General features: G+C 47.1%; 43 protein-coding genes and 1 pseudogene (2 of these 44 only partly in view). 21 read left to right on the plus strand and 23 right to left on the minus strand.

The window, feature by feature from the left end; all coding sequences use genetic code 11:
• Positions 1-373 carry the end of a Ppx/GppA phosphatase family protein gene (locus tag H9J30_RS09420; RefSeq protein WP_240130792.1) on the plus strand. Its footprint begins 554 nt before the window's first position, so 373 of the gene's 927 nt are visible here — the last part of the coding sequence; the start codon falls outside the window, past its left edge; it ends in the stop codon at positions 371-373.
• Positions 374-446: 73 nt separating this feature from the next.
• On the opposite strand, the gene H9J30_RS09425 is transcribed toward H9J30_RS09420, so the two are convergent.
• The 10 genes from H9J30_RS09425 to nadC all read right to left on the minus strand — a co-directional run bounded on the left by H9J30_RS09425 (position 447) and on the right by nadC (position 9,346).
• Complete coding sequence (locus tag H9J30_RS09425) at positions 447-983, minus strand: thioredoxin family protein (RefSeq protein WP_240130793.1); 537 nt, start codon at positions 981-983, stop codon at positions 447-449.
• Positions 984-1,121: 138 nt separating this feature from the next.
• Complete coding sequence (gene mutT, locus H9J30_RS09430; protein ID WP_240130794.1) at positions 1,122-1,514, minus strand: 8-oxo-dGTP diphosphatase MutT; 393 nt, start codon at positions 1,512-1,514, stop codon at positions 1,122-1,124.
• 86 nt (positions 1,515-1,600) lie between these two features.
• A complete protein-coding gene (yacG, locus tag H9J30_RS09435; protein WP_240130795.1) occupies positions 1,601-1,810 on the minus strand; it encodes a DNA gyrase inhibitor YacG in 210 nt (69 codons plus the stop codon).
• 60 nt (positions 1,811-1,870) lie between these two features.
• Positions 1,871-2,605 (minus strand): cell division protein ZapD, encoded by a 735-nt coding sequence (gene zapD, locus H9J30_RS09440; RefSeq protein ID WP_240130796.1) that lies wholly within the window; start codon positions 2,603-2,605, stop codon positions 1,871-1,873.
• Positions 2,598-3,215: a dephospho-CoA kinase gene (coaE, locus tag H9J30_RS09445; RefSeq protein ID WP_240130797.1), complete on the minus strand. Its 618-nt coding sequence runs from the start codon at positions 3,213-3,215 to the stop codon at positions 2,598-2,600. Before coaE ends, zapD begins: the two co-directional genes overlap by 8 nt.
• Positions 3,216-3,330: 115 nt before the next feature.
• Positions 3,331-4,257: a prepilin peptidase gene (locus tag H9J30_RS09450; RefSeq protein WP_240130798.1), complete on the minus strand. Its 927-nt coding sequence runs from the start codon at positions 4,255-4,257 to the stop codon at positions 3,331-3,333.
• Between the two features lie 128 nt (positions 4,258-4,385).
• A complete protein-coding gene (locus H9J30_RS09455) occupies positions 4,386-5,657 on the minus strand; it encodes a type II secretion system F family protein (protein ID WP_240130799.1) in 1,272 nt (423 codons plus the stop codon).
• A gap of 132 nt (positions 5,658-5,789) precedes the next feature.
• A complete protein-coding gene (gene pilB / locus H9J30_RS09460; RefSeq protein WP_240130800.1) occupies positions 5,790-7,499 on the minus strand; it encodes a type IV-A pilus assembly ATPase PilB in 1,710 nt (569 codons plus the stop codon).
• An 82-nt stretch (positions 7,500-7,581) separates the two neighbouring features.
• Positions 7,582-8,004, minus strand: a complete 423-nt coding sequence (locus tag H9J30_RS21605) for a pilin (protein ID WP_275679570.1) — start codon at positions 8,002-8,004, stop codon at positions 7,582-7,584.
• A gap of 448 nt (positions 8,005-8,452) precedes the next feature.
• Positions 8,453-9,346 (minus strand): carboxylating nicotinate-nucleotide diphosphorylase, encoded by an 894-nt coding sequence (gene nadC / locus H9J30_RS09470; protein WP_240130801.1) that lies wholly within the window; start codon positions 9,344-9,346, stop codon positions 8,453-8,455.
• 237 nt (positions 9,347-9,583) lie between these two features.
• On the opposite strand from nadC, the gene ampD reads away from it, so the two are divergent.
• From ampD to H9J30_RS09515, 9 genes are all read left to right on the plus strand, one after another.
• Positions 9,584-10,129 carry a 1,6-anhydro-N-acetylmuramyl-L-alanine amidase AmpD gene (ampD, locus tag H9J30_RS09475; protein ID WP_240130802.1) on the plus strand — a complete coding sequence of 182 codons (546 nt, stop codon included), beginning with the start codon at positions 9,584-9,586 and terminating at the stop codon, positions 10,127-10,129.
• Positions 10,130-10,280: 151 nt separating this feature from the next.
• Positions 10,281-11,132 carry a beta-lactamase regulator AmpE gene (gene ampE, locus H9J30_RS09480; protein WP_240130803.1) on the plus strand — a complete coding sequence of 284 codons (852 nt, stop codon included), beginning with the start codon at positions 10,281-10,283 and terminating at the stop codon, positions 11,130-11,132.
• Positions 11,133-11,502: 370 nt separating this feature from the next.
• The gene (pdhR, locus tag H9J30_RS09485; RefSeq protein ID WP_011070781.1) at positions 11,503-12,255 is read left to right on the plus strand and encodes a pyruvate dehydrogenase complex transcriptional repressor PdhR; all 753 of its coding nucleotides are present in this window, start codon (positions 11,503-11,505) and stop codon (positions 12,253-12,255) included.
• A gap of 80 nt (positions 12,256-12,335) precedes the next feature.
• The gene (aceE, locus tag H9J30_RS09490; protein ID WP_240130804.1) at positions 12,336-15,002 is read left to right on the plus strand and encodes a pyruvate dehydrogenase (acetyl-transferring), homodimeric type; all 2,667 of its coding nucleotides are present in this window, start codon (positions 12,336-12,338) and stop codon (positions 15,000-15,002) included.
• 12 nt (positions 15,003-15,014) lie between these two features.
• Positions 15,015-17,063 (plus strand): dihydrolipoyllysine-residue acetyltransferase, encoded by a 2,049-nt coding sequence (gene aceF / locus H9J30_RS09495; protein ID WP_240130805.1) that lies wholly within the window; start codon positions 15,015-15,017, stop codon positions 17,061-17,063.
• A gap of 149 nt (positions 17,064-17,212) precedes the next feature.
• Positions 17,213-18,640: a dihydrolipoyl dehydrogenase gene (gene lpdA, locus H9J30_RS09500; protein WP_011070784.1), complete on the plus strand. Its 1,428-nt coding sequence runs from the start codon at positions 17,213-17,215 to the stop codon at positions 18,638-18,640.
• A gap of 138 nt (positions 18,641-18,778) precedes the next feature.
• On the plus strand, positions 18,779-23,254 hold the full coding sequence (locus tag H9J30_RS09505; RefSeq protein ID WP_240130806.1) for an EAL domain-containing protein: 4,476 nt from the start codon (positions 18,779-18,781) through the stop codon (positions 23,252-23,254).
• Positions 23,255-23,483: 229 nt separating this feature from the next.
• Positions 23,484-25,697 (plus strand): patatin-like phospholipase family protein, encoded by a 2,214-nt coding sequence (locus H9J30_RS09510; protein ID WP_240130807.1) that lies wholly within the window; start codon positions 23,484-23,486, stop codon positions 25,695-25,697.
• Between the two features lie 219 nt (positions 25,698-25,916).
• Entirely contained in the window at positions 25,917-27,959 is a 2,043-nt protein-coding gene (locus H9J30_RS09515; RefSeq protein WP_240130808.1) for a M13 family metallopeptidase, read from the plus strand.
• A gap of 58 nt (positions 27,960-28,017) precedes the next feature.
• Here H9J30_RS09515 and H9J30_RS09520 read toward each other — a convergent pair whose 3' ends face one another.
• Both H9J30_RS09520 and hxpB read right to left on the minus strand, forming a co-directional pair.
• Positions 28,018-28,344, minus strand: a complete 327-nt coding sequence (locus tag H9J30_RS09520) for a DUF2845 domain-containing protein (RefSeq protein ID WP_240130809.1) — start codon at positions 28,342-28,344, stop codon at positions 28,018-28,020.
• Positions 28,345-28,396: 52 nt separating this feature from the next.
• Positions 28,397-29,050 carry a hexitol phosphatase HxpB gene (gene hxpB, locus H9J30_RS09525; protein ID WP_240130810.1) on the minus strand — a complete coding sequence of 218 codons (654 nt, stop codon included), beginning with the start codon at positions 29,048-29,050 and terminating at the stop codon, positions 28,397-28,399.
• Positions 29,051-29,471: 421 nt separating this feature from the next.
• Here hxpB and acnB point away from each other — a divergent pair, with 421 nt between their 5' ends.
• Positions 29,472-32,069 carry a bifunctional aconitate hydratase 2/2-methylisocitrate dehydratase gene (acnB, locus tag H9J30_RS09530; protein ID WP_240130811.1) on the plus strand — a complete coding sequence of 866 codons (2,598 nt, stop codon included), beginning with the start codon at positions 29,472-29,474 and terminating at the stop codon, positions 32,067-32,069.
• A 166-nt stretch (positions 32,070-32,235) separates the two neighbouring features.
• On the opposite strand, the gene rsd is transcribed toward acnB, so the two are convergent.
• The gene (gene rsd, locus H9J30_RS09535) at positions 32,236-32,721 is read right to left on the minus strand and encodes a sigma D regulator (RefSeq protein WP_240130812.1); all 486 of its coding nucleotides are present in this window, start codon (positions 32,719-32,721) and stop codon (positions 32,236-32,238) included.
• A gap of 458 nt (positions 32,722-33,179) precedes the next feature.
• On the opposite strand from rsd, the gene hemE reads away from it, so the two are divergent.
• A complete protein-coding gene (gene hemE / locus H9J30_RS09540) occupies positions 33,180-34,244 on the plus strand; it encodes a uroporphyrinogen decarboxylase (protein ID WP_011070792.1) in 1,065 nt (354 codons plus the stop codon).
• Between the two features lie 117 nt (positions 34,245-34,361).
• On the opposite strand, the pseudogene H9J30_RS21745 reads toward hemE, so the two are convergent.
• Positions 34,362-34,442: pseudogene (locus H9J30_RS21745) on the minus strand (YacL family protein); the annotation flags it as partial.
• A 446-nt stretch (positions 34,443-34,888) separates the two neighbouring features.
• Between H9J30_RS21745 and pdeB the strand changes: the two are divergent.
• Positions 34,889-37,459, plus strand: coding sequence for a cyclic di-GMP phosphodiesterase PdeB (pdeB, locus tag H9J30_RS09545; protein WP_240130813.1), 2,571 nt, complete (start codon positions 34,889-34,891; stop codon positions 37,457-37,459).
• 74 nt (positions 37,460-37,533) lie between these two features.
• Positions 37,534-38,337: an SDR family oxidoreductase gene (locus tag H9J30_RS09550; protein ID WP_240130814.1), complete on the plus strand. Its 804-nt coding sequence runs from the start codon at positions 37,534-37,536 to the stop codon at positions 38,335-38,337.
• Here H9J30_RS09550 and H9J30_RS09555 read toward each other — a convergent pair.
• From H9J30_RS09555 to purH, 4 genes are all read right to left on the minus strand, one after another.
• Positions 38,334-38,555, minus strand: a complete 222-nt coding sequence (locus H9J30_RS09555) for a hypothetical protein (RefSeq protein ID WP_240130815.1) — start codon at positions 38,553-38,555, stop codon at positions 38,334-38,336. The genes H9J30_RS09550 and H9J30_RS09555 overlap by 4 nt on opposite strands.
• 152 nt (positions 38,556-38,707) lie before the next feature.
• The gene (locus tag H9J30_RS09560; RefSeq protein ID WP_240130816.1) at positions 38,708-41,926 is read right to left on the minus strand and encodes an ImpA family metalloprotease; all 3,219 of its coding nucleotides are present in this window, start codon (positions 41,924-41,926) and stop codon (positions 38,708-38,710) included.
• 177 nt (positions 41,927-42,103) lie between these two features.
• Positions 42,104-43,402, minus strand: coding sequence for a phosphoribosylamine--glycine ligase (gene purD / locus H9J30_RS09565; RefSeq protein ID WP_240130817.1), 1,299 nt, complete (start codon positions 43,400-43,402; stop codon positions 42,104-42,106).
• A 105-nt stretch (positions 43,403-43,507) separates the two neighbouring features.
• Positions 43,508-45,121, minus strand: a complete 1,614-nt coding sequence (gene purH / locus H9J30_RS09570) for a bifunctional phosphoribosylaminoimidazolecarboxamide formyltransferase/IMP cyclohydrolase (protein ID WP_240130818.1) — start codon at positions 45,119-45,121, stop codon at positions 43,508-43,510.
• Between the two features lie 335 nt (positions 45,122-45,456).
• On the opposite strand from purH, the gene zntR reads away from it, so the two are divergent.
• Together zntR and H9J30_RS09580 are read left to right on the plus strand one after the other, a co-directional pair.
• Positions 45,457-45,948: a Zn(2+)-responsive transcriptional regulator gene (gene zntR / locus H9J30_RS09575; protein WP_240130819.1), complete on the plus strand. Its 492-nt coding sequence runs from the start codon at positions 45,457-45,459 to the stop codon at positions 45,946-45,948.
• 2 nt (positions 45,949-45,950) lie between these two features.
• The gene (locus tag H9J30_RS09580; protein ID WP_240130841.1) at positions 45,951-47,432 is read left to right on the plus strand and encodes a permease; all 1,482 of its coding nucleotides are present in this window, start codon (positions 45,951-45,953) and stop codon (positions 47,430-47,432) included.
• Positions 47,433-47,519: 87 nt separating this feature from the next.
• Here the strand turns inward: H9J30_RS09580 and H9J30_RS09585 are convergent, their stop codons facing one another.
• The gene (locus tag H9J30_RS09585) at positions 47,520-48,407 is read right to left on the minus strand and encodes a prohibitin family protein (RefSeq protein WP_240130820.1); all 888 of its coding nucleotides are present in this window, start codon (positions 48,405-48,407) and stop codon (positions 47,520-47,522) included.
• Positions 48,408-48,741: 334 nt separating this feature from the next.
• On the opposite strand from H9J30_RS09585, the gene H9J30_RS09590 reads away from it, so the two are divergent.
• Genes H9J30_RS09590 through H9J30_RS09600 form a run of 3 tightly spaced genes read left to right on the plus strand, consistent with a single transcriptional unit; the run spans position 48,742 to position 50,915 of the window.
• A complete protein-coding gene (locus H9J30_RS09590) occupies positions 48,742-48,996 on the plus strand; it encodes a hypothetical protein (protein ID WP_240130821.1) in 255 nt (84 codons plus the stop codon).
• Between the two features lie 3 nt (positions 48,997-48,999).
• Complete coding sequence (locus tag H9J30_RS09595; protein ID WP_240130822.1) at positions 49,000-49,290, plus strand: hypothetical protein; 291 nt, start codon at positions 49,000-49,002, stop codon at positions 49,288-49,290.
• 5 nt (positions 49,291-49,295) lie between these two features.
• Positions 49,296-50,915 carry a PepSY-associated TM helix domain-containing protein gene (locus H9J30_RS09600; RefSeq protein WP_240130823.1) on the plus strand — a complete coding sequence of 540 codons (1,620 nt, stop codon included), beginning with the start codon at positions 49,296-49,298 and terminating at the stop codon, positions 50,913-50,915.
• A gap of 71 nt (positions 50,916-50,986) precedes the next feature.
• Here H9J30_RS09600 and H9J30_RS09605 read toward each other — a convergent pair whose 3' ends face one another.
• On the minus strand, positions 50,987-52,159 hold the full coding sequence (locus tag H9J30_RS09605; protein ID WP_240130824.1) for an MFS transporter: 1,173 nt from the start codon (positions 52,157-52,159) through the stop codon (positions 50,987-50,989).
• A gap of 649 nt (positions 52,160-52,808) precedes the next feature.
• Here H9J30_RS09605 and H9J30_RS09610 point away from each other — a divergent pair.
• On the plus strand, positions 52,809-54,209 hold the full coding sequence (locus tag H9J30_RS09610; protein ID WP_037413570.1) for a DASS family sodium-coupled anion symporter: 1,401 nt from the start codon (positions 52,809-52,811) through the stop codon (positions 54,207-54,209).
• Between the two features lie 66 nt (positions 54,210-54,275).
• Here the strand turns inward: H9J30_RS09610 and trxC are convergent, their stop codons facing one another.
• Positions 54,276-54,698: a thioredoxin TrxC gene (trxC, locus tag H9J30_RS09615; protein WP_240130825.1), complete on the minus strand. Its 423-nt coding sequence runs from the start codon at positions 54,696-54,698 to the stop codon at positions 54,276-54,278.
• A 190-nt stretch (positions 54,699-54,888) separates the two neighbouring features.
• Between trxC and H9J30_RS09620 the strand changes: the two genes are divergently transcribed.
• Entirely contained in the window at positions 54,889-55,224 is a 336-nt protein-coding gene (locus H9J30_RS09620) for an FKBP-type peptidyl-prolyl cis-trans isomerase (protein WP_011070807.1), read from the plus strand.
• Here H9J30_RS09620 and H9J30_RS09625 read toward each other — a convergent pair.
• Entirely contained in the window at positions 55,221-55,643 is a 423-nt protein-coding gene (locus H9J30_RS09625; protein ID WP_240130826.1) for a DUF1850 domain-containing protein, read from the minus strand. The genes H9J30_RS09620 and H9J30_RS09625 overlap by 4 nt on opposite strands.
• Positions 55,644-55,676: 33 nt before the next feature.
• A protein-coding gene (locus tag H9J30_RS09630; protein WP_240130827.1) for a TRAP transporter permease crosses the window boundary here: on the minus strand, positions 55,677-57,671 show its 3' portion. The gene runs 39 nt beyond the window's last position; 1,995 of the gene's 2,034 nt are visible here — the last part of the coding sequence; its start codon lies off the right edge, out of view; its stop codon occupies positions 55,677-55,679.

The following is a 57,671-nucleotide window of genomic DNA, read 5'->3' on the forward strand; positions in this document are numbered from 1 at the left end:
GAAACAACAAGTGTTGGAAGTGTTAGGAGAGCATAGACAAAGGCTAAAAGATTTAGGATGGCATTGTGTGGTGGGGGCTTCTGGCGCAGTGCAATCTGTGGTCGAAGTGCTAATGCACCGTAAGCTGTCTGAAATCATCACGTTATCTGTGCTGACACAGCTGAAAGCGGAAATTCTTACCGAGGAAGATGCGAGCCTAGAGGGGATTATCGGCTTAAGTGTCGAACGTGCGCCGACATTTGCTGCTGGGGTGGCGATTTTACTCGCGCTCTTTGAACTCTTAGGAATTGAGCAGTTGACGCTATCAGGTGGTGCATTGCGTGAGGGCGTGTTAGTGATGCTGGCGCAGCGGATTTTAGAAGAAGCGATTTAACCTCTCATCTATTATTAAAAGACAAAGGCCGCCAAATGAACACTTGGCGGCCTTTACTATTTAACGGATTGGATTACTTTAAGATCTCGACTAAATCTTTTTCGAGCGATACGGTTGGACGCTCAACAATGCGGCCAATTTCTTTACCTTGTTGTTGCACGATAAAGGTGGGGATGCGTTTAAACTCGTATTTTGCCGCCAGCCCTTCAGGATCTTGCTTGCTGCGATCAACGCCAATATACGTCACTTTGATATTGGGGTTGGCCACTTCTTCGATAATGCGGATAAAACGTGGCGTTTCGCGATGGCAGTCTGGGCACCAAGTACCAATAATCACCACAATTTCTGTTGGTTCGCTGACTTTTTTCAAAGGTGCTAAGGCATCGGTATCCACTTGATAGCTTTTATAGCCTTCAGCAAACTCATTGAGATCTTTTACTAAATGTTGCGCTTCAACTACACCGGTTAAAATCACTTCTTGCTTCTCCTCGCTGCAGGTGGCAATCAAGCCCTGTTGTTGTTCTTCAAATCCACAGCCGCCATTTGCTAGTACTTGGCAACTAAAAAATAACGCGGTCGTGGCGAGTAATGCTTTAACGTTATTGTGCATGATATGCCCTCAAAATCGAAGAAGAATGAGTTTGCATTCAAACACTAATTTTGGTTTTCTAAAAGTTGCCAATGAATTTGCTGCAAGGCAGATCACGTATCGCTAATGTAAAACTTGCTCCTGCCCGCAAAAAGTTAGTTATTGTTCCAATAACTTGGCGAGTATGGGTTTATTCGCCTCAGGGAAATCGTAATGGGTGAGATCATGCTTATCGACCCAAGCAATTTGTTGCCCTTCAAGCCCTTGCGCCTCGCCAGTAAAGTCGCTCACAGTATGAATATCGAGTAAAACCTGTTTATCGGGATAATCATAGCTTAACGCCATAAAGGGTTCGCTTGAATGGACGTTTAGCGCCACTTCTTCTTTTAACTCACGTATTAAGGCTTGGGTAACGGTTTCGTTCTGTTCAACCTTACCACCGGGGAATTCCCATTTGCCGCCTTGATGCAGATGCTCAGGGCGCTTGGCGAGTAAGATTTGTTTGTTGCGGTTAACAATTATGCCAACGGCAACATGGATGCGTTTTGTCATAAATTTCTACTTATCACTGTATGAACAACAATCCGAGACTCGTCGCTTCTGGTCGCTGGTAAATAGACGGATTTGTTATATAAAACTTATTCTTTAAAGAAGCTGTCTTCGTCGTAACCGAGTTCGTCTAAAGCGTCGAGATCAAATTCAGATTTAACTGGAATGGCATGTTTTTCGGACGCCCAATCTCCTAGGTCGATCATCTTGCAACGTTCGCTACAAAAAGGCTTAAATTTTGATTGAGGCCCCCATTCTACTGGGGTTTTACAAATAGGGCAGTTTACGGTTAACGGCATAATGGGGCTCTCTTGATTTACTGCGGAATAACAAATTTCAATGCCGTTAGTGTAATGGCTTCAAGCACAGGTCGCTAGTAAGAATTCGATGCTGCGGTCTGTGTGGCGTTGTTGATCGAATTGTACAAAATGAATGGCGAAGCGATTTTTATGGCCGCTGATCGTTGGATAGCAACCGTGGGAAGCATCGACTTTGACTCGAACCAAGGACAGGGCTTGGGTGCTATCCCCTTGATAAAATCCGGCGTGGGCGGTTGCTTTAGCGAAATCAGCGGTACTGCGGGTCAGTTGAAGCAAAAGCGTGATGGGGGTGAGTAGGGGCTCGAAATGACCTATCCAAGCTTGGTAATCCTGTCGTCTTTCATCCCAGGGTTTGGCGAGCCAAAAATGCAGTTGGGGCAGGTCGAAGTTACAGCAGGCACCTGGCATACCAAAGCGCTGTCTGAGTGCGGATAAAAATCGGTCTTGTTTTAGTTGATTCCCGCAACGCTCTGGGCGTTGTAATGGCTCTCTGGCTTGAGTTAAGGCTTGAATGTAAAAACTTATTTGTTTGTGATCGACATGATCTCGTTCTTGCCATTTGCTCAGTTGCAGTAGATTTCGCTCGATATCTTTAAGGACTTCATTGCGATAGTCACAGCGTTCCGACAACTCGCACAGGGAAAAAAGAGGGTAGAAACATCTATGTTGGTGGTCGTTATTTAGGTTATTACAGAGCTGTTTACTGAGGTATTCGAGTCGCAAGTAACTTCGAATCTTCTCATTTAAAGGCTGTTCATAAACTAAGTCAGTCATGGGCGTTGTGATTACCGGATAATTGTAAATAGCGTTGATGCAATGCGTGCACCTCTCGTTTTAATCTTGATATCTCTCCATGATTATCAATAATATCGTCGGCTCTGGCGAGTTTTTCACTGCGACTACATTGACTATTAATGATGTTATTTACTTGAGTTGCATCAACATTATCCCGTTTTACAGTACGGCTGACTTGCAATTCTGGCGAAATATCCACCACTAAAGTCCGATGGACTAACCTATCTAACCCATTCTCAAATAGCAAGGGCACAACCATAATTACATAGTCTGAGGTGGCTTTTTCGACTTGCAAAAGCATTTCTTGGCGGATCATAGGGTGAAGTAGTTGGTTTAGCCATTGGCGTTCTTGTTCATCATTAAACACCCGTTGCCTTAACTTTGCGCGGTCAAGTTCGCCCGAGGCTGTTAACATTTCAGTTCCAAAATGGCGAATAATGGCGTTTAACCCGTGGCTGCCTGGTGCGACGACTTCTCGAGCAACCACATCGGCATCGACTAGGCAAATACCTTCTTCGGCAAACAGATTCGCCACAGTGGTTTTGCCGCTGCCAATCCCGCCTGTTAAACCGACAACAAATTTGGACATAAAACTCTCTTAAAGCGAAGAAGGACGTGCTTATAGGACCTAGAGCGGACTTCGTCCTGCTAGGGCGTCGCTGCGCTCCTTCTAGAATCTAGAATCTGTAAGGCCGAAGCCTGTTCTATAACGTACTTAAATACCAATCCACTATAGGTTTGCCCCATATTAGGGCGATCCAGCCAGCAGCGGCAATGTAAGGACCAAAGGGAATCGGGTTAGCAAGCTGATTACGCTTGGTCACGATCAGCGTGATGCCAACGAGGGCGCCAACCAAGGATGAAAGTAAAATCACTAGCGGCAACATTTGCCAGCCTAGCCAAGCGCCAAATACGGCGAGTAGTTTAAAGTCGCCATAGCCCATGCCTTCTTTGCCAGTTAACAGCTTAAACAGCCAAAAAATCGACCATAAACTCAAATAGCCTGCTGCAGCCCCCATTATTGCATCGGTTGGGTTGGTAAAGGTATGGTTTAGGTTGATGATTAGCCCTAACCAGAGCAGGGGAAGGGTCATCTGATCGGGTAACAGCATTTCATCCAGATCGATTCCCGTCAACGCAACCAACACAAAAGTGAGGATTGCAGCAAACACAAATTGCCAGCTGGGGCCAAAATGCCAAGCCAATGTCGCAACCAGCAAACCTGTTATGAATTCAATAATGGGGTAACGGGCTGAGATTGGCGCGCTACAGGCGGCGCATTTTCCTCGCAACATTAACCAGCCTAACATCGGTAAATTATGCCAAGGTTTGATGGCGGTTTTACATTTAGGGCAAGCGGAGCCTGGCACCACGAGATTGTATTTTTCAGGATAGTGATCTATTGGTTTATTGAGTTTGTCTATTCCAACCTGCTTAACAATATCAGTATGATACTCCTGCAAATACTGATTACATTCCTGCTGCCATTCGCGTTTCATCATCACCGGAAAACGGTGAATCACCACATTTAAAAAGCTGCCAATGGTGGCCGCAAACACAAAACTTAAGCAGATAAAAAGCCATGGTGCTTGGTCAAAGGTGTGACCCAATAAAGTGAAAAATTCAGTCATTATTCTTACTTAATTATATTGTTCAATGTAAAACGGATTTTAGGGTCTTGGACGCTTTGCTAGAACCTCGAACCTATAAGGGTGCAGCCCGCTTTGCTTTTTCTAGCTGCTGCGCTGTTTGCTGCGTTCTAGCCGCCAACCACTTTACCCATTTGGAAGATGGGTAGATACATAGCAACAATAAGGCCGCCGACGACAGTACCAATCACCACCATCATAATAGGTTCAATCAGGCTGGATAAACCATCCACGGCATCATCCACCTGCATCTCATAGATGGTTGAAACTTTATTGAGCATATTATCGAGTGAGCCAGACTCTTCGCCAATCATCACCATTTGGATCAGCATATCGGGGAACAACCCAGTGGTTCGCATGGCCACGTTCATTTGCATCCCCGCCATCACTTCTTGGCGCATTTTTAAAATGGCCTTGCGGTATACCGCATTGCCCGATGCCCCCGCCGCGGACTCTAAACCATCAATCAATGGCACACCAGCGGCAAAGGTGGTGGCTAAGGTGCGGGCAAAACGTGCCATAGCACCTTTGTGTAAAATCGGCCCAATAGCTGGAATTCTTAAAATGGCTTCATCCACTCTATCCCTCACCATTTGAGAGTTTCGGTGGGCGCGGACAAATAAAAATACGCCAGCCACAATTGCACCTAAGAAGATATACCAAGAGGATTGTAAGCCTCGGGAGATTTGCAGTACTAATTGGGTAAACGCGGGTAACTCGGCGCCAAAGCCCTTAAAAATATCTTCGAATTGTGGCACCACAAAGAGTAACAGCAATGCAGTCACTAAAATGGCCACAATGACTACCGCAGCAGGATAAAACATGGCCTTTTTAATTTTGGATTTTAATGCCTCAGATTTTTCGCGGTAGGTGGCAATGCGATCGAATACCACATCTAAAGAACCTGAATGCTCACCCGCAGCGACTAAGTCGACATAGAGATCATCAAAATAGCGTCGATGGGGGCGCATCGCATCGGATAAGGGAATACCCGATTGGATTTCTGAAAGAATCGTTGCCAGTAGCTCACGCATTTTGGCTTTTTCATGGCCACGGCCCAGTAATTCTACTGTTGTAACTAATGGCACTCCAGCGGCAAGCATGGTGGCAATTTGCCGAGTCACCATGGCGATATCCATTGGGGTGATTTTAGGGTCGCCTAATTTAAATAGGGCGGCCGATTGTTTGCGTACCGTTTTAGGATTTACCCCTTGGGATTTTAGCTGGCTGCGGATCTCTGCCGCAGAAGCCCCCCGCAGCTCGCCACTGGTTTTTTGGCCATCGCGGTTAACACCTTTCCATTCAAAGGTATAAATTTTAGGTTGGCTTTTTTGCTCAATCTTTTTTGGGCGAGGCTTTTTTACTGTCGTTGCCGTAGCCATAAATTATCCCTATTGGTTGTAAAGCTAAGAAGGACGTTCGCAAGCTTGCTTCTAGATTCTATGACGTTGCGCAACTGCTAGAACGCTCGCATGCTCGCTCTAGAATCTATAAGGGCGCAGCCCGTCCCACTATTAAAAACTGGTAACCCGATTCACTTCGGCAATACTGGTGACACCTTGGATTACTTTTAGCAGCCCCGATTGACGCAGATCGCGCATGCCTTGCGCTTTCGCTTGGCCAGCAATCTGTAACGAGTTGCCCCCTTCCATAATAGTACGGGCAATTTCATCTGACATCTTCATCACTTCGTAAATCCCCACCCGTCCTTTATAGCCACCGGAGCAATGCTCGCAGCCCACGGGTTTGTAGGTGGTAAAACCTTGGGCGATTTGCGCATCGCTAAAGCCTAAACGCTGTAACTCATGATCAGGTATTTGCTCGGGTTGTTTGCATTCAGGGCAGAGCCGTCGTGCCAAACGCTGGGCAATAATTAAGTTAACTGAGCTGGCGATATTATAGCCAGGTACGCCCATATTGATTAAGCGGGTTAAGGTTTCGGCGGCGGAGTTGGTATGCAGGGTTGATAATACTAAGTGGCCAGTTTGCGCGGCTTTAATGGCTATTTCGGCGGTTTCAAGGTCGCGGATTTCCCCGACCATCACCACATCGGGGTCTTGACGCAAAAACGAACGTAGTGCTGAGGCGAAGGTTAAACCCGCTTTTAAATTAATATGGACTTGGTTTACCCCCTCAAGGTTAATTTCCACCGGATCTTCGGCGGTGGAAATATTACGCTCGGCGGTATTGAGGATATTTAAGCCTGTGTAGAGCGAAACGGTTTTACCCGACCCCGTTGGGCCTGTCACTAATATCATGCCCTGAGGTTTGGCTAGCATTTCAAGGTAAAGCTTTTCTTGATCGGGTTCGTAACCGAGTTTTTCGATACCAAGCTGGGCGGAAGAAGAATCTAATATCCGCATTACAATCTTCTCGCCCCACAGGGTCGGCAATGTACTTACCCGAAAGTCAATCGACTTAGTGCGGGATAGCTTCATTTTAATCCGGCCATCTTGGGGGACGCGGCGCTCGGCAATATCCAGCTTTGACATTACCTTTAAGCGTGCCGAGAGTCGTCCTGCTAAGCTAATGGGCGGTTCTGAGACCTCATGCAAAATACCATCAATACGAAAACGGATACGGTAGCGTTTTTCATAGGGCTCAAAATGTAAGTCAGAAGCGCCCTTACGAATTGCATCGGTTAATATCTTATTGATATAAATAACAATAGGGGCGTCATCGCTGGCTTCTCCTGCGTTTTCTTCTTGGCGCTTATCGGTATCGGTAACTTCGATACCGGCAAGTGCTGCTTCATCCATGCCGCTTAAATCAAGGCCAGTAATATCTTCTTCGAGTACCTTTTCAAGGGCTTTGGCGAGTTTATCTTCTTCCACCAAAATGGCTTCGGCATGTAGGCCAGCACTAAATTGGAATTCCTCAAGGGCGGCAATATTGGTGGGGTCGGAAGTGGCGATATATAGGCGATTGCCGCGCTTAAATAGCGGTAAGCAGCGGTGTTTTTCAATCAGTTTTTTATTAAGAAACTCTTCAGGTATGGCGCTAACATCAAATTCGGCTAAATCCAGCAGCGGCGTGCCATATTCCTCATAGCAAAGCTCGGCGATGCTGCGGGCCGACACTAGCTTAGTTTGCACTAAGGTCGTGACTAAGGTTTGTTTATTTTGGCGCGATTTGGTGATGGCAGTCGCCATCTGCTCTTCATTAAGCAGACCTTTACGAATAAAAAGGGTGGATAAACCTAAATGAAGACCTGAAGTTGGCATTTATTATTCAATTTGTTGGAAATAGCCTCGTAACGACTACACATTTACGAGGCTATTATCAGTTTTACTAACTTTTGCTAGCTTATAGACCAGCGGATTTTTTACAGAGAACTAAATCCTCATCACTACCTGTACCAGCTTTTTCCATTAAGTAGGTGACTGAGCCAGTATCCGAGAATGACGCTGTGAGCTTACATTTTGCTTCAGTCCAAACTAAAGTAACACCTTCGTCCTGCGTTACTTCATCTGCAAGATCAGTAAACTTTGGATTTGCATTTACTTCTTCTTTAATTGTGTCACAGCCAACACCAGTTTGAATACAGGTTGGGATTTTTTGTGCAAATGTAGAAACGCCTTTCATTGCACCGCTACCCTGAGCAGATGTTACATAATCTTTATAAGCAGGCAATGCCACTGCGGCCAAAATACCGATAATGGCTACTACAATCATTAATTCGATCAAGGTAAAACCCTGAGCTTGTTTGTTCATCTTGATACTTTTCATTTTCTCGCTCCAATACAGTGCAAAGTGTCGTTTATCGATTGTGTTCGTTTCGGCTACTTATCTTGATTGCTTGCAATGAATTGCTGGTTTTTTGGCTAGCGACAATTCACTTTGGGCTATTTTGATAAGGAAGGCCGAAACGGCCATCTCGCCTGTGGTAAAAGTTAGTACAAAGTTAACTAAATTGAAACTACTTTTACGCATAAAGTATTAATTAAATGATTATTTTGTCTAAAAACTTGATGCTAAAACGTATTGCGTTCTAACAAGGCGTTGACAATGTTAGTTAAGTTGACGCATTTAACACAGAGTCAAAACATCGACGCGAGTTATACCTGTTTTTAATCAGCGTATTTAGTGGGGTTATGCTGTAAAAGGCAGGAAGCTAGAATCTAGGAGCTACGAGCTAGGCTCTAGGAACTAGCCCCTAGAGCCTATAACCTTCTTTTTAAGCTTTCAGCCGCATTGATAGGTCTAAGGCGCGGACATGTTTGGTGAGGGCGCCGACGGAAATATAATCCACACCTGTTTTGGCAAACTCTGCTAAGGTGTCTAGGGTCACATTGCCTGAGACTTCAAGTTTTGCACCGCTACCTTTCGCTTTGCCTGTTGCAAGGTAATGATTATTAAGCTCTACGGCTTCGATCATCATGGTGATATCAAAGTTATCTAACATGATGATATCGGCGCCCGAATCCAGTGCTAATGCCAGTTCACTTAAGGATTCGACTTCCACTTCAACGGGTTTATTGGGATGTAAGCGACGGGCCGCCTCCACCGCTTGGCTTATGCCGCCACAGGCCATGATGTGGTTTTCTTTAATTAAGAAGGCATCAAACAGACCGATACGGTGGTTTTTGCCGCCGCCGCAGGTCACAGCATATTTTTGGGCGGTGCGCAGTCCTGGAATGGTTTTACGGGTATCGAGCAAACGTGTATGGGTGCCAGCCAGTTTGTCTACATAGTGTTTTGTGAGGGTGGCGACACCGGATAAGGTTTGGATAAAGTTCATCGCAGTGCGTTCGCCCGTCAATAAGGCGCGAGCGGGGCCTGATAATTCACACAAGACTTGATTGGGTAACACAAGATCGCCATCATCGACATGCCAATGCAGCGCGACTTCGCCACCGAGTTGATTAAAGACTTGTTCTGCCCAGGCTTTGCCACAAAAAACGCCTTCTTCACGAGTGATTAATGTGGCCTCGGCATATTTATCTGCAGGAATAAGCTCGGCAGTAATATCGCCGTAGGCAATGGCTTTGGTATGTTCGTTGATTTCAGTGCCACCAAGGTCTTCACTGAGCGCGGTTTTTACGGCGTGGCGAATATCGTTTTCTAGCATGATTGGAATCCTTGCTCTAGTACGTCGGGCGAGTTGCATGGGCTAACATGGGGTAAACCGTCTGCCAGCTTGCATTTGGGCTTAAGATTATCATGGCTGCGCCGCTAGGTGCTAGAGCGTCGCTAGGCAACGGCTATGATATAGGGCCTAGAGCGTTGCTGCGCAACTGCTAGGACGCTCGCAAGCTCGCTCTAGAATCTATAAGGACGCAGCCCGTTCTGCTTTTAAGGAGTAAACATGAGTTTTGAGTTTGGTTGGTTTAATGCGGCGCGACGTTGTGAGTCGCCACATTTTAACCAGCGCCCTTTTGGGGAAGTGAGTCTGTTGGTGATCCACAATATCAGTTTGCCCGCAGGATGTTTTGGCTTGCCTTACATTGATCAATTATTTCAAGGCTGTTTAGATACCAGTGCCGATGAACGTTTCGCCGATTTAGCGGGGCTTAAGGTATCAGCGCATTTTTTAATTCGCCGTGATGGTGAATGTGTGCAGTATGTGAGTTGTGACGATAGAGCTTGGCATGCTGGTGTATCTCGTTATGCTGAAAGGGAAAATTGTAATGACTTTTCCATTGGTATTGAGCTTGAAGGAACCGATACTGAGCCCTATACTGCCGCCCAATATCAACAACTTGTTGAATTGACTCAAGCCTTGTTAGCACAATACCCTAGCTTGAGTGCTGAGCGGATTGTTGGGCATTGTGATATTGCGCCAATGCGAAAGACAGACCCTGGCCCAAGCTTTGACTGGAAAAGGTATTTAACAAAGCTTCGCGACTTCTAGAATCTAGGACGTTGCTGCGCAACTGCTAGGACGTAGCAAAAAGCGCTGCTCTAGGACGCCACTTCGTGGCTCTAGAATCTAGGGTCTAGAAGGGCGAGGCCCGCTCTGTTTGTTTCTAGCCTGTCCAGCTTTTATACAAGGAGTACTACCGATGGCATTATTTTCATTACTGGTCGCCATTCTTGTGGAGCGATTAAAGTTTCTTCCCGCTGCTTGGCAATGTGATCGCGTGCTGCAATCTTACCAATCTACCTTTTTTGGTGATAAAGCCTCCCTTAACAGCACCAACATGCTGCTGGCATTGATAATACCCGCCGTTGTGGTTTATCTGTTGGGCTGGATTGTGTCTGATATGTTTTGGGGACTACTAAACCTCGCCCTATGGGTGCTGGTGGCGATTATTTGTTTTAACCATCAAAAACAACGCGATACTTTTAAAAAATATATGCAGGCCGCTTGCCGCTCCGATGTACAGGCCTGTTACCACTATGCCGCTGAGTTAGATTGCAGTGAGTGTTTAAATGCGGTTTCTGAAAAAGACTTAGGTGCCAAGGTGGGGCAGAGCGTTGCTTGGATTAACTATCGCTACTACGGCGCAGTGGCATTATGTTTTATCTTCCTTGGCCCAGTCGGCGCGGTGTTATATTGTACCGCTCGCTTTTATGCCGAAGAGAATGTGCGTAAGTCGCTTAATTTACCGCTGATTGAAGATATTATGTTTGTTATGGATTGGATCCCGAGTCGGATATTTTCCTTTGGCTATGCGCTCAGTGGTCAGTTTAGCGAAGGGCTCTCGGCTTGGCGTGACCATGCCTTAAATATTCATGCGAGTGCCAGACGAGTGGTGGCAGAAACGGCGTTAGCCTCTCAGCCGCTGCCTGAGGAGTCGAGTGCACCAGTTTGTGTACAATCGACATTAGCATTATTAGTCTTAAGTAAACGCAACTTTACTTTGATGGTTGCCGTGCTGTCGCTGCTGACCATTTTTGGGTTGGTGAATTAATAAAAGGACGCTGCGCGGCTTCTAGAATCTAGGACGCAGCAAAAAGTGCTGCTCTAGGACGCCACTTCGTGGCTCTAGCACCTAAAACCTAGAATCTAGAATCTATAAGGGCGCAGCCCGTTCTGCTTTTTCTAGCAGCTGCGCTTTTTGCAGCGCTCTAGAACCTAGCTGCTAGCACCTGCTCTTGTTGTGGTTTAATGGTCTGACCCCTTGATGAGTTTTTTAGGCTATGCTCTCTCATCGTGAGCGGTTTTGAGTAGGATCACCTTTTAAGGTTGATTTTCAATCTGGACATCAAAAGTGTGATTTGATAAAGTGCGCTCACTCATAAAAATTGGTAAGACCAATTTACAACGGAGCTGAGCGCCAAATGGCCTATAGCAAAATAAATCAGCCAAAAATTTCTGATGTGATCATGGCGCAACTCGAGCAAATGATCCTCGAAGGCAGTTTACAGCCCGGCCAGAAATTACCGCCGGAGCGTGAACTGGCTATCCAGTTTGAAGTGTCTCGCCCCTCATTGCGTGAAGCCATTCAAAAGCTTGAGGCGAAAGGGTTATTAATGCGCCGTCAAGGCGGTGGCACCTATGTTAAAGAACAACTCTGGCAGAGTCTTGCCGATCCAATCGTTGAATTAATGACTGCCGATCCAGAAAGTCAGTACGATTTGCTGGAGTTCCGTCATGCAACTGAAGGCATGATGGCCTATTTTGCCGCGTTGCGTGGCACCGACGCCGATATGCAGAATATCAAGCGTATGATCCTTGAGGTGGAAGCCGCCACCAATATCGAACAACAAGCCGCCGCGATTGTGCGTTTCTACCGTGCCGTCGCTGAAGCGTCACACAATGTGGCTATGTTGCATCTCGTACTCAGTTTAACCCCTGTGCTGCATAAGAATGTGGCGCAAAACTTGGAGCTTTTAAGCCGCCGCGAAGAAGCTTCCACTATGGCTAACGATCACAGACGAGCGCTGCTCGCTGCAATCGTTCGTCGTGATCCTGAAGCCGCCAGAGAAGCCTCGAATGAACACTTAAGTTACATCGAAGAGGTGATGTTATCTGTGCGGGAAGAAGATAGCCGGTTGCAGCGAAGTTTGCGCCGTTTAAAGAGTGGCGCTTAAGTTCACGCATTTAGCAGTAGCTAAAGCGGAATATGCCGCAAACACCATTCATTATCATGTATATAGAGAAGGACAGTGTCATGTCTGAAGATATGCTACAAGACGTAGATCCGTTAGAGACTCAGGAATGGGTTGATGCCCTGCAAGCTGTATTAGAACAGGAAGGCCCTGAACGCGCCCATTTCTTATTAGAGAAGCTGATCGATAAAGCCCGTCGCAATGGCACACACTTGCCTTACACTGCGACCACGGCTTATTTGAATACGATTCCAGCGGGTCTTGAGCCGCACATGCCGGGTAACCAAGAGATGGAACGTCGCATTCGTGCCATCATCCGTTGGAACGCTCTGGCAATGGTTCTGCGTGGTTCTAAAAAAGATTTAGAATTAGGCGGCCATATTTCGAGTTTCGCTTCCAGTGCGACCATCTATGATGTGTGTTTCAACCACTTCTTCCGCGGACCAAATGAAAAAGACGGCGGCGACTTAGTGTATTTCCAGGGCCATATCGCTCCAGGTATTTATGCGCGTTCATTCTTAGAAGGTCGTTTAAGCGAAGATCAATTAGCTAACTTCCGTCAAGAAGTGGATGGCAAAGGTTTATCTTCTTATCCGCATCCTAAGTTGATGCCAGATTACTGGCAATTCCCAACAGTTTCTATGGGCTTAGGTCCAATCCAAGCGATTTACCAAGCGCGTTTCTTAAAATACCTAACTGACCGTGGTCTGAAGGATTGTTCAGCACAAACCGTTTACTGCTTCTTAGGTGACGGTGAGTGTGATGAGCCAGAAGCCTTAGGTGCGATTGGTTTAGCGGCGCGTGAAGAGTTAGATAACTTAGTCTTTATCATCAACTGTAACTTGCAACGTCTGGACGGCCCAGTTCGCGGTAACGGTAAGATCATTCAAGAGCTGGAAGGTGAATTCCGCGGCGCAGGCTGGGAAGTGGTTAAAGTCATTTGGGGTCGTTATTGGGACCCATTATTGGCCCGTGATACCAGCGGTAAACTGCTGCAGTTAATGGAAGAAACCGTTGACGGTGAATACCAAAACTGTAAAGCCAAAGGTGGCGCTTATACCCGCGAACACTTCTTCGGCAAATACCCTGAAACCGCCGAAATGGTGGCGAATATGTCAGACGATGACATTTGGCGCTTAAACCGTGGCGGTCATGACCCAGTTAAAGTGTACGCGGCATTAGATCACGCCCAAAAAACCAAAGGTCGCCCAACGGTGATCCTGGCGAAAACCGTTAAGGGTTATGGCTTAGGTGATGCTGGTGAAGGTAAAAACATCGCCCACAACGTGAAGAAAATGGGTATCGAGTCTATCCGTTATTTCCGCGATCGTTTCAATATCCCGATTCCAGACGATCAATTAGAAGATCTGCCGTTCTACCACCCAGGTCCAGATTCGGAAGAAGTGAAGTACATGATGAGCCGTCGTGCCGCACTACATGGTAGCGTGCCACAACGTCGTGAGAAGTTCAGCGAAGAGCTGGAAGTGCCATCACTGAAGATTTTCGATTCGATTTTACAGGGCTCAAACGGCCGTGAAATTTCATCGACCATGGCGTTTGTTCGCGTACTGACTGCACTGTTAAAAGACAAGAAAATTGGCAAAAACATTGTGCCAATTATCCCTGACGAAGCGCGTACTTTCGGTATGGAAGGTCTGTTCCGCCAAGTGGGTATTTATGCCCACGAAGGCCAAAAATACGTACCGCAAGACTCTGACCAAGTGGCTTACTATCGTGAAGATAAAACCGGTCAAGTATTGCAAGAAGGGATTAACGAACTGGGTGCAATGTCATCTTGGGTAGCGGCTGCAACCAGCTACTCAGTTAACGATACACCGATGATTCCATTCTACATCTACTACTCAATGTTCGGTTTCCAACGTATTGGTGACATGGCTTGGGCAGCGGGTGATATGCGTGCACGCGGCTTCTTAGTCGGTGGTACGTCTGGCCGTACAACCCTGAACGGTGAAGGGCTACAGCATCAGGATGGTCACAGCCACGTACTGGCTAACACTATTCCTAACTGTATTACCTACGATCCAACTTACGGTTATGAAATTGCCGTTATCGTTCAAGATGGTATCCGTCGTATGTACGGCGAAAAACAAGAAGATATCTTCTACTACCTGACCACGATGAACGAAAACTATATTCAGCCTGAAATGCCAGAGGGTGCCGAGGAAGGTATCGTTAAAGGTATCTACAAGCTGGAAACGGTTAGCGGTTCGGGTAAAGGCAAAGTGCAGTTACTGAGCTGTGGCACTATTCTTGAGCAAACTCGTAAAGCGGCGCAGGCGCTGGCGAAAGACTTTGGTATCACTGCCGACGTATTTAGCGTGACCAGCTTCAACGAACTGACTCGCGATGGTCAAGCGGCAGAACGTTGGAACATGCTGCACCCAACGCAAACGCCAAAACAAGCGTATATCAGCCAAGTGATCTCAAGTGATGCGCCTGCAATTGCGGCGACTGACTATATGAAGATCTACGGCGAGCAGTTACGTGCATTTATGCCAACCGATTACAAAGTGCTAGGTACTGACGGTTTCGGTCGCTCAGACAGCCGTGACAATCTGCGTCACCACTTCGAAGTGGACGCTAAGTTCATCGTCATCGCGGCACTGAAATCTCTGGTTGATCGTAAAGAGCTGCCTGTTGATGTGTTAGCGAATGCCATCAAGGAATACGGCATCGACGCAGACAAGATCAATCCACAGTACGCGTAAGAGGCAATAAAAATGGCTGAATTAAAAGAAGTTTTTGTTCCTGATATCGGCGGCGATGAAGTACAGGTTATCGAAATCTGTGCAGCTGTGGGCGATACCTTAGCAGCGGAAGAGTCGATTCTGACCGTTGAAAGCGACAAGGCGACCATGGATATTCCTGCGCCTTTCGCAGGTGTGTTAGCCGAATTGAAAGTGGCTGTTGGTGACAAAGTCAGCGAAGGCACCTTAATTGCATTGATACAAGCAGCGGGTGCATCTGCTCAAGCTGCTGCGCCAGTTGCTCAAGCTGCCGCTCCTGCGCCAGCCCCAGTACAAGCGGCTCCTGCCCCTGTGGCTGCCGCGCCTGCGACGGGCGCATCCAAACTGGTTGAAACTAAGGTTGTCGAAATCAGTGTGCCTGATATCGGTGGCGACACCGATGTATCGGTTATCGAAGTCTTAGTTGCCGCTGGCGATAAGATTGAGGTTGACGCTGGCCTTATCACGCTAGAAACCGACAAAGCGACCATGGACGTACCATCGCCATTCGCGGGGGTGGTAAAAGAAGTGAAAGTGGCTGTGGGTGACAAGGTTTCCCAAGGCTCATTAGTGATCATGCTCGAAGTGGGTGGCGCGGCTCCTGCTGCAGCTCAACAAGCGAGCGCGCCAGCAGCGTCAACTCCTGTAGCTCAAGCGGCATCTTCCGTCACACAAGCAGCAGCGCCTGTTGCTCCAGTAGCTGCTGTGCCAGTGGTTGCGGTTAAAGAAATCCAAGTGCCTGATATTGGCGATGCCAGCAATGTTGATGTGATCGAAGTGCTAGTGTCTGTGGGTGATATGATCAGTGCTGACCAAGGTTTGATCACACTCGAAACCGATAAAGCGACCATGGAAGTGCCTGCACCATTCGCCGGCAAACTGCTGTCGTTAACCGTTAAAGTCGGTGACAAGGTTTCTCAAGGTAGCGTGATTGCGACGATTGAAACTACTTCCGTTGCAACAGCAAGTGCTGGCATTGCGCCAGCGCCAGTAGCTCAAGCCGCAGCTCCTGCTCCTGTTGCCCAAGAAGCGGCACCAGCCCCTGTTGCTGCGGCGCCGAGCCGTCCGCCCGTTCCACATCACCCAAGTGCGGGTGCGCCAGTGTCTACGGGGGCGGTGCATGCGTCTCCAGCGGTTCGCCGTTTGGCCCGTGAATTTGGTGTGGATCTCACTCAAGTGACGGGTTCTGGCCGTAAAGGTCGCATCATGAAGGAAGACGTACAGGCGTATGTGAAGTACGAACTGTCGCGTCCTAAGGCGACAGCGGCAACCTCAGTTGCAGCGGGTAACGGTGGTGGTCTGCAAGTGATTGCTGCGCCTAAAGTGGATTTCAGCAAGTTTGGTGAAGTGGAAGAAATTCCATTAAGCCGTATTCAGAAGATCTCTGGTCCAAACCTGCACCGCAACTGGGTAACGATTCCCCACGTGACTCAGTTCGATGAAGCTGATATCACCGAAATGGAAGAGTTCCGTAAGCAGCAGAACGACGCGGCGGCGAAGAAAAAAGCCGATTATAAGATCACTCCGCTGGTCTTTATGATGAAAGCCGTGGCGAAAACGTTGCAACAGTTCCCAGTGTTCAACTCAAGCCTAAGCAGTGACGGCGAATCACTGATCCAGAAGAAGTACTACCATATCGGTGTGGCGGTGGATACGCCAAACGGTCTCGTTGTGCCAGTGGTACGTAATGTGGATAAGAAAGGCATCATCGAGTTATCTCGTGAGCTGGCCGATATTTCTATCCGCGCTCGCGATGGTAAGCTCAAATCTGCCGATATGCAGGGCAGCTGCTTCACGATTTCAAGTTTAGGTGGCATTGGTGGTACAGCGTTTACCCCAATCGTTAACTACCCAGACGTGGCGATTTTAGGTGTGTCTAAATCTGAAATTAAGCCTAAGTGGAATGGTAAAGAGTTCGAGCCTAAATTGATGTTGCCACTGTCGCTATCCTACGATCACCGCGTGATCGATGGTGCAATGGCGGCACGCTTTAGCGTGACCCTGTCAGGAATTCTGTCCGATATTCGTACTTTGATTCTGTAAACAAATAAGGCTGCTCATCTAGAGTGGCCTTTTGTTTATTGTGATCAGTATCAAACACAGGTTAAAATGCGCCCACCTTACGCGCTGGCGCATTTTCGGTTGGCAGGATTACTCCCCTCCAACGGATTGAATGAGAATTAGAGGAAAACATGAGTAACGAAATCAAAACTCAGGTAGTGGTATTAGGTGCGGGTCCTGCGGGATATTCTGCGGCCTTCCGTGCGGCGGATTTAGGTCTGGAAACCGTTATTGTTGAACGTTTTAGCACTTTAGGTGGTGTGTGCCTTAACGTGGGTTGTATCCCATCTAAAGCCCTGTTACACGTTGCTAAAGTCATCGAAGAAGCCAAAGCTGTTGCGGCGCACGGTGTGGTGTTCGGCGAGCCAACCATCGATTTAGACAAGTTACGCAGCTTCAAGCAAAAAGTGATCAGCCAGTTGACTGGCGGCTTAGGCGGCATGTCTAAAATGCGTAAAGTTAACGTTGTTAATGGCTTCGGTAAATTCTCTGGCCCTAACAGCCTAGAAGTGACTGCTGAAGACGGTACTGTGACTGTCGTTAAGTTTGACCAAGCGATCATCGCTGCGGGTTCTCGTCCAATCAAACTGCCATTTATTCCCCATGAAGATCCACGTATTTGGGATTCGACCGACGCATTAGAACTGAAAGAAGTCCCTGGCAAATTGTTGGTAATGGGCGGCGGTATTATCGGTTTAGAAATGGGTACGGTTTACTCTTCTCTGGGCAGTGAAATCGACGTGGTTGAAATGTTCGACCAAGTGATCCCTGCGGCTGACAAAGACGTTGTTCGCGTATTCACTAAGCAAATCAAGAAGAAATTCAACCTAATCCTTGAAACTAAAGTCACCGCGGTTGAAGCCCGTGAAGATGGTATTTACGTTTCTATGGAAGGTAAGAGCGCACCAGCTGAGCCTGTACGTTACGATGCAGTGTTAGTTGCAATCGGTCGTACGCCAAATGGCAAGCTGATCGACGCTGAAAAAGCGGGCGTTAAGATTGATGAGCGTGGTTTCATCAACGTAGACAAGCAATTACGTACTAACGTACCGCACATCTACGCTATCGGTGACATCGTTGGTCAACCAATGTTGGCTCACAAAGGCGTGCACGAAGGCCACGTAGCGGCTGAAGTTATCGCGGGCATGAAGCACTACTTCGATCCAAAAGTGATCCCATCAATCGCTTACACAGACCCTGAAGTGGCCTGGGTTGGTCTGACTGAGAAAGAAGCGAAAGAGCAAGGAATTGCTTACGAAACCGCGACTTTCCCATGGGCTGCCAGCGGTCGTGCGATTGCGTCAGATTGCAGCGAAGGTATGACTAAGCTGATTTTCGATAAAGACACTCACCGCGTAATCGGTGGTGCAATTGTCGGTGTGAACGGTGGCGAGCTGTTAGGCGAAATCGGTCTAGCGATTGAAATGGGCTGTGATGCTGAAGATTTAGCATTAACGATTCATGCTCACCCAACGCTGCATGAGTCTGTTGGTTTAGCGGCTGAAATCTACGAAGGTTCTATTACTGACTTGCCAAACCCAAAGGCAAAGAAAAAGTAATCTAGGCTTATTTTACAAAAGCGCCTTTTAGGCGCTTTTTTATTGCCTAAGTAAAGATGTGACGTTAATGTGAATGTGTGAGTGTATTCAGGCTGTTGAACTGTTACTGTACAACTATGGTGTGAAGTAAGTCGTCAGATGAAAAAAATAATAATTCACTTCCTTTTGGCATCTATGTTGGTTTTTTGCTCTGGTCTGTATCCGGCTTGGGCAGGCAGTTTTGTGCAACGGGTTTTTACCGACAGGGATGGACTTGAAGCAACCAGTATTCGCGCGCTCACACTCGATGACCATGGCTTTATATGGGTGGCAACGGAGCAAGGTTTATATCGAGTTAGTAATTCTAAAGTGAGGCGGATTGATAAAACAGGTTCAGAATTACGCCTTGCCGATGAGTTTATAACGACCGTCGTCAATATTGATCGAGATTTATTGTTGCTGAGCACCAATGCGGCAACCTATCTGTATAACATCGCCAAAAATCAGTTTATTCAAATGGGTTCGCCCAATTTATTCCCACATTTTTCAGGTGGCGTGCTAATTTCTGCTGTTCGTAAAAATGCCCAAGAATGGCGCTTGTTGATTGATAACGGCCAGATTTACGACTTATCCCCCTCAACCTTGGCCTTAACTTTAGTGAGTCAGTTACCCGTTAATCGCGATCTACCCTGGCGCAAGTTATTGAGCATGCCTGATGGTCAGTTTCTTGTTGCGGGTCAATTTCAATTGTTACTCCTCAACAGTGCAGGGGAAAAAGTCGTTGATTACCAATGGACTGAACCTATGGGCAGTATTCTGGATATACTTGAGGATTCAAAACAGCGTATTTGGATTGCGACCAGTCGAGGCGTTTATCGATTTGAACCTCAGACCTTACAGATTTCGCCTGTGCCTGAATTACCGGATTGGAGTACGGCCATGGTTGAAGGCCGTCATGGTGAGATTTGGTTTTCAAGCCGCGCGGGGTTACTCAAGTGGTCACCAGATACTCGTCAGCTTGAAAATTATCAACAAGAGCTTAAGGCTCAAGCCAATATGGAAACATTAAAGGCAATCTTGTTTGATAAATCAGGTTTGATGTGGGTCGGTGGTTCTGGAGATGGTTTAGCTTTACTGGCGTCACAGCCTGATTTCATTCTCGACACTTTCACCAGTGAACCGCCCCATGAATTATCGGATGCTATGGTATGGTCGGTATTTGCAAGTGATGAAGGGGTATGGGTTGGCGCTTCACAGCTCAGCTTTATCGCTCGAAATAGCCAAAAAGCCATGACCATAGACATTGATGGATTAAAGCCCCATGAGAGTATCTATGGGATCAGTGATTTTATTGATCACCACTTATTAGTTTCTACCACCAGTGGTTTGTTTGTTGTGGATAAGCGGACCTTAAAAGGAAGCAGTTTTGCCCAGTGGGCGCATGGGAGTGAAGCATTTAAAAATAAACTCATTTATAGCACCTATGCAGATCCCAAGCTAAAAGGAAGATTTTGGGTTGCCTCGGCTACGGGACTGTATTTTTGGGAGCAGGGGCTATTTGAGCCGCAGCCTTTTAACATCGATGGGCCAACGGGGGATGATTCGCCTGAGCCCAAGCGGCCAACGATTCGTAGTTTGTATCGCACTTCCGATGGTAAGTTATGGATAAGCGGTCGAAAAGTCTTTGGTTATATTGACGAGCAAAATCTTTTCCATGATCAAAGGCAATTGTTTAGTGGCTTAAATTCTGAGCCCACCATTGGCCATATTGAAGAAATTTCACCCGGAGTGATGTGGTTTGGCTCCTATGAGAGGGGCTTATTCGAGTACCACCTCCAAGATGGCAAACTGGTTTCACTCACTTCACAGTGGCAAGTTAACTGTAGTTCAGTGTTTTTCATACAAAAGACCACTAATGCCAACATAGTGGCCTGCGCTGATTCGCTTATTCGCCAAGATAGGGCGTCTGGGCAAATCGCGATGTTTACTCAGCTTGATGGCCTGATTTCTAACGAGATGAATGAAGGCGCCTATTTTTACTCTCCAGGAGCTGGATTATATATTGGTACGCCAGAAGGGGTGATGCATCTTGATGCCGATAAGCTGACGAACCGCATTGCTGATGATCATGTGATGTTAGAGTCGGTATCGGTTTATTACGACAATAACACCCAAGTCTCACTATTGCCTCAGCCCATGATGGTGATTAAACCTGGCGCCAATATGGTGAGTCTGCAAATTACCAATTTGGATTACCTTGATGATTCCCCTATTCAATTTAAATATCGGCTTAGATACCAAGGTGACGAAGATAACTATGTACTACTTCAGGGGGAATCGCAGATTAACCTTGCAGGTTTAGCTGCTGGGGAATATGTACTTGAGGTCTTAAGCCAAGTTAACGGTATTTGGTCGGATAAGCCCTTTACCTTTCCTTTCTATGTTGAGCAGCATTGGTGGCTCTCTCAAGGATTTAAAGGCATCTTATTGTTAGTCTTTTCGATTATCGCACTGAGTTTAGCTGGGTACCGCCAGCGTCAGGTTCGCACCTTTATGGCCATGAACCAAGCGTTAACCGAAAGTGATGATCGCCTCAGACAATCGTTACGGGGCAGTGACTCGGATTTGTGGGAATGGCACAGGGATACCCAGTGTTTTTACCTCGATAACCGCGGTTATGTATTGGGAAACCATGCAAACGAAATTGTGCTTACCCTTGAAACACTTCCCGTTCATCCTTTGGATCGAGAAAACGTGCTTGTGCAGTGGAATAGTATGCTATCAGGTGACATCGATCGGTTTGAAGCCGAATATCGATATCATCGCAGAGATGGCAATTGGGGGTGGTTGAGGGTACGTGGGCGTCCTGTCGCTCGCAATAAACAGACTCAGGAAATTGAGCGGGTAGCGGGGATTTATAGTGATATTACCTTACGGCGTCAGCTTGAAGATGAGGTGAGCCTCTTAGCCCAAGCATTTGAAAATACATCTGAAGGTGTGTTGATTTTAGATGTGGATGAAAATATTCGAGTGACCAACCATGCCGCACAGCACATTATTGGCTCTGAACAAAAGAGTCTTGTCGGCTTATCATTTTCGCAGTTTGTACAAATGAAGGATGGATTGTCTACTGAGGTGGCCCAGTTGCTTGGTCAGGAAACCTCATGGACGGGTGAGCGTGAGTTGGTGGGGCAAAATGGCTTGGTATGTCCCGTGTGGCTTAACGTGTCAGTGATGCAGTCGGTGAATCAAAATGCCATTCATTATGTAGTTGTATTTTCTGATATTACCGAACGTAAGCGTACCGAGGCGGATCTTAGACGTCTGGCTAATTACGATGTATTAACAGGGCTACCTAACCGCTCTTTATTCTCGAATCGGTTGATGCAATCGATACAAGCAGCGGAGCAAAACGGTGAAAAATTAGCGTTACTGTTCCTTGACCTCGATAGATTTAAGCATGTGAATGACTCCTATGGCCACAGTATGGGGGATGCACTCTTAGTTGAGGCGTCAAATCGGCTACAGTCTTGTATTGGGAGTGAGCATTTACTCTGTCGTTTTGGCGGTGATGAGTTTGTTATTTTATTAAAAAATGTCAAAGAGTTAACCGATATCAACCATTTGGCTGAGCAGCTACTCGCACAAATCGTCGCGCCATTTAGGTTGTTTGGCCGCGAGTTTTACATTTCAACCAGTATTGGGATCAGTATTTGGCCCGATGATGCAATGCAGCCAGAAGCCTTCATAAAAAATGCGGATCTGGCCATGTACCACGCCAAGGAGGAGGGGCGCGGTAACTTCAAATATTATTCATCAGAGCGTAATGCCCAAGCCTTATACCATTTACGGCTAGAGGCCGATTTACGTAAAGCGATAGAGCGGCAAGAATTTGAACTGTATTACCAACCACAAATTGATATTTTGCGGGGGGATAAATTTATTGGGATGGAAGCGCTCATTCGCTGGCACCATCCCGTCGATGGCTTTGTTCGCCCAGATATTTTTATTAAAGTTGCCGAAGCTTGTGGTTTAGTCGTTGATATTGATCGCTGGGTCTTGCGCTGTGCGTGTTTGGATGGGGCAAGATGGGTTAAGCAAACGACAGAGCCATTTAAAATGTCGGTTAACATTTCAGCCGTGCATTTCCGTCAACCCGATTTTATTGACGGTGTAAAGAAAATACTCGCTGCCACCGGGATGCCTGCTTCGTCTTTATGTTTAGAAATTACCGAAGGGGTATTAATGAAAGAGTTGCAAGTGGCCAAGACCCATTTAAAACAACTTGATGACCTAGGAATTGAAGTTGCGATTGACGACTTTGGTACAGGTTATTCCTCTTTAGCTTATTTACGTAATTTTGAAGTGGATACGCTTAAAATTGACCGTTCATTTTTGATCGATATCGCCTCAAACGCTGCAGATCAGGCTATTGTGAGCAGTATTATTGAACTGGCGCGTAATTTAAAGTTAACCGTTGTAGCTGAGGGCGTTGAGACCATAGAACAGTTAGAGCAGCTTTTTAGCCGTGGCTGTTATATTGTTCAGGGGTATTATTTTGCTAAGCCTATGTCTGTCAGTGATTTTGACAAATACCTACAGTCGCAGTATCCGCTTGATTTATTGCAATCTTAATCTGCAATTTTAGCTGGATTAATTGCACTTCACCTATCTAGGTTAATACTCAAGGATGAAACTTTTCAGTCATCCGATTGAGGCTCGGTGTTTTTAAGCGGAAATGAAAGGATATAGCCATTGATTGAGAATATTTTCACTCATCTAGTCAGATAAAATATGACTGACGGTTAACTTGATAAATTTGTTAATATTAACTCGAATTTTTACCCTATAAAAAGTACTTATTATGATGCGCCGAATAGTAGCTTCTCTCTTTTTATGTGTGTTACTCGCTCCTTTATATGCGGCTGAACGGCCAAAAATAGGAGTGGTGTTAAGCGGTGGTGGTGCTAAAGGTGCTGCCCATGTCGGCGTGCTTAAAGTCTTAGAAGAACATCATATTCCTGTGGACTATATAGCTGGCACGAGTATCGGTGCTTATGTCGCAGGTATGTACGCCTTGGGATACAGTGCCAGTGAAGTTGAAGCCATTATGATGGGTATTGATTGGGGGAGTGGTTATTCGGATACCATCCCGCGTAATGTATTGAGTTACAGAGATAAGCAGTTACGAGATCGCTACAACATTCCGCTCAATATCGGTTACACCGAAGGTGAAGTGAAAGCGCCAAGCGGGGTGTTGCGTGGGCAAACCATGTCGCAGCTGTTACGTCAGTCTACGGATTTGATACAGCAGTTTGGTGATTTTAACGCATTAGCCATCCCCTATCGTGCCGTAGCGACTGATCTAGAAACCAGCCTACCTGTGGTGATTAACCATGGCAGTATTGTCAAAGCTATGCAGGCTTCTGCAACAGTGCCAGGCGCGTTACAGCCTACGCAAATCGATGGTAAGTTACTGGTAGACGGCGGTATTGCCAACAACATGCCTGTGGATGTCGTGAAAGCCATGGGCGCCGATATTATTATTGCGGTGGATATCGGTTCGCCGCTGGTAAAAAAGGATAAGCTCGATAGCACAATTGCGGTATTAGATCAGTTATCCAATTTCTTGACTAACGCCAGCACTGAAAAACAAAAACAACTACTGACTGAAAAAGACGTGCTAATTCGCCCTGCGATCGGAGCGCTAAGCACCACCGATTTCACCATCATGCCCTTGGCGTTAACTCTTGGAAAGGAAGCGGCTACCAATCAGTTAGTTAAGCTGCAAAAGCTGAGTGTTAGTGAAGAGCAATACCTTGCCTATGTTGAGCATAAAAGGGTGGCGAGTAAGCAGCTTAAGGCGGAGGTCGCCCATCCTATCAAGGACATCGTCTTTGATAATCAATCTAAAGTCAGTCTCAACTTATTGAAAGAAACCCTAGAGCTTCAACCTGGCCAAAACATTACTAAAGATGAATTAAATGAGGCGATAAAACGCATCTATGCCTTAAACAAGTTCGAGCGAGTTGATGCTGAATTTGTAGAAGGTGAAGAAGGGCGAGTGCTTACCGTGACCACGCGCGCTAAATCCTGGGGGCCCAATTATTTCCAACTCGGCTTTAACTGGGAAGATGATTTTAGTTCTGACTCGGCCATGAGCTTTGATATGGCTTACACCATGACAGACTTAACCTTGAATGGCGGGGAGTGGCGAAACGAAGTAAAACTTGGATTCGAGAAGCTATTTGCAACTGAGTTTTACCAACCCTTGAATCGAGACCAAGAGTTTTATAGCCGGGCTCGTTATCAATATGATATCCAAACTTGGGACCTATATGATAACAATAACCGTGCCTTTGTCTTCGATAGAAAAACTCATACAATTGAGTTGGGTATTGGTTATAACTATGTATTACAGGGTGTTATTGAATTAGGCTTGCTTGCTGAAAAAGGTGCTTTAGTTAATGATGCTTGGCTATTTGAGGATTTTGATTTTAACTCCTATGGTGCTTACTTAAGAGTGGGTTATGACAGCTTAGACAGTATTAGTTTTCCAACTGCGGGGAATCGTATTAGCCTAAACGTTTACCTGCGTAAGGAGGGATTTGATGATTCTATCGAGCCTAGGCAAACCGACTTCAGTGTTCAGGTTGAAGCAGATTGGAAGGGCGCGCTGAGTGTTGGTAACCATGCTTTTGTGGGTAAAGCTTCGATTGCAACCAATTTTGATGCGCTAAATACCCTACATTTGTCAGATCTTGGGGGGTTCTTAAATCTTTCGGGATACCATAAAAATTCGCTCATTGGTGCCCATAAACTTTTTGGAGCCTTTATTTATCAGTATGACTTAGGTCGAGATGCCTTAGGCATGAAAGATTATCCACTTTATTTAGGCCTAAGTTTAGAGGCGGGTAATGTGTGGTTTGAACGTTCTGAGGTATCACTCTCTGACCTTATTTATGCATCGAGCCTGTATATTGGTACGGATACCACAATGGGACCTGCGGCACTGGGGTTTGGTATTACCGATATGGGTGATAAGTCAGTTTATTTATTCATCGGTAAAGCATTCTAACGGTTAGGGCATAACTGGAGTTATGCCCTTGTTTTTATCACGAGTAGAGTAGCCGTCTTCACTAAACACCTTGTGCTTAGGTTTATAGGATGCCCTATTGATAAGTCCTATTGGTAAGTGTCATAACCTTTTACAAAATCTTACTACAGTGAAACTTGGCAAAATGCTAAGGTTTTGCGAGAAAAATAACCACACTCTCAACGGAAGCTGGGGAAAACAATGAAGAAGATTAGCACACTGGCGCTGGGTATTGCCTTGAGCCTAGGTTTAGCCGCTTGCAGCAGCGAGCCTAAAACTGAAGTCGCCGCGGTTTCTGGCATTGAATTACAAAACTTTGATGCCTCAGTTCGCCATCAAGATGATTTTTACTACAGCGTTAACGGTAAATGGTTAGCGAACACGCCCATTCCTGCTGATAAATCTAACTACGGCGCCTTCTCTGTGCTGTACGATCAAAGCCAAGATGCATTGAAAAAAATCATCGATGCCGCAGCCGCGAAAAAGAATGCCGCCCCAGGTTCCAACGATCAAAAAATTGGTGACTTTAACGCCAGCTTTATGAACACCGATTTGCTCGAAACCTTAGGTGTTACACCGCTCAATCCATTGTTGGCGGATATCGCAGCGGTGAAAACCCACGGCGAACTACCCGCAGTGATGGGCAAGTTACTGACCAGCGGCTCAGGTATTCCCTTTGGTTTTTACGTCAATAACGACGCGAAAAACTCGAGCCAATACGCGGTGTATTTAAGCCAATCGGGTTTAACCCTGCCTGATCGCGATTACTACTTAAAAGATGATGCAAAATTTGTCGCTAACCGCCAAGCGATGGCGAAATATGTGACAGATATTCTGACTGAAGCTGGCTATAAAAATGCGAAACGCGCCGCGAAAAACGTGGCCGACATCGAAATGATGATCGCGAAAAGTCAGTGGAGCCGTGTTGAGTCGCGCGATGCAAACAAATCCTATAACAAACTTGACCGCGCTGAGCTGCAAAAGCTGTTGGGACAGTTTGATTTTAATGCCTTTGCTGCGAATGCTGGCTTAGGTGATAAAGTGGCTGACGTGATTGTGCGCCAACCCTCTTATTTTGAAAAGCTAGGTGCCAATTTTGATGCCTTCCCTGTTTCGGCTTGGCAGGATTATTTAACGTTCCACCTCGTGGATAGCTACGCAGAGCTGTTAAGCAAAAACTTTGTCGATCTTAACTTTGCTTTTAAGAGCAAAACTTTGATGGGTATTGAAGAGCAGCAACCGCGCTGGAAAAAAGCGGTGGATGGTGCCGATACTGTGATTGGTGAGCTGGTGGGTGAGGAGTATGTTAAGCAATACTTCAAACCTGAAGCTAAAGCACGCATGGAAACCATGATCAAAAATCTGATCAAAGGCTTCGAAGTCAGTATTAATGAACTTGAATGGATGACGCCAGAGACGAAAGTCGCTGCTCAAGAAAAACTGTCTAAGTTTACCTACAAGATTGGTTATCCAGACAAATGGAAAGACTACACTGCGCTAGAAATCAAGCCTGATGAGCTGGTGGGCAACTATATACGTTATGCCCAGTTTGAATATCAAGACATGCTCAACAAGCTAGGTAAACCGATTGATCGTACTGAGTGGCATATGACGCCACAAACGGTAAACGCTTATTACAGCCCCGTCGGCAATGAGATTGTGTTCCCTGCGGCGATTCTGCAACCGCCATTCTTCAATATGGAAGCCGATGATGCGGTGAACTACGGTGGTATCGGTGCGGTTATTGGTCACGAAATCAGCCATGGTTTTGACGATCAAGGTGCGAAATACGACGGCGATGGTAACCTGCGTGATTGGTGGTCAGATAAAGACCGTGAAGAGTTCCAAAAACGCGGTAAGCAACTGTCTGCACAGTATTCAGGTTATGAAGCACTGCCCGGTAAGTTTGTAAACGGTGATTTAACCCTAGGTGAAAACATCGGTGACTTAGGAGGGTTAACTGTGGCTGCTCGTTCTTATCTGATGAGCTTAAATGGTAAGCCTGCACCAGTTATTGACGGATTAACCGGCGAGCAGCGTTTCTTCGTCGGTTGGTCTCAGGTATGGCGCCGTAACTACCGTGATGAAGAGTTAGGTCGTCGTCTGTTGACTGATCCTCATTCACCTAGCCACTACCGTGCTATGGGGACACCGCGTAATATTGAAGCCTTCTACAAAGCCTTTGAGCTGAAAGAGAGCGATAAGATGTACTTAAAACCAGAAGAGCGCGTAAAAATCTGGTAATCCATTCTGTTATAACGAAAAAGCCAGACATTTGTCTGGCTTTTTGCTTAGGTTAGGATTAATGCCCATATCCTAGGGTTTCAATTTTTTCGATTTTTTGATCGGTTGCATAAACCCGCCGCATTAATCGTGTCGGGCCAAAATCATAGGTCCATTCAGCGTATTCTATCGGCAACTTGCTCGGATCAATCACGATATCGCCAGCGGAATTTCGGTAGGTTGCTGGTTTGCTGTATTCTTTAACTTCGTTTGGTTGACCGCACTTTTCTAACACTGCGTCTAAGGGATCGCCTACGTTGATGACGAATTGCTTACAGCGCATAGAATCTGTCGCTAAGGCTGGCAAGCTCGCCGCCCACAGTATTAACAACACATAATACTTCATCGGTTTGTCCTAGCAGTGATTAACCTTTCTCAAATTGACTCGGTGAATTGATTTAGACCACCTTATCAAGCTCCAATAAACTCTCTAATTGGTGATGGGCAATGATCCATTTTGCTTCTCCGCGTTGTTCTGGCGCAGGAATCGCAACGGTTTGCATATTGGCTGCGCGGGCTGCGATCAGCCCATTAAAAGAGTCTTCAATCGCGAGGCAATAACGTGGATCAACCCCTAAAACGGTAGCACAATTGAGGTAAACCTCGGGATGCGGTTTACCATAGGTGAGCGCTTCTGCCGATTCGACTGCCATAAATTGGCCCTTAAGCTTAAGCCTTGCCAGCACTGAATCAATCAACACTATTGGTGATGAGGTTGCTAAGCCAATTTTTAATCCTTTAGCTTGGCAGTATGCCATGGCTTGCTGAACGCCTGGCATAGGTTCACCAGTTTGCAGGATTTCTTCTGCGACCTTATCGACAATTGTTTTACTGACTTTGGCATTGTCGTAGTCGGCCCAAGGGGCTTTGTGATACCAATAATCGACACATTGGTCGATACGCAGCCCCGTGGTTTGCTGAATCGTTTCGAGAGTGACTGGCACGCCAAGCGCCGATAAGACTTCATATTCAACCCGCTGCCATAGGGGTTCAGAATCGATTAAAACGCCATCCATATCAAAAATGACGGCTTGAATGCTAAGGGATGCCATTACTACTCCAAAGGACGGGAAATGGGTTATTGGAGCTTGAGTGTAAGTTTAAGCCAGCTATCTTCAAAGCCTAAATACACAAAGTTGAGAAATATTTACTGTGAAAAGCATTTCGTTATCAGGAAAATGATCGTTCGATTTTAAATTGGTCAACTTATGTTAACTATCTGTAGATTATAGTTTTTTGTCTCTTTTCAAACTATTGTCTAATTTCCATTGTTTTATTCATGCCGTAAGTTGACTTGCACCTCCGGATTTAGCCCTTATTTCGTCTTTCGCCGAGTGTGACCTGATTCATACTTTTGCAAAGCTGTAGTATACTGCTGGCCGGAAATACGGGTCGATCATGTCGGACTGTCAGCTTCAATTGAGAAGACGTGCAGTTTCGTTGTTAGAGCGCCAAACAAAGAGGAATGTTGCCGTGCTAGAAGCATATCGTAAACACGTCGCAGAACGTGCTGCAGAGGGCGTAGTCCCTAAGCCATTAGATGCCCATCAAGTGGCTGAACTGGTTAAATTGGTTCAAAATCCCCCCGCTGGTGAAGAAGCGTTTGTTCTTGACCTGCTCGAAAATCGAATTCCCCCCGGTGTTGACGAAGCGGCTTACGTTAAAGCTGCATTCTTAGATGCGGTTGCTAAAGGCACTGCAACTTCACCAATCCTGTCTGCCGAACGTGCTACTGAATTACTTGGCACTATGCAAGGTGGTTATAACATCGAGCCGTTAATTGCGCAGCTCGATAACCCTGCGTTAGCGCCATTAGCCGCTAAAGCACTCGCTCACACTCTGCTGATGTTTGATTCTTTCCACGATGTGGTTGAGAAGATGGAAGCGGGCAATCAGTTTGCTAAGCAAGTGGTTGAAGCATGGGCAAATGCAGATTGGTACTTAAGCCGTCCAAAATTAGCTGACAAAGTGACCCTGACGGTATTTAAAGTCTCTGGTGAAACCAACACCGATGACCTGTCACCGGCACCCGATGCTTGGTCCCGTCCAGATATCCCATTGCACGCATTAGCTATGCTGAAAAACGCCCGTGATGGCATCGAGCCAGATGTTGCTGGCAGCGTAGGTCCAATCAAGAAATTAGAAGAACTAAAAACCAAAGGTTTCCCATTAGTTTATGTGGGTGACGTAGTTGGTACAGGTTCATCACGTAAGTCAGCGACTAACTCAGTACTGTGGTTCATGGGTGATGATATCCCGTTCGTACCTAACAAGCGTGCTGGTGGTTTCTGCTTAGGTGGCAAGATTGCACCGATTTTCTTCAACACGATGGAAGATGCGGGCGCACTGCCAATCGAGCTTGATGTGAGCAAGATGGAAATGGGCGATGTGATCGACATTTACCCATATGCTGGCATTGTTAAGCGTCACGGCACTGATGAAGTGATTTCTGAGTTCAGCCTGAAAACCGACGTACTGTTAGACGAAGTGCGTGCAGGTGGTCGTATTCCACTGATCATCGGTCGTGGTTTAACTGATAAAGCGCGTGCGGTGTTAGGTTTACCAGCATCAAATGTATTCGTACGTCCTCAAGACATCGCTGATAATGGCAAAGGTTATACGCTTGCACAGAAGATGGTCGGTAAAGCCTGTGGTGTTGCTGGCGTACGTCCAGGCCAATACTGCGAACCTAAGATGACGTCTGTGGGTTCTCAGGACACTACCGGTCCTATGACCCGTGACGAGCTGAAAGACTTAGCCTGTTTAGGCTTCAGTGCTGACTTGACTATGCAGTCATTCTGCCACACTGCCGCTTATCCAAAGCCAGTTGACGTTAACACGCACCACACGTTGCCAGACTTCATCATGAACCGTGGTGGTGTGTCGCTGCGCCCAGGTGACGGTGTTATTCACTCATGGTTAAACCGTATGTTATTACCAGACACAGTAGGTACTGGTGGTGACTCACATACGCGTTTCCCAATCGGAATTTCATTCCCAGCGGGTTCTGGCCTAGTAGCATTTGCGGCTGCGACCGGTGTGATGCCGCTGGACATGCCTGAATCAGTATTAGTTCGCTTTAAAGGTAAGATGCAACCTGGCATCACCTTACGTGACCTAGTACATGCAATCCCATTAAAAGCGATTGAAATGGGTCTGCTGACTGTTGAGAAGAAAGGTAAAATCAACATCTTCTCTGGTCGTGTATTGGAAATCGAAGGCTTAGAAACCCTGAAAGTGGAACAGGCATTCGAACTGTCTGACGCCTCTGCAGAGCGCTCTGCAGCCGGTTGTACTATTAAGTTAGACAAAGAGCCAATCATCGAGTACCTCAACTCGAACATCACTATGCTGAAGTGGATGATCGCCGAAGGTTACGGTGACCGTCGCACCATCGAGCGTCGTATCAAAGGCATGGAAGAGTGGTTAGCCTATCCTGAGCTGATGAGCGCCGACAAAGATGCTGAGTACGCTGCAGTAATCGAAATCGATCTGAACGAGATCAAAGAGCCAATCCTATGTGCGCCTAACGATCCTGATGATGCAGTATTACTGTCATCTGTTGCGCAAACTAAGATTGACGAAGTGTTTGTCGGTTCTTGTATGACTAACATCGGTCACTTCCGTGCGACCGGTAAGATGTTAGACAAGTTTGCTAAGACACTGCCAACCCGTCTGTGGATTGCACCACCGACTAAGATGGATAAAGATCAACTGACCGAAGAAGGTTACTACGGTATTTTCGGCCGCGTTGGTGCGCGTATCGAGATCCCAGGTTGTTCACTGTGTATGGGTAACCAAGCACGAGTGGCCGAAGGTGCAACTGTTGTGTCTACTTCAACTCGTAACTTCCCGAACCGTTTAGGTACAGGCGCTAACGTATACTTAGCCTCTGCCGAATTAGCAGCGGTAGCAGCCCTGTTAGGTCGTCTGCCAACGGTAGAAGAGTACCAAGAATACGCTAAAGAGTTAGACGCAACTGCAGCTGACACTTACCGTTACTTGAACTTCGATCAAATCGATTCTTACACCAAGAAAGCATCGCAAGTGATCTTTCAATCAGCTGTATAATTGATTGATATAAAATGCAAAAGCCAGCGAAAGCTGGCTTTTTTGTTTCAATCATACTGTTTGGGACAAGGATAATGTTCAAATACGAAGGGCATTGCAGCTGTTCATTGGATATCAATGGTTTAACTCCATTGATATAGAGTTATCCATTGATTATCGAGTAGCATTAAGCTTGTTGGGCGTGCTCTGAGTATTTGCTGTGTAGCACTTCGAGGAGCTTATCCTCTAACTCGAAACGCGTCTCCATGCTATGGGCTAATTCGGAGAGATCTTTATCGAGCTGATACAGCACTTGATCGTCCTGCGTTTCTGCATATTTATCGTTAAAGTCTAACGCTACGTTGGTTGTTGGGGTGATTTTTGGCAAAACCTGTTGAATCGCGGCTTTGCAAGGGGCGCCAAATTTTTCACAGGCATTAATCACTTGGTCATACACTTCAAAGTGACCTTCGGAAACGTAATCCACTAATAAGTCGCAAAAGGATTTTACGTGTTCGAAGGAGGGAAGCGATTTTTCCGCGTTAGTGTAGGGGGGGAGCCCTGCAATTTGGCAATAATGCACCAAGAGTTTGCGGCGATTTTCTAGCCATTGATCTATAAGCTTATTTGAACCGCCCCACTTTTGTTCTGCTTTTTCGAGTTCTCTCAGCATGATGCATTCCATTTAAGTGCCAGGACATTACTCTAATGTAGGGGAGAAATAGCTATTCGATCAACCCTTTTTATCGGGATTTGTAAGAATTGCCTGATGGACAAACCAGCTGTTTTGTATAAAAAAATGTGGAAATAAAAAGCCCAACGATAGAAAGCTATCGTTGGGCGAGTATGTATATAGCAGGCTCGATGCGACGAGCTTCTTGATTGTTCTTGCTAGCGCAGACTTTTTATACCAAACGCGGGGAACCGGTGCAACTTTTTTCTGTCTGAGTGTGATTTGTCGTTCGATTAGTAAACAGTATGTTATCTGGCTAGCATTTTAAGGATAAGTGCTTAAATGGACAGCAATGATGGGGAATAGCTCACATTAATTAGCTCATATTGGTTACATTATTCGCGTAAATGCTAAACTACCGTCCCAGCGGATCTCAATAAGTCTAGGAATCAAGCCAAATGGCAGAATTAAAGAATGATCGTTATTTACGCGCCCTACTAAAACAGCCTGTTGATATGACCCCAGTGTGGATGATGCGTCAAGCGGGCCGTTATCTCCCTGAATATAAAGCGACTCGTGCCCAAGCGGGTGACTTCATGTCTTTATGCAAAAACCATGAACTGGCCTGTGAAGTGACGCTACAGCCGCTGCGTCGTTATGAGCTAGATGCGGCGATTCTGTTTTCCGACATTCTGACGGTTCCCGATGCGATGGGATTAGGTCTGTATTTTGAGGCGGGTGAAGGCCCACGTTTTGAGCGCCCAACAGACACTATTGATGCCATCAAAAAATTATCAATTCCTGATCCAGAGGATGAGCTGGGTTATGTGATGAAGGCTGTTAGCACAATTCGTCGTGAATTAAATGGTCAAGTGCCATTAATTGGCTTCTCAGGTTCACCTTGGACGCTGGCCACTTATATGGTTGAAGGCGGTTCGAGCAAAACCTTCGAAAAAATCAAAAAAATGGCCTATGCCGAGCCTGCTGCACTGCATATGTTACTCGACAAGTTAGCTGACTCAGTGACTTTATACCTGAATGCGCAGGTCGCTAATGGTGCTCAATCTTTAATGATTTTCGACTCTTGGGGCGGTGCATTGTCGCATACAGCTTACCGTGAGTTTTCACTGCGTTATATGCAGAAGATTGTCGATGGTCTGACTCGCTTTGCCGATGGTCGCCAAGTACCAGTAACGCTATTCACTAAGGGCGGTGGTTTATGGTTAGAAGCCATGGCTGAAACCGGTTGTGACGCTTTAGGTTTAGACTGGACAGTCGATATTGCCGATGCCCGTCGCCGTGTAGGCCATAAAGTTGCACTACAGGGCAACATGGATCCTTCTATGCTTTATGCGCCAATTCCACGCATTGAAGAGGAAGTTGGTCAAATCCTTGCGGGATACGGTGAAGGTACAGGCCACGTATTTAACTTAGGCCATGGTATTCACCAGCATGTCGATCCAGAGCATGCAGGCGCCTTTATTAAGGCGGTTCACGCTCAATCTAAGCAATACCATAAGTAAACAGCACTAAATGATAAACGGACCTCAGGGTCCGTTTTTTTATGGGACAAGCCGCCAAGCCATAATCTTATGCTTTATACCAATCGTATTAAATATCTGTTCATTCAGCGGTAGTTAAACGGGCTTTAGACAAGGCGAAGGCTTGAAGGCATAGTGGTGCTCTGTCGAAAGCCTTAAACGCGGTATAAGCCCGTTCAACCCCGCCCTTCGGGAGCCTCACAGGCATCTCACTCCCGTGTTACATTGACTTAAAAGGGAATAACCATTTCTTCGTCAATGCGCCTTGGATTGAGATGCCTGTGAGGCTCTGAACTGATTAGATATTTAATGTGATTGGTATTAGACCCCGGTGACTTGAAGCTTGGATGATAACAAGTGCGTTAAGCAAATGTATTAGAAAGCGCTTACCCAGGGGTTTAGCGTATAGGGTGTTGATTAATGTCTAACTTTTAATAACTTATTTATCGAATAGCTGCGTTAAATCAAAGGCGTTTAACACAATTAAATGCATGCTATTGCTTATTTTAGCAACGGATAAAGCAAAGTGATATTTAATACTATTTGCAAATGAGATATGTTGCGTGGCGCTATAAGGGACTAAATAAAGCCGTTTGTTAATTTAATTACGTAAGCCGTGGTAAAAGATGCGTATAGGCAACAAAATATTGGTATTTATTGCAGGGTTCTGTTTACCAGCTGTTGTGCTTGTTTCCTATTGCCTCAGTGTTTGGTTTGACCATAGGGTCGAATTATTACGTCAAGATAATGTGCAGCGCGAGTTGGCAAATATCCAGCAGCAGTTTCGAATCGATGTTGATCGGTTAGGTTTCCTCACTAATATTTACGCCTCACCATTAGCTCATCTCGATAGTGAGCAGTTAAAATCCCTCGAGTCCTCGTGGCTTGAGAGCTCCATGTCTGGCAATTTAAGTTGGTTTATTCTGCGCGATGGAAATTTGCAAAATGTTTTCCAGAACGAGCAACCAATCGCAGAAGCCAATCGGCAGGAAATCGCTAAGGCGATAACAACGCAGGCTAAGCCCGAGTTTGCAAGCGCCTATTTAATTGGCGATAAAGGATATGTGGTGACGGCTGTCGCTTCACATCTGAACGAGTATGTGTTGTTGGTGCGGCAACTTACCGAGCGTGATCTACTGGAATATGCTCAAACTTCCCTCGTTGCTCGAGTCAGTATGTCGAATGCTGAAACAACCAATATTACTTCACATCCAAGTTCGGTTGCGTTGCCGAGTTTGATTAGTCAGCAACCTATTTATCTTCACGTTGAATTTTCCGATGATCCCTTCCGTGATGTAAAACTTAGCCTCGACTGGGTGTCGCTCGCGGTGATCTTACTGGGGATATTGATTGTTGCCTTAGGTTATGTTTGGTTGCGTGCGTGCCTATTACAGCCCTTTAAAAGCTTAATGCAGCAATTGGCGCTCGTTGATCCCATGGCAAGTGTCTATCGGCCTGTTACCAGCGAGGGCAATGAAGAGTTATCTGTGCTGGCGAGTAGAGTCAATAGCTTGCTCGCACGCATTTATCAGCAGAAAGAGCGCGGTAAAATAACCTTAGAGTCGATTGCTGAAGCCGTGATCCTGACCGACATCGATGCCAAGGTGATTTATATGAATCCTAAGGCCGAAACACTGCTAGATGTCGCCAGTGCTGATGCCGTTGGTGAGAGCCTTGCCAGTTTATTAAAGGCGGGAGAGCAGTTAAATCAAGCGGTATTTCACTGTATTCGTCTTGGGGAGACAATGCCTCAGGTCGCTAAAATCAAATTATTAACCACAACGCCGCGGATTATTGAACGCAGCATTAGCAATGTCCTTAATCATGAAAAAGAGATTGTCGGTACTGTGGTGGTGCTGCGGGATATTACCCAAGAAGAACTCCTTAAACATCAGCTACAAAAACGCGCTAATTTCGATGGCATCACTGGACTACTGAATCGGCAAGCATTTGAAGAGCAACTGCCCGAATTTGCCAGTCAGGCGAGGAGCCTTGCAGTATGTTATCTGGATTTAGAGCAGTTTAAGCTAATCAATGATAGCTGTGGGCATACTGCGGGTGATCGCATGCTGGCGATGGTCGCTAGGGCGATGCAGTCATGTCTTGGGCCACAGGAATTATTAGCCCGCTTGGGTGGTGATGAGTTTGGATTGGTGATTTGCGATCGCACCGCGTTAGCTGTGGCGCAGTTACTGAAGCAAATTATTGCTCAAGTATCTCTGCAAGTGTTGCACGATAAAAACTGTAACTACAAAGTGGGGTTAAGTATCGGTGTGGCCTTTGGTCGAGCGCCCTATATTAATGCGCAGGAGTTACTCAAAGACGCGGATATTGCCTGTCTTGCCGCCAAAGCCAAGGGTTCCAACCAAATTCATATTTACGATGATAAAGATAAAGAGCTGACTTATCAGCGTAATGCCCCTAAATGGGCGGTGCGTATTGCCCAGGCGATTGAGGAAAATGAACTGCTGCTTTATTACCAACCGATTCGCGGCTTAGGAGCCAGTTCTAAACGTCAGCGGATGGAGGTTTTACTTAGGATCCAAGAGCCCTGCGGCCGTATTTTGGCGCCAGCGCAGTTTATTGCCGCAGCAGAGCGTTTTAAGCTGATGCCTGAAATTGATAAAGAAGTGATACGTAAAGCCTTTTTATGGCTGTCTTTAAATTCGCAGCTTTGGCAGGATCACTGTATCTCAATCAACCTTTCGGGCAATAGTTTAGGCGCCGAGGGCATGGTGGAATATATTGCCAAGCAGCAACAGATTTTTGATATTCCAAGCCAGTGTGTTTGTTTTGAAATTACTGAAACTACCGCGATTCAAAATCGTCACCGCGGCATGGAAATGTTAAGGCAGCTGCGCAAACTCGGGTTCTCCTTTGCCTTGGATGATTTTGGTAGTGGCTTTGCGTCCTACGGCTATTTACGGGAATTACCAGTGGATTACGTAAAAATCGACGGTTGCTTTGTTAAAAACCTTGCCGTTAATGCCAAGGACTATGCCATCGTGAAATCCATTCAAGACGTGTGTCGTGTTATGGGGATCGAAACGGTTGCTGAATTTGTTGAAAATCAAGAGATTATTGATAGGTTGCAAACGATTGGTATCAACTATGCGCAAGGCTATGCAATCGGACGGCCGCAACCTTTAGCGAGTTATTGTGAGCAGTTTGAGACGTGCTTAGCACAACGCGCATAGGGATTGCGCTTTTAAGGTGATTGTGCGAGCTTAGCCTTAAATGTAATTAACTCATTAGTAACAAAGGAATAGTTATGGATGGACTGACGGGGAAAGTGGTCATCATTACTGGCGCGTCTGAAGGTATTGGTCGCGCGCTGGCCATTGCGATGGCGCGGATAGGATGCCAACTTGTATTGAGTGCTCGCAATGAAACGCGGCTTGCCTCCCTTGCCCTCGAAGTGGCTAACTATGGTCCCACTCCCTTTGTGTTTGCAGCCGATGTCAGTAGCGCCTCCCAGTGTGAAGATTTAATTCAAGCCACGATAGCCCATTATAGTCGTATCGATATTCTGGTGAACAATGCGGGCATGACGATGTGGTCACGTTTTGATGAGCTTAACCAGTTGTCTGTGCTCGAAGATATCATGCGTGTCAACTATTTAGGCCCAGCGCATTTAACTCACGCCGCCTTACCCTACTTAAAATCGAGCCAAGGTCAGGTGGTGGTGGTCGCTTCGGTTGCAGGGTTAACGGGGGTGCCAACTCGTAGTGGCTATGCGGCGTCCAAACATGCGGTTATCGGCTTTTTTGATTCACTGCGGATTGAACTTGCTGATGATAATGTGGCGGTCACGGTTATTTGTCCTGACTTTGTTGTCTCGCAAATTCATAAGCGCGCCCTCGACGGTGAGGGTAAGCCCCTTGGTAAATCTCCGATGCAGGAAGCCAAAATTATCACTGCTGAGCAATGTGCCAACATGATGCTCCCAGTGATAGCGACCCGAGGGCGGCTGCTCATTACTTCGCTACGTGGCCGACTCGGGCGCTGGCTAAAGCTGATTGCACCGGGCTTAATCGATAAAATTGCCCGTAAAGCAATTGCTTCAGGGCGTTAGCTTTTATTGAGGTGTTTAACTATGGTTTGCTCAGCTTCGTTTTGAGTCGCTTTTGTTCCCTCTGCCTGAATACTCGCTGTCGCTTTGTGGCCTGTAAGATCCTCGGCAATGTGTAACCAATCTGGATGCCAGTAAAAATCCTGCCCCGATAGGGTTTGCCAGTTGTGTACGCCGGACTTTTCGCCTTGATAAATGATGTCTTTGATTGAATAACCCATAGAAAACCCCTGATTTATTGTTGGATGTCATTATTGAGGTTAAATAGTGCGCCATCCCTCCCTCTGCTGATGTGCGTCAGATCACGTATTTAGGCAAAAATAAACCTCGCATTTGCGAGGTTTATTGGTTATTACATTTAAATTTCAATATCTTAAGGTTTTGTGCATTGGCTAGGTGAGCCAGTGCCTTTCCACAGTGTGCTGCTATCGCTAAGTGAAAGAGGAATAAAGGTTAGGCCCTGGCTCATGTTGGCGGGTGGTAAATCGGTTTCGAGTTCATACATGCCCATTGGCACAGAACCGAGAGTGGCGTTTGCCGTGACTTGCGCTACTGCAAGGCTGGAATAACGCAGCCCCAGCATGTCGAAATGGCTGCGCCAATCTTTACCTGTGAGTTTACTCAAGGAAACCAACATAAAGTCATTGCCCGGAATATCTCTGACGTTTTTACCACCGTAAACGCTGTGGCCATCGAAGGGGAACAAGTCAAAACCGAGTTTACTGCGGTTTGCCTCCCAATCGCTGGCGTTATTAGCGTATTTACCGAAAATACGGCTGTGCTGATACAGCAAGGTGAAAAGATTAAAACCATTAGCTAAGGTGGTGCCGTCACTCAAGGTCATGCCATGGGCCTTAAGTGCCATTTGTATATAAAACCCCATGCGATAGCCATTATGTACCGCATAATCATTACTTGCCCAAGGCGCGGTATATCGGTCTTCGCCTACATCTAGCACTTTACAGTTGGCACCAAAGACCACGCGTTTGCCACTGGTATCCGTCGTGCCTGCAGCATCGGACATAAACACATAGAAGAGATCTTTGTGATTCATATGGCCATCATTGATGGTGTTGGTATTACCATCACGCAGATAGTGAGTTTTCCATTTCACCACATAGGGGAAGATATTGTTGGAGTTTTCCCCTGCGCGGCTGCCATAGCCAGTCCAGTTGTCACGATTGGCTGCGGTGGCATATTGCACATTGAGGCGATTGGTTTGCAGATTATGCCCTAGCTCGTGGTTATCTCCCCAACCCGTGGGTGAAATATTCCAAGCGGCATCCCAAGGGTTACCGCTACAACCGGAGCCGCAGTGGGCATTTTGGTCATAGTTAGCATGTTGGATAATCGTGCGCGTGTGCAGACTGGCATCGGTGCAATCTTGCCCAAACAGTGCCTGGCAGTTTGAGAGTACATCGGTGGGTAACGACTCAGTTAAGCTCTTACCTTGGATCTTAAGTCCCGCTAAGGTGTAAACACTGTTGATATGGTCATCGACAATACTGTTAAGCAGCGCATTCACATCGGGTACATTACCGCCAATGGCATTCATAAAACGGTCGCGGCGTAAATGCTGCTCAGCGCCATCGGTGCGCAGATCTACATGGGGTAGCTCGGTGTTTTGAATGTTGTCATTGAAGGCGGTGATTTCAGCAGGATTGGAGAAATCCATAATACTTGGGTGCTTAGCCACATTCTGTGCATTGATATCGACACTGAGAGCGCCTTGACCGCCGCTGATATAAAGGTAAATTGGGCCACCATAGGGTGTTGAAAACTCAATGCTTTGTCCTTTAGCGAGTTTAATGCGTTGTTGTGCTAACTCAAGCGGCGCGCGATATATCTTTTGCTCAAAGGCGCGGTTGGTATTACGTCTATGATAATTGAGTTTAACTTCCACATTGGCATTGGTGTTATCCAAACGACTGAATTTGATGGTTTGCCCTGGTAAGGCGTACCAGCCGGTTGTTGTCCATTGGCCTGAGTAAGGCACTGTGATGGTTTTGCGCTCTGATACTGTGGCCGGATAAGCGTAGTGAGCATTGGTGCCTTTGCTGAGTTTTGTCTTGTCGATGACATATTCCCCTAAATCCGCTTGGGCAAGGTTACGCGTGCGGGCGTAGCTCACAGTCCAATCGGCAAACAAGGCCTGCTGCCATTGAGTGAACTCGCTGTAGGCGATGGGATAGTCAATTTCGCTACGGTATTTATCGGCGAGTAGTAAACCGGCTTTCATCAATGGGAAGTTAGTGCGACTAAACACATCAATGCCATTGCTATCTAAGGTTTCAGCGCTGCTGCGGTACCAGTCGGCACCCGCTTTAAAGGCCTCAACAAAGGCGCTGCTATTACAGCTCAAATAATTGCCGCCGCAGTCATTTAATACCTGCGTATCGAAGCGTTGTTCCCGCAAGTTAACAAGTAGTTTTTCGACATCTGTCAGTGCTTTATCTTCCGTCAGAATAGTGCTCACACTCAGATTATCTGCATTGAGTTTGGACCAATAGTTACCTGCGGTGGAGAGCCCCATTTCAAGGTAAAGGGGTGAGAGCATTGGGCTTTGATTACGCCAGTAGTTTGAGACTAGCAGCGGAATTCCTGCGGCCTTGGCTTTAGCAATTGCAGCTTGAATGCCTGCGTAACCTAGGTTGTCGCGGTCAATATCACTGATAACAATTAAATCTGGCTTTTGGTTATCAATGCAGCTGGCGAGGGCGCTGTAATCACAGCTATTGGCGGCATTGATACTGTGAGTATCTGGGTAGTACTTGCTTAGCCAAGTGCGGATCCCTTCGTTATGGGGGAAATACCAACTGTCGGCGCGACTCGGCATTTGTGCCGTGACTATGCTGAGGCCATCCTGTTGATCGCCACCTTTAGTCAGCCATGAGATGAGGTTTTTCAGCAGCACATCTGTCTGCGCAGAAGTGTTGACGCTAAACAAGTTGCCACCCATGGCGGCATAACGTTGTCCTTGCTGTTCACCCGCCATCACTAGGCCGCGCACGGCGCTGGCGCCACTGCCATCCACATTTGATGGCAGTAGGGTAAATGTGTTTTCCGGCATAAAGCTCGAAAAGGTAATGGAGTCGTGAGTCGGATGCCAGCTAATGCTGCTACCTACACCTTGATAGAGCTGGGTGATTTGCGCTTTACGTACCGCATCAATGCTTGCCAGTTTAGCGGTACTGAAGTCAATAAGCTCATTGGCGCTGGCAAGGCTATGATCTTGATGCCGAATGGCATTTTCTGCATTGCTGATAAAGGCTGGGGTAATAGCGCAATCTGCCGTCATTGCAGCTGTGGTGTAAGTTAACTCGGTTAATGAGCCGCCACAGCCGCTAATATTATCCAGTACAAAGCCCGCGTCCGCTTGAACACTAAAGCTGGCGCTTTTGCCCGAATCGACTTTTTGGCTTGCGGGAGTGAGTTTGCCACCCGCTACCTGACTGACACTGGCAGTATATTGGGTCACTGTCGGAGGCGGAACCGGTGGTGTGGGGGGGGTTGTGGTGCCCGTATCCTCAGATCCGCCCCCACACCCGCCAATGAGTAAGGCGATGGCGGCAGATATCAGTCTAATCTCCATAGGGAGTCCTTAATCTTTTAGGTAATTAACATTTATGCAGCATTGTATAGGAATAATCGTGACCAAAGTAGGGGTTTATGGGTAAAAACATATATAAATCATTGCCTTAATTTTGACTATCGTCAAAATTAAGGCATAAAAAAACCGGCTAAAGCCGGTTTTTTAGCAGGATTAAACTTAGTCCTGTTGTTCACGGGCGATGGCGCGATAGCCAATATCGGTACGGAAGTACACATCATCCCAGTGGATTTCATCAACCAGTTGATACGCGGCTTTTTGTGCTGCGGTGACTGTGTTACCTAATGCTGTGGCGCATAACACACGGCCGCCATTGGTGACCACATGGCCGTTTTTCATCTCAGTACCGGCGTGGAAGACCTTGGCATCGTTATTACCTAGGCTAAGGCCATCAATCACATCGCCTTTGCGATACTCATCTGGGTAACCGCCTGCGGCCAACACTACGCCAACTGCGGCGCGCTCGTCGTACTCGGCAGTGACTTTATCCAGCTCGCCACGGGTCGCGGCTAAACACAGCTCAACCAGATCAGACTTGAGGCGCATCATAATTGGTTGGGTTTCTGGGTCGCCAAAGCGGCAGTTGTATTCCAGTACTTTGGCGCTGCCGTCTGGTGCGATCATCAGGCCTGCATACAGGAAGCCAGTGTACACATTGCCTTCGGCCGCCATGCCATCCACTGTTGGGCGAATAACATTGGCAATCGTCCAATCGTGTACGCTTTGGGTGACCACGGGCGCAGGTGAGTAAGCGCCCATGCCGCCAGTGTTTGGACCGTGATCGGCATTATCGCGGGCTTTATGGTCTTGGCTGGTGGCCATGGCGAGGATATTCTTGCCATCGACCATCACGATAAAGCTGGCTTCTTCGCCTTTTAAGAACTCTTCGATCACCACGCGAGAGCCCGCATCACCAAACTTATTACCGGCGAGCATATCATCAATCGCCGCGTCCGCTTCGGCTTGATCTTGGGCAATGATCACGCCTTTGCCCGCCGCTAAACCGTCGGCTTTGATAACGACTGGGTAACCCGTCTTGCCCGTCAGCTCACGCACGAATGTTTTAGCGTCTTGGATTTCGGTACAGTTTTTATAACCTGCGGTTGGGATATTGTGGCGCGCTAAGAAGTCCTTAGTGAACGCCTTAGATCCTTCTAACTGAGCTGCCGCCTTGGTTGGGCCAAAAATCGGTAAACCCGCAGCGTTAAAGGCATCAACCACACCTAATACCAGCGGCGCTTCAGGGCCGACGATGGTGAGTTCGATTTGATTAGTTTTTGCAAAATCGAGCAGCGCAGGAATATCCGTCGCGCTGATGGCGACGTTTTCGATGTTGGGTTCAAGGGCTGTGCCCGCGTTACCCGGTGCAACATAGACTGTGTCTACCTGAGCCGATTGTGCCGCTTTCCAAGCTAGGGCATGTTCGCGGCCGCCGCCACCAATAACTAATACTTTCATGTTAAGTCATCCCTTTGAGTTTTAAATTCTTGTGGTTAGATTCTTATGTTCACTGAGTGCGATAAACGAAACAGCCAGCACTTGGCGTGCTGGCTGTAGGAGGCATTAGTGACGGAAGTGGCGCATGCCGGTCATCACCATGGCCATGCCGTGTTCGTCGGCCGCGGCGATGATTTCAGCATCGCGCATTGAACCACCTGGCTGGATGATGCAGCTGATGCCCGCTGCCGCTGCGGCATCGATACCGTCGCGGAATGGGAAGAAGGCATCGGACGCCATCACAGAGTTCACCACTTCTAAGCCTTCATCGGCAGCCTTGATACCCGCAATCTTAGCACTGTAGACGCGGCTCATTTGGCCAGCGCCGACACCGATGGTCATGCCGTCTTTAGCGTAAACAATCGCGTTAGATTTAACGAACTTAGCCACTTTCCAGCAGAACATTAAGTCCTTCAGCTCGCTCTCGGTAGGTTGACGTTTAGTCACGACTTTAATGTCATCTAAACCAACCATGCCTTGGTCGCGATCTTGCACTAACAAGCCGCCGTTAACGCGTTTGTAGTCTAAGGTTTTGGTCTTAGTATCCCATTGACCGCACTCTAACAGGCGCACGTTGGTTTTCTTAGCTACCACATCGCGGGCGCCTTGGCTCACAACTGGCGCGATGATCACTTCAACGAATTGACGTTCAACGATAGCGCTGGCGGTGGCTGCGTCTAACTCGCCGTTGAAGGCGATAATGCCGCCAAAGGCTGAAGTTGGATCAGTTTGATAGGCGCGGTTATAGGCATCGAGCAAGTCTTTACCCAGTGCAACACCACATGGGTTAGCGTGTTTAACGATAACGCAGGCGGGTTCACTGAACTCTTTCACGCACTCAAGGGCGGCATCGGTATCGGCGATATTGTTGTAAGACAAAGCCTTACCTTGCAGCTGAACGGCAGTGGCTACTGAAGCTTCATCGATCTTAGTGTCGACATAGAAGGCCGCTGTTTGGTGGCTGTTTTCACCGTAACGCAGATCTTGCTTCTTCACTAATTGAGTGTTGAAGGTGCGTGGGAACTTTGAGTCTTCGAAGCACTCATCAGTACTGTGTGCAGGAACCCTATGCATTGGAACCATAGTGCCGAAGTAGTTGGCGATCATACCATCGTAACCCGCTGTGTGTTCGAAGGCGGCAATCGCTAAATCAAAACGGGTCGCGTGAGTCGTGCTGCCATTGTTGGCGGCCATTTCAGCTAATACGCGGTTATAGTCGGCCGCATTTACCACGATAGTCACGTCTTTATGGTTTTTCGCCGCAGCGCGCACCATAGTCGGGCCACCGATGTCGATGTTTTCAATCGCATCTTCTAAGGTGCAACCGGCTTTAGCAACGGTATCGGCAAAGGGGTAGAGGTTAACCGCAACCAAATCGATTGCATTGATGTTGTTGGCGGCCATGACATTTTCATCAAGACCGCGACGCGCCAAAATGCCGCCATGCACTTTCGGGTGCAGAGTTTTAACGCGGCCATCCATGATCTCAGGGTGTCCTGTATAGTCAGATACTTCGATAACAGGCACACCGTTATCCGCTAACAAGCGAGCGGTGCCGCCCGTTGACAGCAGTTCAACGCCTTGGGCGTGTAATGCTTTGGCGAATTCGAGAATTCCGGTTTTATCTGAAACGCTTAACAGCGCGCGACGAATGGGTCTGGCATGATTTGCAACAGTCATTTGGGTACAGGGTCCAGTTATTTTAGTTTCAAGGATCTTTCGGAAAACAGAACAACTTCAATCGGTTCTGCTTTCCAAAAGCCCCTTGGTCCTACTTATATTTTTTGTCCCAGCGTCAGGCGCGCGTATTCTACCGTAAAACGGGATTTACGGGTGTTTTTTCTGCGCGATTTCACAATATTGATATCAGAACAAAGTGCAATGGTTTTTGAGTGCGGTATAAAGTTAAAAATAGCCCTTGACCTTGGAGTAGGCTCCAAGGTTTATACTCGCTCTATCATATTGGTTGTCAGTGTTGCTTGAGATGATGCGAGTAAAACTGCAAAGGATTAACTATGTACCGAATTGGTGAGTTAGCCGATTTATGTGAGGTTAAGGCCGATACCCTCAGATTTTATGAGAAACACGGCCTGCTTGCGCCTTCGAGCCGTACCGACTCTGGCTATCGGGTCTATACCGATGCCGATGCGGCGAGGTTGCGTTTTATTCTGCGGGCGAAGGCCGTGGGTTTTACCTTGAGTGAAATCAGTGAGTTGTTATCTATCGACCTCGACAAATCCAATTGGGCCTGTGCCGATGTCAAGGGCATGGTTGACCTCAAGTTGGCGCAGGTGCAGGCGAAGATTGCCGAGTTACTGCATTTTCAAACCAGTTTGCAGAGTTTATCGGATGCTTGCTGTGGCGGGCCGCGTAGCGCCGAACATTGCTCGATTTTAGAAGCGCTGGAGTCGAGTACCGAGCGAGTTCGGTTTGAGCATGACCATGGGCAAGGCTCCCATTCAGAGCATGTACATATTGCTGCAACAGCAGATAAATCAGGGGATTAATGATGTTACTGAACAATTTTATCGATCTATTTTTAGATTCCGCCCCTTGGCTGTTGCTTGGGTTGGTTTTAGCAGGATTGCTGAAGGTATTTGTGCCCATGGCATGGATGCAAAAACAGCTAGGCGGACATGGGTTTAAAACTGTGGTCAAGGCGGCATTATTAGGCGCACCTTTACCGCTGTGCTCTTGCGGGGTAATCCCCGCTGCCGTGGGGCTGCGCCGCTCTGGTGCATCGAAAGCGGCAACCACTTCCTTTTTAGTCTCCACCCCCGAAACAGGGGTCGATTCCGTAACGGTTTCCTATGTCTTGCTCGGCCCTTTTATGGCAATAGTGCGGCCAATTGCGGCGATCACCAGTGCTATTGTTGCGGGCTTATTGGTTGGCCGTGATGATGACGATGGCAAACCTGCGGCTAAGGCCGAGGCCCAGTTAGACAAGGCTCAGTCAGACAAACCATTAGCTAGCAGTACTCCTGTTGCTTCATGCTGCGCTTCTAAATCTTCGGCGCAACCTGCGATGATAAAAGCCGAAGCGGTGCAAAGCTGCTGCTCATCGACCAAGGTGCCTGCAATCACGCCTGTCAAATCTTCCTGCTGCGGCAGTGATAACGCGAAAGTGCCATCAACCGAGCCGAAAATCAAAATGACGCCGATGGCTACACCGAGCTTAATGGCGGCTTCCTCCAGTGTGATGGCTGGTCAAACGTTTGGGGCTGTGGCAAAGGTGAGTCCTGTTAAGAGTGAAAGCGCGGGTTCATGTTGTGGCATGCAAACGGCTGAGCCTGAAAAATTGGTGGTAGTGAAAAAAGGCGCCTGCTGCAGCACAAGCTCGCAGGTTGCTGACAAGCCTCAAGGTGAAAGCTGCTGCGCCTCTACGCAAGATATGGCGACGGAGCTTAAGTCTGAGTCTGTGATTGCGCGGGTAGGGATTGGCCTTAAATATGCCGCAACAGATCTAGTGCGTGATACTACGTTATGGTTGCTGGTGGGGTTATTCTTTGCGGCGTTAGTGCAGACTTATGTACCTACTGACTTTTTAGCTAAGTGGGGCGATGGATTGCTAGCGATGCTGGTGATGGTACTGGTATCAGTGCCTATGTACATTTGCGCCACGGCTTCGACACCGATTGCGGCGGGCTTGTTACTCGCTGGCGTGTCACCCGGTGCTGTATTGGTGTTTATGTTAGCGGGTCCTGCGACCAATATCGCCACCTTAGGCGTAGTGACCAAGGAGCTGGGTAAGCGTGCGCTCTACGGTTATCTTGGCGGTGTATTAGGGGTTGCCTTAGTTGCTGGCGCGTTGGTGAATTATTTGGTTGCTACCTTTGGTTTTAAAGTAATGCCGCTGATCGGTGAACAGCATCAAATGTTACCTGAGTGGCTAGTCGCCACCTCTGGTATCGTACTGGCGTTGTTGATGGCGAAAGTGGTGTTTGAGAAGATCCCAAGAAGCTGGTTACGCCGCAGCGATTGCTGTTCTTAATCTATCTCACCCTAGGTCATCGAATAACGAAAAATCCCAGTGTTAGGGTTAACACTGGGATTTTTTATTGTCGGGTTAAACCTAAGGTTAGTTGCCTTTTTTCGCATCGATAAAGGGCAGTGTGCCGGTTGGTAAGACGGTAGTTGGCAGTTTTCCATCCCACTTCTCGGCCTTGGTGAGTTCGACAAGGTTTTGATTTTGTGCCAGTGCCTCGGCGCGGCTCTTAATGGCCGAGGCTTCAGCATCCCCTTTGATACGGATACTTTCGGCTTCGGCTTTCGCGCGAGCCAGTTGCGAATCGGCTTCCGCCTGAGCTTGGGTCACGGCGATTTGGGCACTGACTCTTTCTTTCTCAAGGTTTTGCAGTTGGGTTTGTACTTCAACTTCGGCGCGCATTCTGTCTTCGACGGACTTCTCATAGGCGTTAGAGAAGTCGATGTTTTCAATTTGTACAGAGGTGATCTCGATGGGCCCTTTCACCGATTGGGTGATGGCATTGGTCACATCGATACCAAATTTAACCCGCTCCTGCACCACCGAAATTGCAGTGTATTTACCAAAAATGTTCTCGACTTGCGTTGGCACTTGGCGGTCAAGCAAGCGAGCCACCATGGCATCGATACTCTTAAAGTTGGCATAGACTTCTTCGACACGATCCGGCGGTACGTTAAAAGTTACCGAGGCATTGAGTGTCGCAGGTTGCTGATCGCGGCTATAGGCTTGTAATGAGCTGTAGCTGGTGGTGTGGGTTTGGGTTGAGATTTTGACGACTGTATCAAACAGCGGCATTTTAAAACCTAACCCTGGCTCGGCGGTGCCAATGATTTTACCGTTTCGCAGAATAACCCCGCGCTCACCTTGGTCAACCGTGTACCAACTGCCAAAGAGTGAGATGAATAGGATGAGTAAAATCACTAAAGGAATGATTTTAGACAGGCCAAAGGAACTTGGCAGGTTGAGTTCATTTTTTATCATTTAGCTTCCTTTGCTAGGGTCGTCGAGATGGGTTTGGAGTGGGCGCGGATCGTGTTGATGACTATTTATATCGAGACGAAACGGTTGCTGCAAAATGTATCTTAATGGTTGACAACAGGCAACAACTAGGTGTCTGGGTTGTAGCGCTGTGACTGAACTACCATAACCTATGCTTACAGTGTAAATCTTATTGCGAATTATTCTCACCAATACTAGAGTCCTGAAATTCAAATTCTTCCATAGCTTTCATGCGCTTATATTTTTACAGGATGTACAGCAAGCATAGGCAAATGGACTCGAGTGCTAACGCTTTGTGGTGAGAGGATAAACTCCTGTGTTGCAACTTATATTTCTGTTAGCGACGCTGTTGGCCTGTTTGTTATTTTATGTGACCAACAAGCAGCAAAAACTGTTTGCAAGTTCCCTTCCTCAGCGGCCTTGGCGTTTACTCGCCTATGGTTTTGCCTTTGCCAGCTTAATCGGTTGGCTCAGTCTATTTACCCTTAGCGCCGCGATTTTTATTTGGTTAGCCCTGTTGATGTTATTGACGGGGTTAGTGCCTTTTCTCTCGCTTATCGGGCGGAAATAACTCATGGCACGTTTAGCTGAGCAGGACAAATTACAACCCGACTGGTGGACTAAGTCTCTAGCGGGATTGATTTTAGGATTTACTTTAGCGCTTGGATTGGTGGGGTTATTTGCCTGGTTTGGCCCGGGCGGTATCGATGCTGATACCAAAGTGCAGTTCAACATGTGGCTGATAACGCCTATCTGGTTATTGATCTTAAGTTTTAGCTTTATGTTTAAAACCGGACTCAGGGCAATTGGCTACTTGAGCTTGTTTAACGTATTGACTTATATAGTGTTATATACCTTTAGGTGACAAGGATGAAAGTTCGCAGTGATGTGTTACGGGTGTATCAGTCTATCCATATTTGGACTGGTATCATCGCTGGAGTCGTATTGTTTATTGGCTTTTATGCCGGCTCGCTCACCATGTTTAAGGGTGCGATTGACGCTTGGTCAATGCCGCCAGCCCTGACCTTGCCTCAAGTGCCCACCGAGAAACTGGATGACTTAGTCGCGCAGGTATTAGCGCAGGATGATAAGGCCAAAATCGGTTTTAGTTTGCACTTAAATGATGAGCATCAATCGCCGATGACTTGGTATCAACAGGGCTCGGAGCGTGAACTTAGCATGAGTCACCAGCTTTGGCATGCCAGTCTTGACGAGCGTGGGCAATTAGTCACTCAACTAAGTACGCCCAGTGAGTTGGCTGAACTGATTGACCAATTGCATCGCACCGCAGGGATTGCTGGCGAAGTCGGCCACGATCAGGCCGGTGTCTATGTGTTGGGGATAGCCGCCGTTTTATACTTCTTGGCATTGGTTTCTGGGGTGATTTTTTTACTACCCACCTTAACCAAAAGCTTTTTCGCCCTGCGCAAAGATAAGGGTGAGAGCCGTTTTTGGCTCGATGCCCATAATTTAGTGGGGATTACCAGCCTGCCGTTTCATCTAGTGATATGTGTAACTGTGATTGTGTTTGCCTTCCATGATCAGCTTTACGATGGGCTTAAGCATATGGTTTATGGTGAAAAACCATTATTTGCCCAATCGGCACCCGACAGAACGCCCTATACACTTGCCGATTTGCCTAAGATCACAACGGTACTGACTAAAGTGCAGGAGTTGGCTCCTGACTATCAAGTTCATGAAATGACCTTTATGAACTTGGATAATCCCCGTGCGACCTTGCGGCTAGGCTTATATAACCCCAATGGTTTTATGCGTGGACCTGTCACTGATTACTTATATCTGCATCCCTATAGCCTTAAGGTATCCAATAGCACTATTGACCAAAGTGACAAGGGGATTTGGGCCAGAACAGTCGCGGTATTCTTTGGATTACACTTTGGCAGTTATGGGGGCGACCTCGGGCGCTGGGTGTATTTCTTTTTAGGTTTGAGCGGTGCTTTTTTATTTTACAGTGGCAATTTGCTGTGGCTGGAAAAGCGTCGTAAAAAGTTGGCAACTGAGCAAACCCGTGCCTGCCGTTTAATGGCCAGCGCCACAGTGGGGATTTGCCTTGGCTCTGTTGCCGCTTTAGCGGTAAGTATGCTGCTGGGTAAATGGTTATATGTACACGTTGGCAATATTAACCACGTCTATTTGTGGCTCTATTATCTGGTGTTTGGATTGCTGGTGGCTTTCGCCTTTTGGCGTGGTGCAGCCAAGGCGGCGCTAGTGATTTTGCCTTTGTGCGCCTTGGCTACATTGGCGATGCCAATCACGTCTTTAGTTGCGGTAATCGCGCCAAGTTTAGGCTTATGGGCACCTTATTCTGCGGCAACTTTAGGCGTCGATCTGGCGGCCTTGGCCTTTAGCGGGATGTTCTTTTATGGTTACAAGCTTACTCGCCATCGGGTGTTTAATGGGCCGCAGGACAGTGTCTGGGCCATTCCCGCCAAAGTGCCTGTGGCAGAATTAACCCAACAAACATCGTAATCACAATGGGCGCAGTTATCGGCGCCCATTGCTATTCACAGGGGGAGAGACTTAACATTAACGGCTCTGGACTAAGCCTTCGCAGTGGGTAGGCGAGCTTTACTTCGGGCCAGTAAGTGTGCACTGAGGTAGCAAGCCGTGACTAAAAAACTTGCGGCTAAATACAGTGGTAAGCCATGTTCTATATCATCAAAACGACTGGCGGCAACGGGGCCGATAACCGAACCCACAGAATAGCTTAGCAACATAATCTGAGTGGCGGAGACGATTTGGCTGCTGGGCAGATGATCGCAGGCCAGACTGATGGCGATGGGGTAGAGGGCAAAGGCGCAGGCGCCGAGTAACACAAAACCCAACCATAATCCCACAAGCGATGTTTGCATCAGTAACAACAGCGCTGCGGCACCCACTAAGCAAAAGGCGGTCATCAACACACTCTTTTGAATGCGGGGAGATAAATAGCTCACTAAGGGCTGAACTATCATGCCGCCCAAGATAATTAGCGCCATAAATTGCCCCGTCTGCTGCGCAAAACCCATGTCCCGCGACACATACACAGGCAATAGGCCGTAAATGGGGCCGAGTAATAATCCTGAAACTAAACAGCCTGCAATGGCGGGTTTACTCAAGGTTTTTAGGTCGGAAAGGGCAATGGAGTGTTGTTCACTGGACTGTGGTTGGCCACGTTTAACCAACAGTGCAGGTAAACTGGCGGCGGCCAGCAAACCTATTACCACCAAGTAGGGTAAATTACCCGTGGTACCTAAATAATCTACGGCGAGTTGCCCAATGGCGGTGCCGCCGTAGAGGGCAGTCATGTATAGGCCTAAACGTTTTGCCCTTTGTTTTTGGGTATCGGCCATCAGTAACCAGGATTCAACTACCACAAAAATCCCCGCCACGGCGATGCCGGCAATCAAGCGTGCTGCTAACCAAACACTGCTCTGTGGCAGCAAAACCATCACCACAACGCTGCACAGTAAGATATTTAAGAACAAAATAAAGGCCTTACTGTGCCCTATGCGGCTGACAATCGGTGCAATACAAGGTGCGCCCAGTAATAAGCCAAGGTAGAAAATACTCGCCAGCCAAGGTGCAAGATCAAGGCTTAGATCAAAGTAAGTGAGTGAGAGTGGGATCAAACTCATCAAGTAGCCTGACGCCAAGGCAAATAGACTGAGTCCAGCCACTGGAACAAATAGCCCTGGCTTTTGATTGGGTTGAGCTAACAGCATATTTTCCACAAGCGGTACCAAACAGGTAAAAAAATAAACAGGCGGCGAGGTTGCGAGCGCGACTTTAGGCTGGATTGCTCACAGGGTAAAGTGAGTAAGATTGACTGAGATGGTGAATAATATTTGTGTTTATTATTCATATAGATATTGAAGTTTAAATGTTGTTGGTTTGGGTGGAAAAGCAACATGTAACGCGTTGTTTGGTGATCACTTACTTATCAGAACGAACAAAATCTAATCTCGAAATATTAACACGCTCTGGTGCTCATAAGCTTTGTTATTAGCGATGAAAAGTCAGTTGGATGATTATCTGGATGTTATGCAATTAATTAGCACTTTATATTGTTAAAAATTAATATTAAATTAAGGCTTTTATCACTTTGAATTACGCTATGATTTGATCTTTATCACAGTTTTAAATATTTATTTAGTTACAGCTTTATCAAACTTTTGCAGTATTTTTATCCGTTTGAAAGTTTTGTTCATCACTTGAGATCAAAAATAGGTGGTTTTTATCGAGAAAATGGTTTTTTTGCGTTTTAAGTCTTAGCATTTTGTTGTTGCTATGTAGCTAAAGTACAAAATAAACTGCTTTTACTAGTGTGACCTATGCCCTAAATTTGCTAGAAAAAATAATGGTATGAAGGTAGTAGTCACCATGTCCTTAACGCAATCAACGTCGGTTCCCCCTAATCATTCGCCCGCCAATACTGGGCTTGAAAAGAAAAACATGCTGGTCCTAATGGCGGATATTGTGCTGCTATTTGCACTGTATTACGGTTTACCCTTTGAGCAGGGCGTGAATACGGGGCTTGCGATTTTAGTCTTTGCGGCCATTCTGTGGTTAACCGAAGCGATTCATATCAGTATTACTGCGATTTTAGTGCCTATTTTGGCGGTATTCTTTGGGGTATTTGAAACCAAAGAGGCCATGAGTAACTTTGCCAATCCAATTATCTATCTGTTTTTCGGTGGTTTTGTGCTTGCAGCTGCATTGCACAATCAAAAGATTGATACCTTAATCGCGCAAAAATTGCTGCTGGCCTCTAAAGGCAAGCTGAGTATTGCCTGCTTAATGTTGTTTGGGGTAACTGCGCTGCTGTCGATGTGGATCAGTAATACCGCAACCACGGCAATGATGCTGCCACTGGCACTGGGAATTTTGCAGCAATTAGATCGTAAAACCTATCACAGTACCTATGTGTTCCTATTATTGGGGATTGCCTATTCCGCTAATATCGGCGGTATTGGTACTTTAGTCGGCAGTCCGCCCAACGCGATTGCCGCAGCGCAGGTGGGGTTAAGTTTTAGCGATTGGCTAAAATTTGGCATTCCAACCGTGATCTTAATGCTCCCTATGATGCTCATTGCGCTCTATTGGTACTTTAAGCCAGACTTGTCGGCCAAATGCGAGCTTGCACTTGAAGATCAAAAGCTCACGTTCCAAGGAAAACTGACGCTGGTTATCTTCCTTGCGACCGTATGTTGCTGGATTTTCAGTGTGCCGTTGGCAAAAGCGCTTGGCGGAATAACCCAGTTTGATACCGTCGTTGCACTCGGTGCTGTGGTATTACTGGCGGGGCTCGGTTTAGTTGGTTGGAAGAAGATTGAATCGACCACTGACTGGGGCGTGTTGATTTTATTCGGTGGCGGTTTGACCTTGAGTGCCGTGCTCAAAACTACCGGTACCAGTGTGTTCCTCGCGCACTGGATGACGGATATTTTTGGCAGCACCCACATGTCGCTGTTTGTGTTTGCGGTGATCGCCTTTGTGGTAATGCTAACCGAATTTGCCAGTAATACCGCGAGTGCGGCGCTGTTAGTGCCTGTATTTGCGGCCATTGCCGAAGCATTGGGGGTATCCCCCGTCATGCTATCCGTGCTAATTGGTATTGCCGCATCCTGCGCCTTTATGTTGCCAGTGGCGACGCCGCCTAACGCCATTGTTTATGGCTCTGGCCATATCAAGCAGTCGGAAATGGTGCGAGTGGGCATGATAGTTAACTTCCTCAGCATGATAGTGCTGGGCATTATTGCTCACACCTTCTGGGAAGTGTAATCGCCTCTGATTCATCCAAATAAAAATACCCAGCTTAGCTGGGTATTTTTATGGGCGAAGCACACATTAACTATAACGTTTTAACCATTGATCGAACGCTGGCTTAGGTAAGGCGCCAGCTTGCTGCGCGAGGAGTTGTCCCTGCTTGAAAATCATTAAGGTGGGAATGGAGCGAATATTAAATTGAGCCGCAAGGGATTGTTGTTCTTCAGTATTAATCTTACCGAAGCGGAACATTGGCTCCCATGCTGTTGCGGCATCAGAAAATATAGGCGCAAAACTTTTACAGGGGCCGCACCAACTTGCCCAAAAATCAACAACTATGGGTAACTCTGATTTTTGGGCATGATTAATAAAATTGGTGCTTGTGAGTTCAATAGGCGCCGCCGCAAACAGCTCCTGTTTGCATTTGCCGCAGGTTGGCTGCTCAGTTAACCGCTCTTGGGGCACGCGGTTTAAGGTGTCACAGTGGGGGCAAGCAATAATCATAATCTGGCTCCTAAGCTCGGGGATGATCTAGATATGGGGTTGAATAAGTGGAATTTAAAGGAGGATAGGATCAAGCAAGATTGGTATAAGCCACAAAATTCCCACTGCACGCCGACAAGTAGGAGTGCCGATGTTAGAATAGACACTTTGATAAATCACTGTGTTGAGTGAAGAGTAAGAGATTAATTAAATGACTGAATTAGAAATAATCGATCTGGTTGTCGGTGATGGAAAAGAGGCTGTAAAAGGCGCGTTGATCACTACCCAATACCGCGGTTTCTTGCAGGATGGTACGCAGTTCGATTCCTCCTATGACCGTGGTCAGGCATTTCAATGTGTGATTGGGACTGGCCGAGTGATTAAAGGCTGGGACCAAGGGATTATGGGGATGAAAGTGGGCGGCAAACGCAAGTTATTGGTACCCGCGCATTTAGCCTACGGCGAGCGCCAAGTTGGGGCTCATATCAAACCCAATTCTGATCTCACCTTTGAAATTGAATTGCTTGAAGTGCTAACGCGCGACTAATCCGGATACTGGGGAGTGCTTGTCAGCTCGCATCCCCAAACTTCTACTTTTGCCTGCTGTTTTTCAGGTTTGCCAATCCAGTGCGCCAGTGGATAACAGCTTGCTTCACCTTTATTGTTGGCAAAACATAAGTCATAGTCACCCGCTTCCGGCGTTCGGCCCAAGGTTAGCTTGGGCAGTGTTGGCAACTTAGGTTGATAATGCCAACTACCATTGCTAAACACTGCATTATCGGGGGGGTCCATACCCGCACCTGTGCCTTTCACTCTGGCTTCAACTAACACTAAGCCTTGTGGTTTGAGCTGATAGTCTTCTTCCCAGCGGATTTTTTCGATGCTGTGGTTCCATGCGAGGGTGAACTGCTCTGTGGGCACTTGTGCCCACAGTGTGCCGGCTAGGCCTAAACATAGGCCTAGCATCTTATTGCCTTACCTTTGCCTAAGCTCAAACTCTTACCCCTGCTCGGCAAGACGTTTCAACTTGCGCGATCTAAGGCTGTGCTGCACGATAAACAGTAGCGCCAGTCCAAAGCCTATTTCATCACTCAAAGGGGTGGCAAGGATCAAACTGCCCCCCGCAAGGAAGCCGATGACCCTCTCCCACAGATACAGCTTTTGCAGCAGGTAGCCGGTAAAGACCACTCCCCAAATTCCAATCGCGACAGTGACTTTGATCAGTACATAAATAGTGGCCAACCAGCTATCGCTTTGCAGCATTAGTGCTGGATCGTAAACCGCCATAAAAGGGATAACAAAGCCCGCGATAGCAATACGAATCGCCCACAGACTGATCTTAAATCCCGACTCCTTTGCAATCGGCGCGGCCGCAAAACAGGCTAAGGCAACGGGTGGTGTTAAGTCAGCCATAATCCCAAAGTAAAACACAAACATATGTGAGACGATCAGCGGCACGCCTAAATCCAGTAACGCGGGTGCGGCAATTGAGCTGGTAATAATGTAGTTAGGGATGGTGGGGATTCCCATGCCTAATACCAGACAAGTGAGCATGGTTAATACTAGGGATAAGAACAGGTTATCCTGCCCCACAGCGAGAATATAGCTGGCAAAAGTAGAAGCAATCCCCGTGAGCGAGACAATACCGATGATCACCCCTACTAAGGCGCAAGCAATCCCAACTGGTACAGCATGGCGCGCACCTTCAACCAATGCATGTAAGCAAATGGTCAGAGTATCTTTACCGCCTTTGATAAACCAACAAATGACAACGAGTATGGCAATGACCCCAAATACTACGCCAATCCCCATCTGAAAGAAGCCCGCGCACAGCACGCCAAGGGCAATCCAAAAGGCAAAACGTAAGGCATTAGAAGGCAGGCGCAGCACAATGGCTGAGCCTAAGATCACTATCGAGGTCAGCGCTAAGCCGACCATGCCAGAGAACAGCGGCGTTCTACCGGAAAACAGCAAGTAAACCAAAATAAACAATGGAATAAGCAGATACCAGCGCTCTTTAACCGCCGCCCAAGGATCGGGACATTGATCTTTAGGCAAACCACAAAGATTGGCGCGTTTGGCTTCTAAATGCACCATCCAAAAAACGGAGCAAAAATACAGTAACGCTGGCAGCAAGGCGGCTTTGGCAATTTCAATAAACGGCACGTTAATGGTTTCAGCCATGATAAAGGCAACCGCGCCCATAATGGGCGGCATGATTTGGCTACCCATACTGGAGGTGGCCTCCACACCGCCGGCAAAGGCGGGACGGTAACCAAAGCGTTTCATCAGAGGAATGGTAAATTGCCCAGTGGTCACCACGTTGGCGACGCCCGAGCCTGTGATAGTCCCCATCATCGCCGAAGAAACTACGGCGACTTTGGCCGGGCCACCCAGTTTATGGCCGAATAAGCCCATTGCAAAATCGGTAAACAAACGGATCATGCCTGCTTGTTCTAAAAAGGCGCCAAATAGAATAAACAGGAAGATATAGGTGGCCGACACATAGGTTGGTGTGCCGTAGAGCCCTTCGGTACCAAAGGATAATTGATTGATAATTTGGTCAACGCCATAGCCTCGGTGCATTAAGTCACCGGGGAGATATTGGCCGAATAAACCATAGGCCAAGAAAATACAGCAAATGATCGGTAATGCCCAACCCATCACCCGCCGCGCGGCTTCAAACACTAATACAATCAAAATAATACCCATGACCATATCGGCATCGGTGAGTTCGCCTGAGCGCTGGATCAAGTCGGCCTCAAAAATCCATTGATAGGCGGCCGTTGCCATGCCCGCAAGGCCAAGCAGCCAAGCTAAGGGTTGCCAAGGTCGAGCTTTGCCCGCCGCCGGATAACTTAAAAAAACGACTAAAAGTAAAAAGCCAACGTGGGTTGCCCGCAGCACTTGGGTTGATACGGGGTGGAATGCGGCGGTAATGATTTGAAAAATCGAGAAAATAAGTGCCGTATAAAACAGCGCTTTGGGCCAGTC

This window comes from Shewanella cutis (assembly GCF_022410515.1).
GTDB classification, from domain to species: Bacteria; Pseudomonadota; Gammaproteobacteria; order Enterobacterales; family Shewanellaceae; genus Shewanella; species Shewanella cutis.

Coding starts and splice junctions, on each gene's coding strand:
- H9J30_RS09425 (WP_240130793.1), bottom strand. CDS start 983: ATGCACAATAACGTTAAAGCATTACTCGCCACGACCGCGTTATTTTTT.
- mutT (WP_240130794.1), bottom strand. CDS start 1,514: ATGACAAAACGCATCCATGTTGCCGTTGGCATAATTGTTAACCGCAAC.
- yacG (WP_240130795.1), bottom strand. CDS start 1,810: ATGCCGTTAACCGTAAACTGCCCTATTTGTAAAACCCCAGTAGAATGG.
- zapD (WP_240130796.1), bottom strand. CDS start 2,605: ATGACTGACTTAGTTTATGAACAGCCTTTAAATGAGAAGATTCGAAGT.
- coaE (WP_240130797.1), bottom strand. CDS start 3,215: ATGTCCAAATTTGTTGTCGGTTTAACAGGCGGGATTGGCAGCGGCAAA.
- H9J30_RS09450 (WP_240130798.1), bottom strand. CDS start 4,257: ATGACTGAATTTTTCACTTTATTGGGTCACACCTTTGACCAAGCACCA.
- H9J30_RS09455 (WP_240130799.1), bottom strand. CDS start 5,657: ATGGCTACGGCAACGACAGTAAAAAAGCCTCGCCCAAAAAAGATTGAG.
- pilB (WP_240130800.1), bottom strand. CDS start 7,499: ATGCCAACTTCAGGTCTTCATTTAGGTTTATCCACCCTTTTTATTCGT.
- H9J30_RS21605 (WP_275679570.1), bottom strand. CDS start 8,004: ATGAAAAGTATCAAGATGAACAAACAAGCTCAGGGTTTTACCTTGATC.
- nadC (WP_240130801.1), bottom strand. CDS start 9,346: ATGCTAGAAAACGATATTCGCCACGCCGTAAAAACCGCGCTCAGTGAA.
- ampD (WP_240130802.1), top strand. CDS start 9,584: ATGAGTTTTGAGTTTGGTTGGTTTAATGCGGCGCGACGTTGTGAGTCG.
- ampE (WP_240130803.1), top strand. CDS start 10,281: ATGGCATTATTTTCATTACTGGTCGCCATTCTTGTGGAGCGATTAAAG.
- pdhR (WP_011070781.1), top strand. CDS start 11,503: ATGGCCTATAGCAAAATAAATCAGCCAAAAATTTCTGATGTGATCATG.
- aceE (WP_240130804.1), top strand. CDS start 12,336: ATGTCTGAAGATATGCTACAAGACGTAGATCCGTTAGAGACTCAGGAA.
- aceF (WP_240130805.1), top strand. CDS start 15,015: ATGGCTGAATTAAAAGAAGTTTTTGTTCCTGATATCGGCGGCGATGAA.
- lpdA (WP_011070784.1), top strand. CDS start 17,213: ATGAGTAACGAAATCAAAACTCAGGTAGTGGTATTAGGTGCGGGTCCT.
- H9J30_RS09505 (WP_240130806.1), top strand. CDS start 18,779: ATGAAAAAAATAATAATTCACTTCCTTTTGGCATCTATGTTGGTTTTT.
- H9J30_RS09510 (WP_240130807.1), top strand. CDS start 23,484: ATGATGCGCCGAATAGTAGCTTCTCTCTTTTTATGTGTGTTACTCGCT.
- H9J30_RS09515 (WP_240130808.1), top strand. CDS start 25,917: ATGAAGAAGATTAGCACACTGGCGCTGGGTATTGCCTTGAGCCTAGGT.
- H9J30_RS09520 (WP_240130809.1), bottom strand. CDS start 28,344: ATGAAGTATTATGTGTTGTTAATACTGTGGGCGGCGAGCTTGCCAGCC.
- hxpB (WP_240130810.1), bottom strand. CDS start 29,050: ATGGCATCCCTTAGCATTCAAGCCGTCATTTTTGATATGGATGGCGTT.
- rsd (WP_240130812.1), bottom strand. CDS start 32,721: ATGCTGAGAGAACTCGAAAAAGCAGAACAAAAGTGGGGCGGTTCAAAT.
- hemE (WP_011070792.1), top strand. CDS start 33,180: ATGGCAGAATTAAAGAATGATCGTTATTTACGCGCCCTACTAAAACAG.
- pdeB (WP_240130813.1), top strand. CDS start 34,889: ATGCGTATAGGCAACAAAATATTGGTATTTATTGCAGGGTTCTGTTTA.
- H9J30_RS09550 (WP_240130814.1), top strand. CDS start 37,534: ATGGATGGACTGACGGGGAAAGTGGTCATCATTACTGGCGCGTCTGAA.
- H9J30_RS09555 (WP_240130815.1), bottom strand. CDS start 38,555: ATGGGTTATTCAATCAAAGACATCATTTATCAAGGCGAAAAGTCCGGC.
- H9J30_RS09560 (WP_240130816.1), bottom strand. CDS start 41,926: ATGGAGATTAGACTGATATCTGCCGCCATCGCCTTACTCATTGGCGGG.
- purD (WP_240130817.1), bottom strand. CDS start 43,402: ATGAAAGTATTAGTTATTGGTGGCGGCGGCCGCGAACATGCCCTAGCT.
- purH (WP_240130818.1), bottom strand. CDS start 45,121: ATGACTGTTGCAAATCATGCCAGACCCATTCGTCGCGCGCTGTTAAGC.
- zntR (WP_240130819.1), top strand. CDS start 45,457: ATGTACCGAATTGGTGAGTTAGCCGATTTATGTGAGGTTAAGGCCGAT.
- H9J30_RS09580 (WP_240130841.1), top strand. CDS start 45,951: ATGTTACTGAACAATTTTATCGATCTATTTTTAGATTCCGCCCCTTGG.
- H9J30_RS09585 (WP_240130820.1), bottom strand. CDS start 48,407: ATGATAAAAAATGAACTCAACCTGCCAAGTTCCTTTGGCCTGTCTAAA.
- H9J30_RS09595 (WP_240130822.1), top strand. CDS start 49,000: ATGGCACGTTTAGCTGAGCAGGACAAATTACAACCCGACTGGTGGACT.
- H9J30_RS09600 (WP_240130823.1), top strand. CDS start 49,296: ATGAAAGTTCGCAGTGATGTGTTACGGGTGTATCAGTCTATCCATATT.
- H9J30_RS09610 (WP_037413570.1), top strand. CDS start 52,809: ATGTCCTTAACGCAATCAACGTCGGTTCCCCCTAATCATTCGCCCGCC.
- trxC (WP_240130825.1), bottom strand. CDS start 54,698: ATGATTATTGCTTGCCCCCACTGTGACACCTTAAACCGCGTGCCCCAA.
- H9J30_RS09620 (WP_011070807.1), top strand. CDS start 54,889: ATGACTGAATTAGAAATAATCGATCTGGTTGTCGGTGATGGAAAAGAG.
- H9J30_RS09625 (WP_240130826.1), bottom strand. CDS start 55,643: ATGCTAGGCCTATGTTTAGGCCTAGCCGGCACACTGTGGGCACAAGTG.